The 55931-nt window shown below is 71.8% G+C and carries 53 protein-coding genes and 5 pseudogenes (2 of these 58 running past the window's edge); 31 read left to right on the top strand and 27 right to left on the bottom strand.

The window, feature by feature from the left end; genetic code table 11:
• Positions 1-128, top strand: partial view of a glyoxylate carboligase gene (gcl, locus tag ACWD1U_RS01280; RefSeq protein WP_451103592.1) — the 3' end only. The gene continues 1657 nt to the left of window position 1, outside the view; 128 of the gene's 1785 nt are visible here — the last part of the coding sequence; its start codon lies beyond the left edge, outside the window; the stop codon is at positions 126-128.
• Positions 129-256: 128 nt separating this feature from the next.
• Here the strand turns inward: gcl and ACWD1U_RS01275 are convergent, their stop codons facing one another.
• The 5 genes and pseudogenes from ACWD1U_RS01275 to ACWD1U_RS01255 form a co-directional block, all read right to left on the bottom strand.
• Positions 257-874, bottom strand: coding sequence for a TIGR04222 domain-containing membrane protein (locus tag ACWD1U_RS01275; protein WP_451103591.1), 618 nt, complete (start codon positions 872-874; stop codon positions 257-259).
• A gap of 158 nt (positions 875-1032) precedes the next feature.
• On the bottom strand, positions 1033-1269 hold the full coding sequence (locus ACWD1U_RS01270; protein WP_451103590.1) for a hypothetical protein: 237 nt from the start codon (positions 1267-1269) through the stop codon (positions 1033-1035).
• A 290-nt stretch (positions 1270-1559) separates the two neighbouring features.
• Positions 1560-1771: pseudogene (locus tag ACWD1U_RS01265) on the bottom strand (catalase-related domain-containing protein); the annotation flags it as partial.
• 123 nt (positions 1772-1894) lie between these two features.
• Entirely contained in the window at positions 1895-2803 is a 909-nt protein-coding gene (locus ACWD1U_RS01260; RefSeq protein ID WP_451103589.1) for a 2-hydroxy-3-oxopropionate reductase, read from the bottom strand.
• A gap of 26 nt (positions 2804-2829) precedes the next feature.
• A complete protein-coding gene (locus ACWD1U_RS01255; RefSeq protein WP_451103588.1) occupies positions 2830-3651 on the bottom strand; it encodes a TIM barrel protein in 822 nt (273 codons plus the stop codon).
• A gap of 141 nt (positions 3652-3792) precedes the next feature.
• Between ACWD1U_RS01255 and ACWD1U_RS01250 the strand changes: the two genes are divergently transcribed.
• The 8 genes and pseudogenes from ACWD1U_RS01250 to ACWD1U_RS01215 all read left to right on the top strand — a co-directional run.
• Complete coding sequence (locus ACWD1U_RS01250; RefSeq protein WP_451103587.1) at positions 3793-4044, top strand: hypothetical protein; 252 nt, start codon at positions 3793-3795, stop codon at positions 4042-4044.
• The gene (locus ACWD1U_RS01245; protein ID WP_451103586.1) at positions 4041-4409 is read left to right on the top strand and encodes a helix-turn-helix domain-containing protein; all 369 of its coding nucleotides are present in this window, start codon (positions 4041-4043) and stop codon (positions 4407-4409) included. The genes ACWD1U_RS01250 and ACWD1U_RS01245 overlap by 4 nt, the downstream gene beginning before the upstream one ends.
• Before the next feature lie 308 nt (positions 4410-4717).
• Entirely contained in the window at positions 4718-5227 is a 510-nt protein-coding gene (uraD, locus tag ACWD1U_RS01240) for a 2-oxo-4-hydroxy-4-carboxy-5-ureidoimidazoline decarboxylase (protein WP_451103585.1), read from the top strand.
• Between the two features lie 7 nt (positions 5228-5234).
• Positions 5235-5639 (top strand): hydroxyisourate hydrolase, encoded by a 405-nt coding sequence (gene uraH, locus ACWD1U_RS01235; protein ID WP_451103584.1) that lies wholly within the window; start codon positions 5235-5237, stop codon positions 5637-5639.
• A gap of 3 nt (positions 5640-5642) precedes the next feature.
• Positions 5643-6587, top strand: coding sequence for a factor-independent urate hydroxylase (pucL, locus tag ACWD1U_RS01230; RefSeq protein ID WP_451103583.1), 945 nt, complete (start codon positions 5643-5645; stop codon positions 6585-6587).
• A gap of 108 nt (positions 6588-6695) precedes the next feature.
• Complete coding sequence (locus tag ACWD1U_RS01225) at positions 6696-8075, top strand: 8-oxoguanine deaminase (RefSeq protein WP_451103582.1); 1380 nt, start codon at positions 6696-6698, stop codon at positions 8073-8075.
• A gap of 265 nt (positions 8076-8340) precedes the next feature.
• Positions 8341-9729, top strand: a complete 1389-nt coding sequence (locus tag ACWD1U_RS01220) for a nucleobase:cation symporter-2 family protein (RefSeq protein ID WP_451103957.1) — start codon at positions 8341-8343, stop codon at positions 9727-9729.
• A gap of 64 nt (positions 9730-9793) precedes the next feature.
• Positions 9794-10118, top strand: a pseudogene (locus ACWD1U_RS01215) (winged helix-turn-helix transcriptional regulator); the annotation flags it as partial.
• 174 nt (positions 10119-10292) lie between these two features.
• Here the strand turns inward: ACWD1U_RS01215 and ACWD1U_RS01210 are convergent.
• From ACWD1U_RS01210 to ACWD1U_RS01200, 3 genes are all read right to left on the bottom strand, one after another.
• On the bottom strand, positions 10293-10715 hold the full coding sequence (locus ACWD1U_RS01210) for an acyl-CoA thioesterase (protein ID WP_451103581.1): 423 nt from the start codon (positions 10713-10715) through the stop codon (positions 10293-10295).
• Between the two features lie 62 nt (positions 10716-10777).
• Positions 10778-11407 (bottom strand): hypothetical protein, encoded by a 630-nt coding sequence (locus ACWD1U_RS01205; RefSeq protein WP_451103580.1) that lies wholly within the window; start codon positions 11405-11407, stop codon positions 10778-10780.
• A gap of 73 nt (positions 11408-11480) precedes the next feature.
• Positions 11481-12689 (bottom strand): pyridoxal phosphate-dependent aminotransferase, encoded by a 1209-nt coding sequence (locus ACWD1U_RS01200; RefSeq protein ID WP_451103579.1) that lies wholly within the window; start codon positions 12687-12689, stop codon positions 11481-11483.
• An 86-nt stretch (positions 12690-12775) separates the two neighbouring features.
• On the opposite strand from ACWD1U_RS01200, the gene ACWD1U_RS01195 reads away from it, so the two are divergent.
• The gene (locus ACWD1U_RS01195) at positions 12776-13495 is read left to right on the top strand and encodes a winged helix-turn-helix transcriptional regulator (RefSeq protein WP_451103578.1); all 720 of its coding nucleotides are present in this window, start codon (positions 12776-12778) and stop codon (positions 13493-13495) included.
• Positions 13496-13502: 7 nt separating this feature from the next.
• Here the strand turns inward: ACWD1U_RS01195 and ACWD1U_RS01190 are convergent, their stop codons facing one another.
• The 3 genes from ACWD1U_RS01190 to ACWD1U_RS01180 are packed head-to-tail and all read right to left on the bottom strand — an operon-like array spanning position 13503 to position 17098.
• The gene (locus tag ACWD1U_RS01190; RefSeq protein ID WP_451103577.1) at positions 13503-14294 is read right to left on the bottom strand and encodes a hypothetical protein; all 792 of its coding nucleotides are present in this window, start codon (positions 14292-14294) and stop codon (positions 13503-13505) included.
• Complete coding sequence (locus ACWD1U_RS01185) at positions 14294-15559, bottom strand: VWA domain-containing protein (RefSeq protein WP_451103576.1); 1266 nt, start codon at positions 15557-15559, stop codon at positions 14294-14296. The genes ACWD1U_RS01190 and ACWD1U_RS01185 overlap by 1 nt, the downstream gene beginning before the upstream one ends.
• Before the next feature lie 45 nt (positions 15560-15604).
• Positions 15605-17098, bottom strand: a complete 1494-nt coding sequence (locus tag ACWD1U_RS01180) for an IucA/IucC family protein (RefSeq protein ID WP_451103575.1) — start codon at positions 17096-17098, stop codon at positions 15605-15607.
• A gap of 100 nt (positions 17099-17198) precedes the next feature.
• Between ACWD1U_RS01180 and ACWD1U_RS01175 the strand changes: the two genes are divergently transcribed.
• Both ACWD1U_RS01175 and ACWD1U_RS01170 read left to right on the top strand, forming a co-directional pair.
• Positions 17199-18734, top strand: a complete 1536-nt coding sequence (locus ACWD1U_RS01175; RefSeq protein ID WP_451103574.1) for an IucA/IucC family protein — start codon at positions 17199-17201, stop codon at positions 18732-18734.
• 81 nt (positions 18735-18815) lie between these two features.
• Positions 18816-19190, top strand: coding sequence for a (2Fe-2S) ferredoxin domain-containing protein (locus tag ACWD1U_RS01170; protein ID WP_451103573.1), 375 nt, complete (start codon positions 18816-18818; stop codon positions 19188-19190).
• On the opposite strand, the gene ACWD1U_RS01165 is transcribed toward ACWD1U_RS01170, so the two are convergent.
• The 6 genes from ACWD1U_RS01165 to ACWD1U_RS01140 form a co-directional block, all read right to left on the bottom strand.
• Positions 19185-19601: a universal stress protein gene (locus ACWD1U_RS01165; RefSeq protein ID WP_451103572.1), complete on the bottom strand. Its 417-nt coding sequence runs from the start codon at positions 19599-19601 to the stop codon at positions 19185-19187. The two genes, ACWD1U_RS01170 and ACWD1U_RS01165, sit on opposite strands and share 6 nt — an antisense overlap.
• A gap of 2 nt (positions 19602-19603) precedes the next feature.
• Positions 19604-21103, bottom strand: a complete 1500-nt coding sequence (locus tag ACWD1U_RS01160; protein WP_451103571.1) for an APC family permease — start codon at positions 21101-21103, stop codon at positions 19604-19606.
• 336 nt (positions 21104-21439) lie between these two features.
• Positions 21440-22471 carry a LacI family DNA-binding transcriptional regulator gene (locus tag ACWD1U_RS01155; RefSeq protein ID WP_451103570.1) on the bottom strand — a complete coding sequence of 344 codons (1032 nt, stop codon included), beginning with the start codon at positions 22469-22471 and terminating at the stop codon, positions 21440-21442.
• A gap of 76 nt (positions 22472-22547) precedes the next feature.
• A complete protein-coding gene (locus ACWD1U_RS01150) occupies positions 22548-23387 on the bottom strand; it encodes an ATP-binding cassette domain-containing protein (RefSeq protein WP_451103569.1) in 840 nt (279 codons plus the stop codon).
• The gene (locus tag ACWD1U_RS01145) at positions 23384-24397 is read right to left on the bottom strand and encodes an ABC transporter permease (protein ID WP_451103568.1); all 1014 of its coding nucleotides are present in this window, start codon (positions 24395-24397) and stop codon (positions 23384-23386) included. The genes ACWD1U_RS01150 and ACWD1U_RS01145 overlap by 4 nt, the downstream gene beginning before the upstream one ends.
• 137 nt (positions 24398-24534) lie before the next feature.
• The gene (locus ACWD1U_RS01140; protein WP_451103567.1) at positions 24535-25563 is read right to left on the bottom strand and encodes a substrate-binding domain-containing protein; all 1029 of its coding nucleotides are present in this window, start codon (positions 25561-25563) and stop codon (positions 24535-24537) included.
• 246 nt (positions 25564-25809) lie between these two features.
• On the opposite strand from ACWD1U_RS01140, the gene ACWD1U_RS01135 reads away from it, so the two are divergent.
• From ACWD1U_RS01135 to ACWD1U_RS01115, 5 genes are all read left to right on the top strand, one after another.
• Positions 25810-26772, top strand: a complete 963-nt coding sequence (locus ACWD1U_RS01135; RefSeq protein WP_451103566.1) for a carbohydrate kinase family protein — start codon at positions 25810-25812, stop codon at positions 26770-26772.
• 228 nt (positions 26773-27000) lie between these two features.
• Positions 27001-29562, top strand: a complete 2562-nt coding sequence (locus tag ACWD1U_RS01130) for a GH32 C-terminal domain-containing protein (protein ID WP_451103565.1) — start codon at positions 27001-27003, stop codon at positions 29560-29562.
• Positions 29563-29577: 15 nt separating this feature from the next.
• Positions 29578-29871, top strand: a complete 294-nt coding sequence (locus tag ACWD1U_RS01125) for a putative quinol monooxygenase (RefSeq protein ID WP_451103564.1) — start codon at positions 29578-29580, stop codon at positions 29869-29871.
• Between the two features lie 608 nt (positions 29872-30479).
• Complete coding sequence (locus ACWD1U_RS01120; protein WP_451103563.1) at positions 30480-31394, top strand: HipA family kinase; 915 nt, start codon at positions 30480-30482, stop codon at positions 31392-31394.
• Positions 31391-31660 (top strand): SelT/SelW/SelH family protein, encoded by a 270-nt coding sequence (locus tag ACWD1U_RS01115; RefSeq protein ID WP_030242193.1) that lies wholly within the window; start codon positions 31391-31393, stop codon positions 31658-31660. The genes ACWD1U_RS01120 and ACWD1U_RS01115 overlap by 4 nt, the downstream gene beginning before the upstream one ends.
• Positions 31661-31676: 16 nt before the next feature.
• Here the strand turns inward: ACWD1U_RS01115 and aceB are convergent, their stop codons facing one another.
• Together aceB and ACWD1U_RS01105 are read right to left on the bottom strand one after the other, a co-directional pair.
• Positions 31677-33302, bottom strand: a complete 1626-nt coding sequence (aceB, locus tag ACWD1U_RS01110; protein ID WP_451103562.1) for a malate synthase A — start codon at positions 33300-33302, stop codon at positions 31677-31679.
• 236 nt (positions 33303-33538) lie between these two features.
• Positions 33539-34153: a nucleotidyltransferase family protein gene (locus ACWD1U_RS01105; RefSeq protein ID WP_451103561.1), complete on the bottom strand. Its 615-nt coding sequence runs from the start codon at positions 34151-34153 to the stop codon at positions 33539-33541.
• A 246-nt stretch (positions 34154-34399) separates the two neighbouring features.
• On the opposite strand from ACWD1U_RS01105, the gene ACWD1U_RS01100 reads away from it, so the two are divergent.
• The gene (locus ACWD1U_RS01100) at positions 34400-34726 is read left to right on the top strand and encodes a DUF5955 family protein (RefSeq protein ID WP_451103560.1); all 327 of its coding nucleotides are present in this window, start codon (positions 34400-34402) and stop codon (positions 34724-34726) included.
• Positions 34727-35255: 529 nt separating this feature from the next.
• Here the strand turns inward: ACWD1U_RS01100 and ACWD1U_RS01095 are convergent.
• Positions 35256-36053: an IclR family transcriptional regulator gene (locus ACWD1U_RS01095; RefSeq protein WP_451103559.1), complete on the bottom strand. Its 798-nt coding sequence runs from the start codon at positions 36051-36053 to the stop codon at positions 35256-35258.
• 236 nt (positions 36054-36289) lie between these two features.
• On the opposite strand from ACWD1U_RS01095, the gene allB reads away from it, so the two are divergent.
• Both allB and alc read left to right on the top strand, forming a co-directional pair.
• Positions 36290-37630, top strand: a complete 1341-nt coding sequence (allB, locus tag ACWD1U_RS01090) for an allantoinase AllB (protein WP_451103558.1) — start codon at positions 36290-36292, stop codon at positions 37628-37630.
• Between the two features lie 37 nt (positions 37631-37667).
• Complete coding sequence (gene alc, locus ACWD1U_RS01085; protein WP_451103557.1) at positions 37668-38783, top strand: allantoicase; 1116 nt, start codon at positions 37668-37670, stop codon at positions 38781-38783.
• A 216-nt stretch (positions 38784-38999) separates the two neighbouring features.
• Here alc and ACWD1U_RS01080 read toward each other — a convergent pair whose 3' ends face one another.
• Positions 39000-39743, bottom strand: coding sequence for an SDR family oxidoreductase (locus tag ACWD1U_RS01080; protein ID WP_451103556.1), 744 nt, complete (start codon positions 39741-39743; stop codon positions 39000-39002).
• A gap of 159 nt (positions 39744-39902) precedes the next feature.
• Between ACWD1U_RS01080 and ACWD1U_RS01075 the strand changes: the two genes are divergently transcribed.
• Positions 39903-40529, top strand: coding sequence for a dihydrofolate reductase family protein (locus tag ACWD1U_RS01075; RefSeq protein ID WP_451103555.1), 627 nt, complete (start codon positions 39903-39905; stop codon positions 40527-40529).
• Between the two features lie 132 nt (positions 40530-40661).
• Here ACWD1U_RS01075 and ACWD1U_RS01070 read toward each other — a convergent pair whose 3' ends face one another.
• A complete protein-coding gene (locus ACWD1U_RS01070; protein WP_451103956.1) occupies positions 40662-40895 on the bottom strand; it encodes a hypothetical protein in 234 nt (77 codons plus the stop codon).
• A gap of 202 nt (positions 40896-41097) precedes the next feature.
• Here ACWD1U_RS01070 and ACWD1U_RS01065 point away from each other — a divergent pair, with 202 nt between their 5' ends.
• Complete coding sequence (locus tag ACWD1U_RS01065) at positions 41098-42315, top strand: histidine kinase (protein ID WP_451103955.1); 1218 nt, start codon at positions 41098-41100, stop codon at positions 42313-42315.
• A 122-nt stretch (positions 42316-42437) separates the two neighbouring features.
• Positions 42438-43112, top strand: a complete 675-nt coding sequence (locus tag ACWD1U_RS01060; protein WP_451103554.1) for a response regulator transcription factor — start codon at positions 42438-42440, stop codon at positions 43110-43112.
• A 26-nt stretch (positions 43113-43138) separates the two neighbouring features.
• Here ACWD1U_RS01060 and ACWD1U_RS01055 read toward each other — a convergent pair whose 3' ends face one another.
• Positions 43139-44161, bottom strand: coding sequence for a Gfo/Idh/MocA family protein (locus tag ACWD1U_RS01055; RefSeq protein WP_451103553.1), 1023 nt, complete (start codon positions 44159-44161; stop codon positions 43139-43141).
• Between the two features lie 128 nt (positions 44162-44289).
• On the opposite strand from ACWD1U_RS01055, the gene ACWD1U_RS01050 reads away from it, so the two are divergent.
• The 5 genes from ACWD1U_RS01050 (at position 44290) to ACWD1U_RS01030 (ending at position 52487) form a co-directional block, all read left to right on the top strand.
• Positions 44290-45027: a GntR family transcriptional regulator gene (locus ACWD1U_RS01050; RefSeq protein ID WP_451103954.1), complete on the top strand. Its 738-nt coding sequence runs from the start codon at positions 44290-44292 to the stop codon at positions 45025-45027.
• Between the two features lie 118 nt (positions 45028-45145).
• Positions 45146-46294 (top strand): ROK family glucokinase, encoded by a 1149-nt coding sequence (locus tag ACWD1U_RS01045; RefSeq protein ID WP_451103552.1) that lies wholly within the window; start codon positions 45146-45148, stop codon positions 46292-46294.
• A complete protein-coding gene (locus ACWD1U_RS01040) occupies positions 46291-46872 on the top strand; it encodes a sugar kinase (RefSeq protein ID WP_451103551.1) in 582 nt (193 codons plus the stop codon). Before ACWD1U_RS01045 ends, ACWD1U_RS01040 begins: the two co-directional genes overlap by 4 nt.
• 85 nt (positions 46873-46957) lie before the next feature.
• On the top strand, positions 46958-49807 hold the full coding sequence (locus ACWD1U_RS01035) for a DEAD/DEAH box helicase (protein ID WP_451103550.1): 2850 nt from the start codon (positions 46958-46960) through the stop codon (positions 49805-49807).
• A gap of 40 nt (positions 49808-49847) precedes the next feature.
• Positions 49848-52487: an SWIM zinc finger family protein gene (locus ACWD1U_RS01030; RefSeq protein WP_451103549.1), complete on the top strand. Its 2640-nt coding sequence runs from the start codon at positions 49848-49850 to the stop codon at positions 52485-52487.
• An 87-nt stretch (positions 52488-52574) separates the two neighbouring features.
• On the opposite strand, the gene ACWD1U_RS01025 is transcribed toward ACWD1U_RS01030, so the two are convergent.
• Entirely contained in the window at positions 52575-53267 is a 693-nt protein-coding gene (locus tag ACWD1U_RS01025) for a CPBP family glutamic-type intramembrane protease (protein WP_451103548.1), read from the bottom strand.
• A 380-nt stretch (positions 53268-53647) separates the two neighbouring features.
• Positions 53648-53815: a hypothetical protein gene (locus ACWD1U_RS01020; protein ID WP_451103547.1), complete on the bottom strand. Its 168-nt coding sequence runs from the start codon at positions 53813-53815 to the stop codon at positions 53648-53650.
• 236 nt (positions 53816-54051) lie between these two features.
• Here ACWD1U_RS01020 and ACWD1U_RS01015 point away from each other — a divergent pair.
• The 3 pseudogenes from ACWD1U_RS01015 to ACWD1U_RS01005 all read left to right on the top strand — a co-directional run.
• Positions 54052-54451 (top strand): annotated as a pseudogene (locus tag ACWD1U_RS01015) (DUF6192 family protein); the annotation flags it as partial.
• A gap of 7 nt (positions 54452-54458) precedes the next feature.
• Positions 54459-54656: pseudogene (locus tag ACWD1U_RS01010) on the top strand (RacP protein); the annotation flags it as partial.
• Positions 54637-55047 (top strand): annotated as a pseudogene (locus ACWD1U_RS01005) (transposase); the annotation flags it as partial. The pseudogenes ACWD1U_RS01010 and ACWD1U_RS01005, both read left to right, overlap by 20 nt.
• 237 nt (positions 55048-55284) lie before the next feature.
• Here the strand turns inward: ACWD1U_RS01005 and ACWD1U_RS01000 are convergent.
• Positions 55285-55857, bottom strand: a complete 573-nt coding sequence (locus ACWD1U_RS01000; protein WP_451103953.1) for a TetR/AcrR family transcriptional regulator — start codon at positions 55855-55857, stop codon at positions 55285-55287.
• Positions 55858-55862: 5 nt separating this feature from the next.
• Positions 55863-55931, bottom strand: partial view of an MFS transporter gene (locus ACWD1U_RS00995; RefSeq protein WP_451103546.1) — the final stretch only. 1485 nt of this gene lie beyond the right edge of the window; only the last 69 of its 1554 coding nucleotides appear in the window; its start codon lies off the right edge, out of view; its stop codon occupies positions 55863-55865.

Below are 55931 nucleotides of genomic sequence, written 5' to 3'. Positions count from 1 at the left end.
TGATCCTGGAGCGCGTCACCAACATCTCCATGTCGACGACCAACGACATCGGCAACGTCGTGGAGTTCGAGGAGCTCGCCACCGAGCCCGGCCACGCGCCGACGTCGATCAAGACGCTGAAGGTCTGACGCGTACGCGGGAGAGGGGCGGTCCGTCCAGGAGGACGGACCGCCCCTCTCCCGCGCGTGCCGGGCGTCGCGGGGCAGGCGGGACTCTGCGGACACCCCCGGTGTCCCGGGCATGCCGGAACCCGCGGTCAGTCCCCGCCACCTCCGCCTCCGCACCCGCCCCCGCCGCAGTAGGAGTAACCCCCGCCGCCTCCACCCGTACGGCGCGGCGGGTGCTTGAGAAGGCTCTTGCCGCCCAGCTCGGCCCGGCGGATCAGCCCCGCCCGGAGGGCGAAGCGCGGCACCAGCAGCCACAGGGCCGCCTCTCCGTGCAGGGCGACGGCGAGCAGCCGGTCGTGGTCTGTCAGGCCGCGCCTGCTCGCGGGCAGCGGGTGGAGCCGCCGCAGCTCCCGCACATGGCGGCGGGCGCCGCGCGTCGGGCCGAGCAGCGGGTAGCGCAGCAGGCCCGCCTCCGCGAGCGGGATGCGCATGAGGGCCAGCGCGAGCCGTACATCCGGATCCTTGACCAACGTCCGGAGACCGGTGGGCTCGTGGAGACAGGCGTGCACCTCCTGGGCCAGAGGGGACGGCGGTCGCTCCGCGCTCCCGGCGTCCGCGATGCCGGCCCGTATCTTCCCCGGCCGGTCCGGCACCACCAGACCCCGCAGATACAGGTCCACCACGGCGACGGTGACGGCGGCCCGAGGGCCGTCCTCCAGCAGTGCGATCTCGTGCGGCTCCAGCCGGACCGCCGTACCGTCGCTCATGGCCTCACCCCCGTGCCGGGGCCCGCCGCCCCCGTGTCGGCGGGCCCCGTGTGTCGAGAATGTGCCCGGCCCCGGGGGCAGTTGAAGCCCCCGGGGCCGGGTTCAGAGGTTCATTTGAGGGTTCCGTACAAGGCCTACGACCGGTGCCGTAGGTGTGTTCACGCCTCGTGATGTTCCGACAGCCCCGGCCAGTCGTCCGGGCCGCCGCCCTGCCATTCGACGATGTCGCTCTCCGCGACGTCCGTGACGTACAGGTCGGCCAGCCGCAGGATCTCGGCGACGTCGTCGGCGTGCGTGGCGACGCCCAGGGGCTCCTCGCCCAGGGTGACCCGGCGGGATCCGTCCAGGGCGGGGGCGTGGACCACGACATGCGGATGCTCGGTGGGAGGTGCCATGCCTTCAGGCTGCTGCGAGCGGGACGGTTCCGCACCCTGAGGGGGCCGGCCGTCCGCGCGAGGCTGGGCGCGACGCGACGTTCGCACCGCCGGACGGGGTCTTGAGGGGGCAAGTGCCGGGACCGCGGCGGGTGCGACGGACGCCAGGGCGGTCTTCCCTCAGATCGGGAAGCCGGCCCGGGCCCTTCACCACCGCACTGGCTCGCAGCCGCCGCGGTCGGCGCCCTGCCCGCGTCCGTGCCCGGGGCGGCCACCCCTCATCCGGGCCGGTCCCGGGCGGTCGGACGCGGTCAGGGAGTTCCGTCCTCGCGCAGGGCGCGGACCGCCTCCTCCACGTGCCGCCCGTACTCGGGGTCGGCGGCGTGGAAGGCGCGAGGTTCTTCTCGATCACGTCGTCGCGGGAGGCCTGCGAGAGGCCGCCCGCGATGTTCGCGACCGGGCGGGACTTCTCCTGCGCGGACTTCAGGCGGTACAGCTCGCCCGCCTGGAAGGAATCAGAGCGTCAACAGTTTGCTGATGCGATGGGCCTGGCTGGTTCCGGGCGGCGCCGCCGCTCTGGGCGCGACAGGACAGGTGTCAGCGGCGACGCCGCCCGGGTCGCGGGGACCCCCGGCGGTGACGAGGGTCAGATCTGGGCGCCGGAGAGCCGCTCCACGGCCCGCAGCAGGGCCGAGTGGTCCAGGCCGCCGTCGCCCTGCGCGCGCAGGGACGCGACCAGTTGTGCGACGACGGCGCCGACGGGCAGAGCCGCGCCGACGGTGCGGGCGGCGTCCGTGACGATGCCCATGTCCTTGTGGTGCAGGTCGATCCGGAAGCCCGGCTTGAAGTCGCGGCCGAGGAAGTTGTCCTTCTTGCGGGTCAGCACGGTCGAGCCGGCGAGGCCGCCGTTGAGGACGTCCAGGGCGGCCCTCAGGTCCACGCCGGACTTCTCCAGGAAGACCACGGCCTCGGCGCACGCCTGTATGTTCACGGCGACGATCAGCTGGTTGGCGGCCTTCACGGTCTGGCCGGAGCCGTGCGGGCCGCACAGCACGATGGTCTTGCCGAGCGCCTCGAAGATCGGCTCGGCCTGGTCGAAGTCGGCCTGCTCGCCGCCCACCATGATGGACAGCACGGCCTCGACGGCACCGGCCTCACCGCCGGACACCGGGGCGTCCAGCACGCGGATGCCCTTGTCCTCGGCGGCCTTCGCCAGGTCTACCGAGGTCTGCGGGGTGATCGAGGACATGTCGATCAGCAGCGCGCCGGACTTCGCGTTCTCCAGGATGCCGTCGGGGCCGTAGGCGATGGCCTCGACCTGCGGTGAGGCGGGCACCATCGTGATGACGACGTCGGCGTCCTTCACGGCCTCGGCGATCGAACCGGCGGCGGTGCCGCCGGCCGCGGCGAGGCGGTCCAGCTTCTCCCGCTCCAGGGTGAAACCCGTGACGTCGTAACCCGCCTTGATCAGATTCTCGGACATGGGGGAGCCCATGATGCCGAGGCCGATCCAGGCGATCGCCGGGCGGGGAGAAGCTGCGAGTGCGTTGCTCATGACGAGGGTGCCTTTCGGTACGGCGGTCAGCGGGGCAGCCAGTCGAAGGACTCGGCGCTCGGGCGGTCGCCCGGCTTGTACTCGAGGCCGACCCAGCCGTCGTAGCCCGCCTTCCGCAGCTGGTCGAGGAGGTCTTCGAGGGGCAGCGAGCCCGTCCCGGGGGCGCCGCGTCCCGGGTTGTCGGCGATCTGGACATGGCCCGTCTTCGCGGCGTACCGCTCGATCACCGACGGGAGGTCCTCGCCGTTCATGGACAGGTGGTAGAGGTCCATGAGGAAGCGCGCGTTGCCCAGCCCCGTCGCGTCGTTGACCCTGTCCACGACGTCCACGGCGGCCGGTGCGGACACCAGCGGGTACAGCGGGGACTCGGGCCGGTTCAGGGCCTCGATCAGCAGTACCGCGCCGATCCGGTCGGCGGCCCGGGCCGCGAGGACCAGGTTCTCCAGCGCGAGCGCGTCCTGCGCGGCCGGGTCCACACCCTCGACGCGGTTGCCGTACAGGGCGTTGAGGGCCCTGCAGCCCAGGGAGGCGGCGACATCGGCGGCCACGTCGATGTTGGCCCGGAACCGCTCCGACTCCTCACCGGGGACCGACAGTGCGCCGCGGTCCGGGCCGGGGAGCTGCCCGGCGTAGAAGTTCAGGCCGGTGAGCCGGACGCCGGCGTCCTCGATCGCGCGCTTCAGGGCATCGAGTTCGGACCGCTCCGGCGTGGGCGAGTCCACCCAGGGCCACCACAGCTCGACCGCGGTGAACCCGGCAGCCGCCGCGGCAGCGGGACGCTCCAGCAGGGGGAGCTCCGTGAAGAGGATCGACAGGTTGACGTCGAAGCGCTGGTCTGCGAATCCCATCGGGGCGTCGCTCCCTTCCTTGCGGGCGAAGATTTTCCGCATTGCGGAATCTTGTTTCTGCTTAACGGAAGATTGCCCGGGGCGGGGGAGAGCTGTCAAGGGGGCTGCCGGAAAGCCCGCCCCGCGCGTTAGGTTGAGCGCGTGCGACTGAGAGTGGAGTTCACGACCGAGCCCTTCGACCTGGACGAGGCCCCCGCGCACGCGGTGGTCGCCCGCGAGGTCGTGGAGGCGGCCGAGCTGGACGCCGTGGACGTCGGCCCGTTCGGCAACACCGCGGAAGGCGGTGCCGACGCGGTGCTCACCGCCGTGGACGCCCTGTTCCGCAAGGCCCTGGCAGCCGGCGCCACCCGGGTCTCGCTCCAGCTCAACGTGATCGAGGAGGGCGAGGCGTGAGCGGCGCGGGGGGTGAGTCGTTCATCGCGGCCGTCAAGCCCCTGGTCGACGCCATGGGCGGGGAGATGATCCCGCCCGACGAGGCCGGGCCAGATGACGTGGTCCTCTCCTGGGAGGGCCGTGAAGCCGTCGCCGTACGGCTGCCGCAGCTCGCCGACTCCCTCGATCACATCCTGGCCGCCATGGAACGCCGCAAGGGCATGCCGCTGGCCGATCTCGACCGCAAGGCCAAACAGGAGGTCGTCCGGATACTCGAGGCGCGCGGCGCCTTCTCCGTACGGCACGGCGTGGAGACCGTGGCGAGCGCCCTCGGCGTCAGCCGCTTCACCGTCTACAACTACCTGAACCGCGAGAAGGGGGCCTGAGGGGTCCTTGCACTGTGCCCGCCCGGATCGAGTCCGCTGGCACCGCGCCTCGCCGCGTTGCCCAAGCGCCCAGGTAGCTCCGCTGCCAGGGCACTCCGGCGCCTCGCGATGCACGGCACCGGACCGCGTGACCTGATCGGACGCTCATGGTGCAAGGACCCCTGAGCGGGCTCGCGCCCGGTTCGGCTGACTCGCCGGGTTTCGTCACACAGAATTTTCAACAAACTGTTGACGCGCTGTCGCGGGAGGGCGTTAGCTATCGGCACGCCCGTTCAGTATGCAGGCCGTATCCGGCCACGGAGGGTCCCGTGACTTCCACTTCCACGCCGCCGGGCCTGGCCCGGTTCAACGCCCTCGACGAGCACGCGGCCTTCACCGCGCTCCACGAGGCGTGCGCCTCCGCGGCGTGGGCGAAGCGCCTGCTCGCAGCCCGCCCCTACGCGACCTGCGAGGACCTCTACGCCGCGAGCGACGCCGCCATGGCGGAGCTGACGGCCGCGGACCTCGACGAGGCGATGGCCGGTCACCCGCCCATCGGCCGACCCGAGCCCGGTGACCCCGTCTCGGCGCGGGAGCAGCGCGGCATGGCCGGCGCCTCCGACGAGCTCAAGGCGGAGATGCTGGAACTGAACCTCGCCTACCAGGAGAAGTTCGGCCATGTCTTCCTGATCTGCGCCACCGGCCGGACCGGCGAGCAGATGCGCGACGCGGTCCGGGACCGGATCGGCAACACGCCGGAGCGGGAGCGGGAGATCGTCCGCACCGAACTGGGGAAGATCAACCGCATCCGTCTGGCCCGACTCGTCGAAGAGGACTGACCGCAGCATGAGCACCTCCGCCACCGCGTCCGTGTCCACGCACATCCTGGACACCAGCGTCGGCCGCCCCGCCGAGGGTGTCGCCGTCCACCTCTCGGCCCGCTCCGGGCGTGAGGCGCACTGGCAGGCGCTCGGCGGCTCCGCGACCGACACGGACGGGCGGTGCAAGGACCTCCCGGCCCTGCCGGAGGGGACCACTCACGTACGACTCGACTTCGCGGTGGAGCCGTACTTCGAAGAATCCGCGAAGAAGCAAGCCGATGCGCAGCAGGACGCCCCCGCGAATCGGGACAGCGGCGCCGGTGTGTTCTTCCCGGAGGTGGCGATCACGTTCGCCGTCGTACCGGGCGAGCACTACCACGTACCGCTGCTGCTCAACCCGTTCGGCTACTCCGTATACCGAGGGAGCTAGCTAATGACCGACAATTCCCGCCCTGCCCGCCCTGTCATCCTGGGACAGAACCAGTACGGCAAGGCCGAGAACCGAGTCGTCAAGATCACGCGGGACGGCGCCACCCACCACATCAAGGACCTGAACGTCTCGGTGTCGCTGAGCGGCGACATGGACGAGGTCCACTACTCCGGCTCCAACGCCAACGTCCTGCCGACCGACACCACCAAGAACACGGTGTACGCGTTCGCCAAGGAGTACGGCATCGAGTCCGCCGAGCAGTTCGGCATCCATCTCGCCCGGCACTTCGTCACCGGCCAGGAGCCGATCCACCGGGCCCGGATCCGCATCGAGGAGTACGCCTGGGAGCGGATCGAGGCGTCCGACGCCAGCTCGGGGGTCATCGGCGCCGAGGTCAAGCACTCCTTCGTCCGCAAGGGCCAGGAGGTCCGGCTGGCCCAGATCACCTACGACGGCTCGTCGTGGGAGGTCGTCTCGGGCCTGAAGGACCTCACGGTGATGAACTCGACCGACTCCGAGTTCTGGGGCTACGTCAAGGACAAGTACACGACGCTGAAGGAGGCCTACGACCGCATCCTGGCCACCGAGGTCTCCGGCCGCTGGCGGTTCAACTGGACCGACGACGAGCAGCGCATGCCCGACTGGGAGAAGTCCTACGAGCAGGTGAAGAAGCACATGCTCCAGGCCTTCGCCGAGACGTACTCCCTGTCCCTGCAGCAGACGCTGTACCAGATGGGCGCGCGGATCATCGACAACCGCAGCGAGATCGACGAGGTCCGCTTCTCCCTCCCGAACAAGCACCACTTCCTGGTCGATCTGGAGCCGTTCGGGCTGAAGAACGACAACGAGGTGTACTTCGCCGCCGACCGCCCCTACGGCCTGATCGAGGCGACGATGCTGCGGGACGGCTGCGAGGCGCGGATCCCCGTGGACCTCACCAACCTCTGACGTCCCCTCTTTCGGCACCCGTGGCCGGGGAACCCGTCATTCCGGCCACGGCACTCAAACCCCCGGGGTCCTGCCGTGCCCTCTCCACTTCAGCGCAAAGGACGAACCATGGCAGCCAACCGGCGCATCGTCATCGAGAACTGTGCGATCGCGACCGTGGACGCGAACGACACCGAGTACACCTCCGGACACGTCGTCCTAGCCGGCAACCGCATCGAGTCGCTCGGCCCGGGCGCGGCCCCCGGGGGCCTGGAGAACGTCGTACGCCGAATCGACGCCTCCGGTCACGTCGTGACGCCGGGCCTGATCAACACCCATCACCACTTCTACCAGTGGATCACCCGGGGTCTGGCCACGGACCACAACCTCTTCGACTGGCTGGTGGCGCTGTACCCGGTCTGGGCGCGCATCGACGAGCCGATGGTGCGCGCGGCGGCCCAGGGCTCGCTCGCGATGATGGCCCGCGGCGGCGTCACCACCGCCATGGACCACCACTACGTCTTCCCGCAGGGCTCCGGCGACCTGTCCGGCGCGATCATCGGCGCCGCCCGCGACATGGGCGTCCGCTTCACCCTCGCCCGCGGCTCCATGGACCGCAGCGAGAAGGACGGCGGCCTGCCCCCGGACTTCGCCGTCGAGACCCTGGACGGCGCGCTGGCCGTCACCGAGGAAACCGTGCGGCAGCACCACGACTCCTCCTTCGACGCCATGACCCAGGTCGCCGTCGCGCCCTGCTCGCCCTTCTCCGTCTCCACCGAACTGCTGCGGGACGGCGCCCAGCTCGCCCGCCGCCTCGGCGTCCGGCTCCACACCCACGGCTCGGAGACCGTGGAGGAGGAGAAGTTCTGCCACGAACTGTTCGGCATGGGCCCTACCGACTACTTCGAGTCCACCGGCTGGCTCGGCGAGGACGTGTGGATGGCGCACTGCGTCCACATGAACGACTCCGACATCGCCGCCTTCGCCCGGACCAGGACCGGCGTCGCGCACTGCCCGTCCTCCAACGCCCGACTCGCCGCCGGCATCGCCCGCGTCCCGGACATGCTGGCGGCCGGCGTCCCGGTCGGCCTCGGCGTCGACGGCACCGCCTCCAACGAGTCCGGCGAACTCCACACCGAGCTGCGCAACGCCCTCCTCATCAACCGCCTCGGCGCACACAAGGAGGCCGCCCTGAACGCCCGTCAGGCCCTGCGCCTGGGCACGTACGGCGGCGCCCAGGTCCTGGGCAGGGCCGCGGAGACCGGCTCCCTCGAACCCGGCAAGCTCGCCGATCTGGTGCTCTGGAAGCTGGACACGCTCGCCCACGCCTCCATCGCCGACCCGGTGACCGCCCTGGTCTTCGGCGCGGCGGCCCCGGTCACCGCCTCTTTCGTGGACGGCCGGCAGATCGTCGAGGACGGGCGGCTGCTCACCGCCGACGAGGACGCCATCGCCCGCTCGACGCGGGACGAGGCCCGGCGGCTGGCGAGGATCGCCGCGCAGGGCTGAACACTCCGATGACTCCGGCCGGGAGGGACGGCTCCCGGCCGGTGGCCGCGGACCCGAGCGGGGTCCGCGGCGGCTGTCTCCGGGGCGCTCGTGTACGCGAGCGCCCCGGAACGGCCACCCCCCCGTCACCTGCATGCCCGGTCCCTCCCCCAAGCTCTCGGCTTCGCTCGAGCAGGGAGGTACCCCCATGACCACCAGCACCACCTCCTTGACACCCACGGCCGTCATGTGGCGAAGCCGTGTAACCGACCGGAGGGAAGCCGCCGTGGCCGACCACCCCGTTGACGAAAAACTCCCCGCGCTCAAGATGGCGACGACCGGCCTCCAGCATGTGGCCGCCATGTACGCGGGAGTCGTCGCCCCACCCCTGATCGTCGGCGCGGCCATCGGCCTGACCGCCACCGACCTGACCTTCCTCACCGGCGCCTGCCTGTTCACCGCGGGCCTCGCCACGCTCCTCCAGACCCTCGGCATATGGAAGATCGGTGCCCGGCTGCCGTTCGTCAACGGCGTCACCTTCGCCGGTGTCGCCCCGATGACCGCGATCGTCGCCTCCACCGAGGACAAGTCCGACGCCCTGCCGGTCATCTTCGGCGCGGTCATCGTCGCCGGACTCCTCGGCTTCATAGCCGCCCCCGTCTTCTGCAAGGCGGTCCGCTTCTTCCCGCCGGTGGTGACGGGCACGGTCATCACCCTGATCGGCATCTCCCTGCTCCCGGTCGCCTTCGGCTGGGCGCAGGGCCCCGACCCGGCGGCGCAGGACTACGGTTCGGCGACCAACCTGGGGCTGGCCGTCGGCACCCTCGTCATCGTCCTGCTGCTGCGGCGCTTCACCCGGGGCTTCGTCAAGCAGATCGCGGTGCTGCTCGGCCTGGTCGCGGGCACACTGATCGCGATCCCGTTCGGCGCCACGGACTTCGGCCCGGTCGCGGACGCGGCGATCATCGGCTTCCCCACCCCCTTCCACTTCGGCGCGCCGCAGTTCCAGCTCGCCGCGATCATCTCCCTGTGCGTGGTGATGGTGGTCTCGATGACCGAGTCGACCGCCGACATGCTGGCATTGGGTGAGATCGTCGACCGCCCGGCCGACGAGAAGACCATCGCGGCCGGCCTGCGCGCCGACACCCTCGGCTCGGCGATCAGCCCGCTCTTCAACGGCTTCATGTGCAGCGCCTTCGCCCAGAACATCGGCCTGGTCGCGATGACGAAGATCCGCAGCCGGTACGTCGTCGCGGCCGGCGGCGGATTCCTGGTGCTGATGGGCCTGTGTCCGATGGCAGCCTCGCTCATCGCCGTCGTCCCGCGCCCGGTGCTCGGCGGGGCGGGCGTGGTCCTGTTCGGCTCCGTCGCGGCCAGCGGCATCCAGACCCTGGTCCGGGCCGGCCTGGACCAGGACAACAACGTCCTGATCGTGGCCGTCTCCCTGGCCGCCGGCATCATCCCCATCACGGCGCCGGAGTTCTACCACGCCTTCCCGGAGACGGCGCGGATCGTCCTGGACTCGGGCATCTCGACGGGGTGTGTGGCGGCGGTGCTGCTCAACCTGGTCTTCAACCACCTGGGCAGGGGCGGCCGGGACGCCAAGGACGTCACCCACCCGATGGAGGCGGGCGAGGAGATCACGGGCGCGCCCAGGTCCCCGGCCGCGCCTTGAGGGCGCCGGACTCCGCTCAGGCTTCCGCCTCGGCCGCGATCACCGTCGCCACCCGGAAGGCGAGCTGGCAGCCCTATGCCTCTCCGGCAAACGGAGCGTCCAGATCCTCGTCGCCGCGCCCCACGGGCCCATCCGCTTCACCGAGTTGGAGCGCAGTATCGAGGGCATCAGCCGCCGGATGCTGACCCTGACGCTGCGCAACCTGGAGCGCGACCGCCTCGTCACCCGCACGGTCCACCCGACGGTGCCGCCGAAGGTGGAGTACGAACTGACGTCCGTGACCCGGGATTCGCACGAGACCCTGCAACGCCTGATCGACTGGGCCGAGCGGAACAGGGTCTGCATCGCCTGAGTCGCGCGCCTCCTACGACGAGGAACACGCGCCTAAGGGGTCCTTGCACTGTGCCCGCCCGGGTCGCGCGGCCTGGCACCGCGCCTCGCCGCGTTGCCGAAGCGCCCAGGCAGCTCCGCTACAGGGCACTTAGGCGCCTTGCGATGCACGGCACCAGACCACGCGACCTGATCGGACGCTCACAGTGCAAGGACCCCTGAGCCGGTCTGACCTAGAGCCCGAACATGCCCGGGTCCGACGCCAGCTCCTTGAAGACCGCCGCGGGGTCGGCGACCAGCCTGCGTTCCTTGAGGTCCAGGATGCCGCCGACCGCCGTGATCTCGGCGGCCACCGTGCCGTCGGCCTTGCGGACGGTCTGCTCGATACGGAACGTCTTGCCGCCGCTCCACGCGAAGGCGCACGTCACCTCGACCTCGTCGCCCGCGAGCAGCTCCCGCTGGTAGCGGATGGTCGTCTCCAGGGCCACCGGTCCCACGCCCGTGGAGATGAGGCGGGCCTGGCTGATCCCGGCCGCCTGGAGCAGCGCCCAGCGGGCGTGCTCGGCGTAGTTGAGATAGACGGCCTGATTCAGGTGTCCCTGGACGTCCGTCTCGTACCCACGGACGGTCACCGGAACGGAAAACGGCTCGCTCACTGCTTTCCCCTCTCGCGCCGGACTCTCGTGCACAGTGCAACCACCCGATCTTGGCATGCCCATCACGCCCGGCGTGGCGAAGCCAGGAGATACCGGCTTCCGGTGCGGGGTTCGCGGTGCTCGCTCACCTGCCAGCCTGCCCCTTCCAGGGTGGCCGCGCAGGCCCGCAGCGCCTCGCCGTCCGGTTCGTGGACGGAGACCGCCTCCGGTTGCGGGGTCTCCCGCACTCGGTACCCCCCGCCCTGCTGCCCCGCCGGACTGTGCCCGGCCGCCTCCAGAGCCAGCGCCGCGGCCTGCACCAGATGCGTACGCTCCCAGCCGCACGGCCGGTCCACGGCGCCGTCCCGGTTGGTCATCCGGCGCAGCTCCAGCAGCCCCTGCCAGGCGCTGTGCACCTCACGGCGGCGGGCGGGGCCGGGTTGCGGAGGATCCGGCTCGGCACCGGTGCGCGCGGCGAACACGCCCGTCGAGGCGGGGGCCTCCCCGGCGGGCTCGGGCACCTGGGCGATGCCCTGCCGCACCCGGTGCCCCTCCGGCGTCAGAAAGTGGTCGTGCGGCGGCCGGGGGTGCCGGAAGGCCAGCCCCCGTTTCACCAGTGCCGCGAGCTGCGCCTCGGTGCCCTTGAGGCGCCCGGTGACGGGATCGGCGGCGTCGATGACACGCCGCTGCACGGCGGTCGGCGGTCGGGTCACGGCGCGCTCCTCTCCGGCCTGGGGCACACGCCCCACCTGCTCGAAGGCTACGACCCGCCACTGACAACCGCGCCTACTGGCGGTACCCGCTCAGGAACCGCCCGATCCGCCCGATCGCCGCCTCCAGGTCGTCCGCGTGCGGCAGGGTCAGGATGCGGAAGTGATCAGGGGCCGGCCAGTTGAAGCCCGTGCCCTGGACCACCTGGATCTTCTCCCGCAGCAGCAGGTCCAGGACGAACTTCTCGTCGTCGTGGATCCTGTGCACCTTGGGGTCGAGGCGCGGGAAGGCGTACAGCGCGCCCTTCGGCTTCACGCAGGTCACGCCGGGGATCTCGTTGAGCTTCTCCCAGGCCACGTCCCGCTGCTCCAGCAGCCGCCCGCCCGGCTCGGTCAGCTCGCTGATGGACTGCCGGCCGCCGAGCGCGGCCTGGATGGCGTACTGCGCGGGCGCGTTGGCGCACAGCCGCATGGAGGCCAGCATGGTGAGCCCCTCCAGGTAGTCCTTGGCGTGCTGCTTCGGGCCCGTGACCACCAGCCAGCCGGAGCGGAAGCCCGCCACGCGGTACGTCTTCGACAGGCCGCAGAAGGTGAGGACCACCAGGTCGGGGGCGAGCGCGGCGGCCGAGTGGTGCACGGCGTCGTCGTAGAGGATCTGGTCGTAGATCTCGTCGGCGAAGACCATGAGGCCGTGCCGCCGGGCGAGGTCGAGGATGCCCTCGACGATCTCCTTCGGGTAGACCGCGCCGGTGGGGTTGTTCGGGTTGATGATCACCACCGCCTTGGTGCGGTCGGTGATCTTCGACGCCATGTCGTCCAGGTCCGGGTACCAGTCGGCCTGCTCGTCGCAGAGGTAGTGGACCGCCTTGCCGCCCGCGAGGGTCGTCACCGCCGTCCAGAGGGGGAAGTCCGGGGCGGGGATGAGGATTTCGTCGCCGTCCTCGATCAGCGTCTGGACGGCCATGGAGACCAGTTCGGAGACGCCGTTGCCGAGGAAGACGTCGTCGACGCCGACCTCCAGGCCGAGTGTCTGGTACCGCTGGGCCACGGCCCGGCGGGCGGAGAGGACGCCGCGCGAGTCGGTGTAGCCGTGCGCCCGCGGCAGCATCCGGATCATGTCCTGGAGGATCTCCTCCGGCGCCTCGAATCCGAAGAGCGCGGGGTTGCCGGTGTTCAGGCGCAGCACGCTGTGACCGGCCTCCTCCAGCGCGTTGGCGTGCTCTATCACCGGGCCGCGGATCTCGTAACAGACCTCGCTCAGTTTGCTCGACTGCCGGAACTCCATGCGCCGTTTCCCCTCGCTCACTGGTGTTGCTTGGTTTTACCAAGTAGCAGCTTGGAAAGTCCAACAACTTGTCTAGACTGCGTCGCATGCCACCTCGCCGAAGCTACGACCAGTACTGTCCCGCCGCTCGCGCCCTCGACGTCGTCGGCGACCGCTGGACCCTGCTGATCGTCCGGGAGCTCCTCGCCGGTCCCCGCCGCTACACCGACCTGCACGCGGACCTGCCCGGCGTCAGCACGGACGTACTCGCCTCACGGCTGAAGGACATGGAGCGCGACGGCCTCGCGACCCGGCGCCGGCTGCCGCCCCCCGGCGCGGCCTTCGTGTACGAAGCCACGCCCCGGGGGCGGGAGTTGCTGCCTGTGCTCCAGGCGCTGGGGGAGTGGGGGCAGGCGGAACTCGGGGAGCGCCGGCCGACCGACGCCGTCCGGGCGCACTGGTTCGCCCTGCCCCTGCTGCGCCTGCTGGACGGGGAGGGACTCGTCGAAGTCCGTCTGGAGGAAGGGCTGTTCCATCTCCACGTCGGTGCCGAGGAGGGGCTTGTGTACGGCGACGGGCCCGCCCCCGGGGAGCCGGACGCCCGGCTGGTCCTGGACACGGGTACCTGCACGGCCCTCGGCCGGGGGGAGTTGGCCCTGGCCGACGCCGTGCGGGAGGGGCGGGTCGAGGTGAGCGGCGAGGGCACGCTCGCCAAGGCGCTGCGCGAGGGCGTGCGGGAAGACCCCGCAGTCGGGCGAATTTCTGATGTGGCGTCAGCCGACGGAGGGAAGACCGATCAGGAGGCCCGCGAGCGGCGGGCCTCCTGAGGCCTGGTCAGGCGCCCGGCGGCACCCGTGACGGCCGTCCCGAGCCGCGCGTCAGCGCGTACCCGGCGACCCCCGCCAGCGCGGCCAGCACGCCGCCCAGCGCGGTCCACACCCACCGGTCCGACCACCAGCCGGACGCCCAGCCGTCCTCGGGCTGCAGACCGGCCAGCACCGCCGCGTCCTCCCGCGCCCCCTCGGGCTTCGTCGCGATGCCCGGCACCAGCGGCTCGGCCAGCGAGCCGTCCACCGCCGCCGAGCCGCCGATGTCCTCGGAATCGGTCCGCACCCGGGCGTCGACCGGGAGTCCCAGGTCGGCGGCGCCGACGCCGGTGGCGGTCAGGCGGACGTAGTACGTACCGGGCAGCGGGTCGTCGGCCCACGGCTCCGACCAGGAGCGGACCGTGCGCAGCACGCAGGCCAGCTCCACGGAGGAGACGTCCGCCGCCGCGGTGCGCGTCTGCGCCCCGTACCGGCAGGCCTGGCGGCGGCGCAGGCCGTCGTACACGTCGACCTGCCAGGTCTGCAAGGCGTGGGTCTTCGGCAGCTTCACCGTCGCCGTGACCGTGGGGCGCTGCCCGGTGTCGGCGGGGAACGACCAGTACAGGTAGTCGCCGGTGGAGGCGCTCGCGGTGGCCGCCTGCCCCTGCTCGATCTCGGTCGCCGTACGGAACGACGTACCGGCCCGCGTGGGGGCCGACGTGGCGTCCTGCGACGGCCCCGGCGAGGCGTCCGCCGCGGCCGGGGCGGCGGCAAGGCCGAGGGTCAGCATCGCAGCGCTCAACGCGCGTATCGCTCGCATCAGTTGGTCCTCCAGACCGCGACCCGCCAGCGCGACAGCCAGCCCCAGACGAGACCGGCGAGGAAGCCGGCGAGGATGAGGACTCCGAGCAGCCACCAGCCCCGGCCGAGTCCGAAGGCGGCCACGTCGCCCGCCTGGCTCGGGGCGTCCACCACGTCCACGGTCAGCTCCAGGGGCAGACCGGGCGTGGTCTTCACGCCGGAGGCCGCCGAGAAGGAGTGCGAGACCGACAGGCAGACGGCCTCGGCCGGTGCGTCCTCCTCGTCACTCCCGGCCTTCGGGTAGCGCAGCCCCGTCGAGATCACGTCCGTACGGCCGTTGCCCGCCGCCTCACCGCGCACGATCTCGCGGCCCTTGGACGTGACGGCCCGCAGCAGGACGCCGTAGGCGGGGTTCACGGCCCGGTCGGCCGCCACGCTCACCGAGGCGCGCAGCTCCTGACCCGGCCGCACGTCCACCCGGTACCAGCGCTGCTGACCGAACTCCTCCCGGTCCGTGTACAGCCCGGACTTCAGCGCCGGCGCGTCCGCGCATCCGGCGGCGCCCTCCGCCGGCACCGGCGTCACCACCGGATCGGCTGCCCGGTCCACCAACTGGTTCACGCGGTCGGTGAGTTCGTCCTGGTGCTCGACGGAGGTGTAGGTGCCGCCGGTGGCCTCGGCGATGCAGCTCAGCTGCCTGCTCAGCTTGGCGGTCGGCACCAGGCCCAGCGTGTCGATGGTCAGGCCGATGCCCTTGGCGGCGATCTCCCGGGCCACCTCGCACGGGTCGAGCGGCGCGCAGGTGTCCTCGCCGTCGCTGATCAGCACGATGCGCTTGGAACCGTCGCCGCCGTCCAGGTCGTCGGCCGCCTTCAGCAGGGCCGGGCCGATCGGCGTCCAGCCGGTCGGGGTGAGCGTGGCGACGGCCGTCTTGGCCTCGGTGCGGTTCAGTGGGCCGACCGGGTAGAGCTGAGCGGTGTCCTTGCAGCCCGTCTTCCGGTCGTCGCCGGGGTAGTTGGCGCCGAGGGTGCGGATGCCGAGTTCGACCTCCTCGGGCGTCGCGTCGAGCACCTCGTTGAACGCCTGCTTCGCGGCGGCCATCCGCGACTGGCCGTCGATGTCCCGGGCCCGCATCGAGCCGCTGACGTCGAGGACGAGGTCGACCTTGGGGGCGTCCCGGCCCGTGGGTTCACCGGCGGCCGCCCCGGCCGGGAAGGCGAGCCCGGCCGTCAGCGCGGCGAGCAGGGCGCAGACGCCCGCCGCCAGCCGTTTACTTGTGATCATCGGCGGATCCTATTGATCATTCCGCCCGTGCTCCAAAAACGGGTTTCACCACAGGGGATTGGGCAGTTCCGCCCACTGGTCCCCGGGCGTCTGCGGCGAGAGCCGCATCAGCGTCAGCGCCTTCGTGGGGACGGGCTCGGCACGCAGCACGGCGAGGTCCGGAGTGTGCGGGAGATCCCGTACCGCCGTCTGAAGCGCCGTCGCGAGCGCCTCGCCCGATCCGGCCGTCCCGGCCAGCGCCCCCGCCACGAGTGAGCCGAACAGTTTGCGCCGCAGCGTGCGTTCGTCGTCCGTGACCATGCGGGCGGGCAGATCGGGCACCGTGATGCCGTGCCGGGCGAGGCGGGCCGGGCTGAGGCGGATGTCGGCCAGATCGCGGTAGACCAGCCGCAGCGGATCGCCCGTGGGGGAGAGGACCACCAGGAGGTTCTGGCCGTGCGCTTCCAGGGCCACGCCCAGTTCCAGCAGCCGCAGGCCGACGGTGAGGGCGAGGCGCGTGAAACCGGCCAGCCAGGCGGGGGAGCGGGGGAGGTCGGTGGTCGCGAGGGCCGCCACCGGCAAGACCCGTTCGCCGCTGCCCGCGTACGTCTGCGGCGACTCCCGCAGGACGGCCGCGAGGTCCGGGGAACCGGCCGCCGCCGCACCCAGGGTGCGGGTCATGTGCAGCAGGCCGTCCGTGCGGGCCGCCGGTGTTCCGGCGAAGTCCGACAGCAGCGCGGAGGCGCCGACCGAGGGCAGCGAGATGTCCCGTACCGAGGACGTCAGCCGGGCGCTGAGCGAGGTCTTCACATGCGGCCCGCCGGGCAGGGCGAGCGTCCGCAGGGACATCAGCGGATGCCCGGGACGCCGCTCCTCGCACGCCCGCTTCAGCACGTGCGCCGCCTGCCACGGATGCACCGGCAGCGCCACCCGTTCCCCGTCCCGCAGCTCCCGCGGCCACACGCCCGTCACCAGGCACTCCTCCGCCCGCACCGGCACCAGCCCGAGCTCCACCAGGGGCCGGTGCTCGGGCCCGTACGCGAGCTGCTCGGCCACCGAGAAACCGGGCCGGGACCGGCACGTCGGGTGGAACGGGTGCCCGTCGACGATCCGCTGCTCCCACTCCCAGTCGCTCTCCGGCCACGCGTCCCCCTCGCCGCCCTGCCCGGCTCTCGACAACGCCAACGATGCGGCACTGTGCCCGAGTTCGGCGGCGAAGGGGGCGGAGTGCGGCACGGCGAGGTCCGTCATCAGCCGCGCCGGATCGTCGTGGTCCGTCCCGTCGAGCCGTACCTCGGTGACGTACGCGCCGGTCGCGTACGGATCCGGCCGCGGGCCGTGCAGCCGGCGTCCGTCACAGAGGTGCAGGACCAGCCCGTCGCGGGCCTGCTCCCTGCGGGCGACCCAGGGCAGCGGATCATGGGCGAGACCGCGCCACAGACGGGACAGCACGGCCGCCCGGGCGCCGGGCAGTTCGGCCTCGTACCGCGGCAGGAGACCGGGGCGTACGACGGCCAGCTCGTCGGCGACCTCGGCCTCGGCGGTGGTGGGACGGTGCACGGGCGGGCTCCTCGGGTACGAATAGGGCGTCACAGCGGAATGGCGACGACCGACATACTGATCATCTCCGCCCGGAACGCTGGAAGGACCGTAGGGACGAGTGGAACGCGTGGACCTCATGCCCCCGCCCGCCGACGACGACTCGGCCCGAGGTGACGACATCGCCATCGGCGGCCTCGCCGACGGGTACGCCGCCGTGCCCCTGCTGAACTGCCTGCTGCGGGAGGTGGCCCGGCCGGTGCACCAGGAGGACGGGCACCGGGTCTACCGCCTGCCCGGCGGCGACCGCCTGCTGCGCGTGCGCGGGACCCGGCGGCCCGCCGGACCCGAGGTCCACGGGGCGGGCGGCTGGCATCGCCTCGACCATGCCGAGCTGGTGAAACTCGTCACCGAGGAACTGCGCCGGCACACCGGGGTGTCCAACCACGAACTGCCCGCCGAGATGCTCGACAGCCGGGACGCCGTGGCCGCGCTGCTGGCCGCCCGGTCCGGTGCCGCGCCGCCCGGGGACCTCTACCTGCGCTCCGAACAGTGCCTCCTCACCGGCCACACCCACCACCCCGCCCCCAAGGCGCGCGGCGGCGGCCCCGCCGCCGGCTGGCTGCCGTACGCGCCCGAGGCCTACGCCCGCTTCCCGCTGACCCTGCTCGGCCTGCGCGAGGACACCGTGGTCGAGGAGGGCGACACCTCGGCGCTCGACGCCCTCGGCACGGCCCCGCCCGGCTACCGGCTGCTCCCGGCCCACCCCTGGCAGCTCGACCTGGCCGGAGCGGAGCTCGCCGCCGCCTTCGCGGACGGCCGGCTGGTCCGGCTCGGCACGACCGCCTTCGACACCTGGCCCACGGCCGCGATCCGCACGCTCTACACGCCCGCGCACGACCTGTTCCTGAAGTTCAGCCTGGACGTGCGCATCACCAACGACATCCGCCGGCTGTGGCGCCACGACCTGCTCGCCCTGCGCCGGACCGACGCGGCCGTGAGCGCCGCCTTCGAGGCGTTCGACGGCCCCCCGGCCTGGCTGAGCGACCGCGGGTACCGCACCGCCGACTTCGCCTTCGAGGCCCTGGCCGTCCTCGTCCGCGACGGCTTCGGCGGCCGTGTCCTGCCCGGCGCGACCCCGCTGCTCGCCGCCGGTCTCGTCGAGGGATTCGACGGCAGCCCGCTCGACCGCGCCGCCGACCCGGAGGCCTGGTGGGCGGCGTACCTGACGCAGGTGGTGCCCCCGGCGCTGGCGGCCTTCGCCGAGCACGGCGTCGTCGTCGAGGCCCATCTGCAGAACACCCTGGTCGCCGTGGACGCCGACGGCATGCCCGTGCAGGCGCTGTACCGGGACGCCGAGGGCGTGAAACTGCTGCCGGACGTATCGCGCGAGGCGGGCTGGGAGCGGCTCGTGTACTGCCTGGTCGTCAACCATCTCACCGAGATCGCCGCCGCCCTCGCCGAACGTCACGCCGGGTTCGACCCCTGGCCCGCCGCCCGCCGCGAACTGGCCCGCCACGACCTCCCCGAGATCCCCGCCCTGCTCACCTCACCCACCCTCCCCGCCAAGACGAACCTGCTGCTGCGCTGGACGGGCGCGGACGGCGCCGACGCCCGCTACCGGCCGCTGCCCAACCCGCTCAGGGAAGGAACGTGACGAGGCGGACCGACGCCCCCTCCGAGGCCGGGAAACCCCGCATGGAATGATGATCACGACGAGCAGACAGGGAGGGTGCGGATGTCCGCGACACCGGCCGCCGCAGGGGCTCCCTGCCGCATCGTCGTCTGCCGGGACTGCTGCTGCGGCAGCCGCAAGGTCACCGGCGTCGATCACACCGCCCAGACCGAGCGCCTGTGCGCCGCGGCACCGGTGCGCGTCTCCGACTGCCTCGACGTCTGCGACCAGGCCAACGTCATCGTCGTCCGGCCCTCCGCCGCGGGTCGGGCCGCCGGGGCCCGGCCGGTGTGGCTCGGGCTGGTCAACGACCCGGCCGCGACCGAGGACATCGTCTCCTGGGTGCGGGAGGGCGGTCCCGGTGTCGCGCCGATGCCCGATATCCTCGACCTGTACGTCATCACGCCTGCGGCGAGGCGCCGCTCCGGCGGTTCATGACTCGGCCGGCACACACAGCACGGGGACGCTGGACAGATGCAGCAGCTTGTGCGGTGTCGAGCCCAGCAGCGCCCCGCGCACCGGGCTCTCGCCCCACGTGCCCACCACGATGACCCTGGCCCCGTGGCGTGCCGCCGCGCCGATGAGCGCCTGCGCCGGCCGCTCGTCGACGAGCTCGACCGACGTGCGCACACCTGCCTCGTCGGCGACCTGGACCGCGTGCCCGAGCGCGGTGTTCCCGGCCTCGCGGACGGCCTCGTGGTGGGCGCCGTACTCCTCACCCGTGACACCGGGAGCCGCGACGCCGTAGACGATCACCAGCGGCTCGTCGTACGCCGCCGCCACCTCGATCGCGACCCGCAGCGCGCGCCGGGCGCCCGGGGACTCGTCGTAGCCGAGAACCACCGACATCTTCAGGACTCCTTGCCGTCGACGAGGCCGGGGTCGACCACGCTCGGATGCTCCGACCAGAAGGCGGGGGCCGTCAGCCGCCACACGACCATGAGGGTCACGCCCGTGACGGCGATGCCGATGCCGATGACGAGCGGCGGACCGAGCCCGAACCACGAGACGCCGCTGTAGGAGTTGGCGGGGTCGGCCATGTCCGACACGGACTCCACCAGCAGCCACGCCAGCAGCCCGGCACCGATCAGCGGGCCGAGGCCGATCAGGAAGAAGTTGCGGACGCTGCGGGTCAGTTGGCGGCGGTAGTAGACCGCGCAGGCGACACCGGTGAGGGCGTAGTAGAACGCGATCAGCAGGGACAGCGCGGTGAGGGAGTCGAAGAGGGCGTTCTCACTGACCTGGTACAGGACGAGGTACCAGACGATGGCGATGCCGGCGACCCACCAGGTGCTCACGTCGGGGGTGCGGAACCGCGGGTGGATGCGGCCGAAGTGCGCGGGCAGGGCGTGCCGGCGTGCCATGGACAGTCCCGTGCGCGAGGCAGGGATGATCGTCGTCTGGGTGGACGCCAGCGCGGACGTCGAGACCGCCAGCAGCACGACCCAGTTCCAGCCGCCCATCGCCTCCTCGGCGAGCAGGGCGAAGACGAACTCCTCCTCCGCCGCGTTCTCGGCGAGGTAGGCGGTTCCGGCGTAGGCCACGACCGCGAAGGCGACCGCGACGTAGGTCACCAGCAGCAGCACCGTCGACCAGACGGCCGCCTTGCCGGGCGCGGTTGCGGAGTTCTCCACCTCCTCGGTGAGGTTGACCGCCGACTCCCACCCCCAGTAGATGAACACGCCCAGCAGCAGGGCGGCGGTCAGTGGCGCTCCGCCGGCTCCGAACGGGTCCAGCCAGCCGAACCCCGGGCGGATGGAGTCGAGGGTTCCGGTGTCGGCGTAGACGCGGTAGAGCGCGACCACGGCGAAGACGAGCAGGCAGACGACCTGCGCGATGATGAGGACGTTCTGCACCTTGGCCGACACCTCGGTGCCGATCACGCAGATGGCCGTCATCACCAGGATGAGCAGTACCGTCAGCAGCTGACGCACGACGTCGTCGTCGGCCCAGCTGTCCAGCCCGACGGCGAGCAGGAAGAAGGTCACGGCGACGTCCGCCAGCGAACCGACCACCAGGACACCGGTCATGGTGATGGCCCAGCCGCCGAGCCAGCCCGCCCACGGCCCCATCGCCCGGGTGACCCACGAGAAGGTCGTGCCGCAGTCCTGGTCGACCCTGTTGAGGTAGTAGAACGCCGACGCGATCAGCAGCATGGGCACGAACGACGCGAGCATGACCCCGGGGGCGTAGATGCCGACCAGGGCCACGATCGGGCCGATGACCGCCGCCACCGAATATGCCGGTGAGGTCGAGTTGAGCCCGATGACCAGCGCGTCGAGGAACCCGATCGCATCGGGCTTCAGGCTCGCGGACGGTGGCGGGCCCGCGTCCGTGATGTCCTTGGCCATGCTCCCTCACTCCCGTTGTGTGTGAATCCATACAACAGGCAGGTGTGAGGCATTTCGGCTATTGGTGACCTTTCATGGTCTTATGCCGCCTTTCGTCCCCACATCGGCAGACACGGGAAGGACGGCGTGCCGATCACCGCCGTCATCAGGCCGGCGCCCGGTCGGGCGCCGGCCTGATGACGGCGCGGCCGAAGCGGTCGGCCGTGCCGACGAGCGCGGCGCCGAGGCGGACTCTCGGATCAGGCCGCAGCGCGTCGGTCCAACCGCCCGTGGTCGTCGGGCCGTTGGGGAGGTACGGTCACCCGGCGAGTCGGAGCTCCGACGAAGGCGACCCGATCATGTCTTCCGTGAGCCGACCGCGGGTTGTTCGCCTGATCCTCGGACGATCAGCCGGGTGGGGACGGTGATGGTGCGAGCCCGGGTGCGGTCGCCATCGAGTCGGGCCAGGGCGGTGGTCGCCACTGTTCTGCCGATTTCCTCGGGGTCCTGGGCGACGACGGTCAGGGCCGGTTCCAGTGCCTCGGCGAGCGAGACGTCGTCGAAGGCGACCACGGCCACGTCCTTGCGCTTGCTGCGGGCGAGTTCGGCGACGATGCCCAGCGCCATGATGTTGTTGCCGGCGAACAGGGCCGTGGGTGGGTCGGCCAGGTCGAGCAGCTTCGAGGTCGCGGCCTCTGCCCCCTGCTGGTCGTGCGCGCTGGCGAGCAGCGAGCGGTCGTAGGGGATGTCGGCCTCCCGCAGGGCCGAGCGGTAGCCGGCGAGGCGCTCGCGGCGGGTGTAGAGCCTGGTGGGCAGGTCGCCGATGAAGCCTATGCGCCGGTGTCCGTGGCCGATCAGGTGGCTGACGCCCTCGTGGGAGCCGTCACGGTTGGAGCTGACGACGCTGTCGGTGGCCAGACCCGCTCCCGGGCGGTCGATGAAGACGACGGGCAGTCCCGTGGCGCGGGGGGTCTTGAGGTGGGAGTGATCGGCGCCGACGGACGGCACGACCATCAGGACGCTGACGCGGCGGGCGAGGAACTTGTCCGTCAACGAGCGCTCGCGGTCGGGGTCGTCCGCGGAGGAGCCCACGAGCAGGGTCAGGCCACGGTCGCGGACCGTGTCCTCGATGCTCCTGGCCACGGCTCCGAAGAAAGGGTTGGCCAGGTCGGGGATGACCAGTCCGATCGTGGTGTCGGGTCCACCCACCCGGATATTGCGGGCCATGAGGTTCGGCTGGAAGCCGAGCTTGGCCACTGCGGCGAGAACCTGTTCCCTGGTCTCGGCCGAGGCGGGGCCGTCCTCGTTGAGGACGCGGGAGACGGTCTTGGCGCTGACGCCCACTTCTCGGGCGACGTCTGCCAGGGTCGGGCGGCGCTTGGCGGCCATGGGGGAAACGGTCTCCTGTGCTCGGCGGAACCGGCCGCGGCCTCGGCCGGAACCTGTGAGTGCTTCAGTCCTGTCGTCAATCGGCCTGGATTCCCGCGGCCTTCGCGGCCTGGGAATCCGCTACGACAGTATCTCCGGCCTCATCCACGGTGAGCGCGCCGGTCATGATGGCCACGACCTCTGCCATCGAGTAGTCGGAAGGCTTGATCACCGCGGCGCGCCGGCCCAGCCGGTGGACGTGGATCCGGTCGGCGATCTCGAAGACGTGCGGCATGTTGTGGCTGATCAGGACGACCGGCATGCCCTTGTCCCGTACCCGGCGGATGAGGTCGAGGACCTGGCCGGACTCCTTGACGCCGAGGGCGGCGGTGGGTTCGTCCATGACCACGACGCTGCGGGCCCAGGCGACGGAACGGGCGACCGCGACGGCCTGCCGCTGTCCGCCGGAGAGGGTCTCGACGGACTGGGTCAGCGAGCGCAGGCCGATCTTCAGGTCGGCCATGTGCTCGGCGGCCTCCTGGCGCATGCGCTTCTTGTCCAGCATGCGGAAAACACTGCCGAGGACGCCGGGGCGGCGGAGCTCGCGCCCGAGGAACATGTTCGAGGCGATGTCCATGGAGGCGGCCACGGCGAGGTCCTGATAGACCGTCTCGATGCCGTGGGCGCGGGCGCTCTGCGGGCCGGAGAACTGAATCGGCCTGCCGTTGAGGCGTATCTCGCCCTCGTCCGGGACCAGGGCGCCGGTGAGCGCTTTGATCAGGCTGGTCTTGCCGGCTCCGTTGTCGCCGATGACGGCGAGGACCTCGCCGGGCATCAGGTCGAAGTCGGCGCCGTCGATGGCGGTGACATGGCCGTAGCGCTTGACCAGACCGCGGGCCTGCAGCACGGGCGTGGGGGCGGAGGTCGTGGCGGTCATCGGGCCTTCTTCCGGGAGATCTGGTCGACGGTCACCGCGAGGATCACCAGGACCCCGGTGATCAGGGTCTGGTAGATGGAGGCGACCCCCATCAGCTGCAGGCCGTTGCGGAAGACACCGACGATGAGGACGCCGATGAAGGTGCCCAGGACCGAACCCCGTCCGCCGAAGAGGCTGGTGCCGCCCAGGACGACGGCGGTGATGCTGTCGAGGTTGTCGGTCTGGCCGGCCTGGGGGTCCCCGACTCCGGTGCGGGAGATGAGCAGCAGGGCGGCGATGCCGTAGAGGACACCCGCCACGGTGTAGACGCCGATGGTCAGGCGGGAGGTGCGGATGCCGTTCAGCCGCGCCGCTTCCTGGCTGTTGCCGAGGGCGTAGACGTGCCGGCCCCAACCGGTGCTGCTCAACGCGTAGGCGAGGAGCAGGAACAGGGCGATGGTGACCAGGGAGCCGTACGTGATGTCGGTGCGGCCGAGCGGGAAGGTCTGCCCGAGGGCCGTCAGCGGGCCGGGCAGATTGGTGACCGTCTGCTCCGCGGAGTAGATGTGGGTCAGCGCGAACGCCACGTTGAGCATGCCGAGGGTGACGATGAACGGCGGCAGCGGGATCTTCTGCACCAGCAGGCCGTTGAGCAGCCCGAAGCCGCCACAGACGACCAGGCCCAGGGCGATCGCGGCGAGCGGGGGCAGGGAGCCCTCCGCGGCCATCTTGGCAATCATGATGCTGCCGAACGCCATGACCGCACCGCACGACAGGTCGATGCCCGCCGTGAGGATGATCAGGGTCTGACCGATGGCGAGGGTGCCGACGACCATGACCTGCTGCACGATCAGCGAGAAGTTGCCGCCGGTGAGGAACTGGTCGGTCGAGAAGGAGAAGAAGGCGCAGGCCAGGAGGAGGGCGACCAGCGGGCCGGTGGTCGGTGCCGTGAGCAGCCTGCGGGCCGCGGTCGGCGCTTTGAGCCCGGCGTACGGCGAGGACGTGCTCGGGGGCGTGGTCGTGGCTGTCATGCGAAGTCCTTGTCGGAAGACAGAAGTCCGTGGCTCTCCTTGCCGGAGGACAAGGGAACGAGGGGGCGGCCGTCCCCCGGGTCGGGGAGTGGGGGTCGGCCGCCCCGCTTGGGGTGCGTACGGCCGTCGGGGGCGGCTCAGCCCCAGCAGTTCTCCAGGCCGTAGGCGGTGTCCTTGGACGCGACCCCGGCCTGAGCCTTGTCGCTGATCAGGGTGACGCCCGTGTCGGTGTAACCGGAAACCTTCTTGCCGTCCTTGGCGTACGTCACGACGGCCTTGACGCCCTCGGCGGCCATCTTCAGCGGGTACTGCTGGGACGTCGCGGCGATCTTGCCGTCCTTGACCGCCTGGGTGCCGGTGCAGCCGCCGTCGACGGAGACGATCAGGACGTCCTTCTCCCGGCCCTTGGCCTTGAGCGCGGTGTACGCGCCCAGCGCGGCCGGTTCGTTGATCGTGTAGACGACGTTGATGCCGGGTTCCTTCTGGAGGCAGTTCTCCATCGCCGTCTGGCCCTTGGACTGGTCGCCGTTGGTGTCCTGGGCGCAGGCGACGTCCTTCTCGGTGGCGCCGAAGCCCTTGAGGAAGCCGTTGTGCCGCTGGACGCCGACCGAGACGCCCGGTGCCAGGTCGAGGGCGGCGATCTTCGCGGTCTTGCCCTTCATCGCGGCCTTGGCGTACTCGCCGATCAATTCGCCGGCCTTGAGGTTGTCGGTGGCGAAGAGGGCGTCGACCGCGCTCTGCGGCTCGGTCGGGGTGTCCAGGGCGATGACCAGGACGCCCTTGGCCCGGGCCTTCTCGATCGCGGGCACGATGGCCTTGGAGTCGCTCGGGGTGATCAGGATGCCCTTCACGCCGGAGGCGACCATGTTCTCCATGGCCGTGACCTGACCGGCGTTGTCGCCGTCGAACTTGCCCGCCGCGGTCAACAGCTTGACGCCCTCGGCCTTCGCGGTCTTCTCCGCGCCCTCCTTCATCTTCACGAAGAACGGGTTGGTGTCGGTCTTGGTGATCAGACCCACCTTGACGTCGCCCGAACCGGCGGCGGCCGAACCCGATGCGGAACCGGAGCCGGAGCCGGACCCGCAGGCCGTCAGGGTGAGGGCCGCGACGCCCGTGACCGCGGCGGCTCTGAGGAGGGAGGAAGACAGGCGAGTGGTGCGAGACATGATCGACTCCTGAGGGGTAGCGAGCGGCACGGGGTTGGTGTCAGAGCATGCCGCCCGGGGGTGTCATCGTTGACTCATGTCATCGTTGACACTGCATGGCGAGGATGATGGACTCCGTCTCCCGGAAACGTCAATGCCCTGCACTCGTCACAAATCGGCAACGCTCGCGGCCGTCCCGCCGGGGCAATCCGGCAGCCGCATCACGACGCCCGGTGTGCCCGTCCGTCCGTCAGAGAAGAGCAGCCCATGAGCCCGCGTCAGATCACCGTCCTGGGAGAGTGCGTCGCGGACGCGTTCGCCGAACCCCAGGGCGCCTCGAACGAACTCGCCCTGCGTGTGCTGCCGGGCGGCGGACCTGCGAATACGGCCGTGTCACTGGCCCGGCTCGGCACCCCGGCCCGCTTCCTCGCGCGACTGTCGGACGATGTGTTCGGCCGCCTGTTCCGCGCCCACCTGGAGACGTCGGGAGTGGACCTGTCGAGCGCCGTCCCGGCAGCGGAACCCAGCACCCTGGCCGTGGCGGAACTGGACGCCCAGGGGCAGGCCGCGTTCTCCTTCCACGCGCAGAACACGGCCGACTGGCAGTGGACGGCCGAGGAGCTGGCGTCGGTGGACCTGTCGGAGACCGCATGCGTGCACACCGGATCCCTGGCCCTGGTCCGGGATCCCGGCGCGGCGGTGGTGGAGGACTTCCTGGCGGCGGCCGCCTCTCACGCGACCGTCAGTATCGACCCCAATGTCAGGCCGCTGCTGGTGCACCCCGACGTCTACCGTGCCCGGCTGGCGCACTGGTGCGGTCTCGCCGACGTCCTGCGGCTCAGCGAGGACGACCTGGAACTCCTGCTGCCGGGCACGCCGCCCGAGGAGGCCTGCGACATCTGGCACGCCGCCGGGGCGCGGCTCGTGGTGATCACACGTGGCGCCGACGGCGCCCTGGCCTCGCTCGACGGCGAACGGATCCAGGTGCCCGCCGTGCCGACGAGCGTCGCCGACACGGTCGGGGCGGGGGACTCCTTCACCGCCGGGCTGCTGCATAACCTCGGCGCCCGCGGCCTGCTCGGTGGCCGACTGACGGAACTCCGCCTCGACGATGTCGCGGAAGCCTGCCGGTTCGCCACCCGGGTCGCGGCCCTGACCTGCTCGGTCGCCGGCCCCAACCCCCCGTGGCGGAACCAGATGGAGCAGCTCGCCACGGTCGATCGCGTATGACGGACAGACGATTCGCGCGGCGGACATCCCGGCCGAACCGTTGACGCGTCGACCCGACGGCGTCCATCATCGGGGCACTCGATGTCATCGATGACACAAGTCAACGATGACATCCCTTCCCCTCACGGCGCCATGGACGATGGCGCTGATAAGGCGTCACTTTTCGGTCCGTTCCGCGCCGGACATCAGGCTCCGTTGCGCGCGGACGGCCGCGGCACAGGAGACACCATGAGTTCAGGACGTGTATCCCGGCATGCCCGCATACGGATGATCGCGGCGGTGGCGACCGTCTGCGCGCTGTCCGCAGCCCCGCTGGCCCCCCAGGCCCTCGCCGCCGACACCTCGCCGTACTCCGAGACCTACCGGCCCCAGTTCCACTTCACTCCGGAGAAGAACTGGATGAACGACCCCAACGGGCTCGTGTACTACAAGGGCGAGTACCACCTCTTCTACCAGTACAACCCAAACGGCAGCTCGTGGGGCGACATGTCCTGGGGGCACGCGGTGAGCAAGGACCTCGTGCACTGGAAGGAGCTGCCGCTCGCCCTGTCGCACGACGACGAGGAGATGGTGTTCTCGGGCAGCGCGGTCGTCGACTGGGACAACACCACCGGCTTCGGTACCGAGAAGAACCCGCCCATGGTGGCGATCTACACCAGCTACGACAAGGGCACGGGTATACAGGCCCAGTCGCTCGCCTACAGCACCGACCGCGGCCGCACCTGGACCAAGTACCAGGGCAATCCGGTTATCGACATCGGCTCCAAGGAGTTCCGCGACCCCAAGGTCCAGTGGTACGAGCCGACCAAGAGCTGGCTGATGACGGTCTCGCTGTCCACCGAGCACAAGGTGCGGTTCTACTCGTCCAAGAACCTCAAGGACTGGAACCTGCTGAGCGAGTTCGGGCCGGCCGGCGCGACGGGTGGGGTGTGGGAGTGCCCCGACCTGTTCCCCCTCGCGGTCGACGGGGACAAGAACAACATCAAGTGGGTCCTGGTCGTCAACATCAACCCCGGCGGTATCGCCGGTGGTTCGGCCGCCCAGTACTTCATCGGCGACTTCGACGGCAAGAAGTTCACCGCCGAGGGCAAGGGCACCTACACCCCGCCCGCCGGCACGGTGATGCAGGACTTCGAGAATACCGACTTCGGCGCGTGGACGGCCACCGGCACCGCGTTCGGCGACGGACCGGCTGCCGGGGCGGTGGCCGGGCAGGGAACCGTCGAGGGCTTCGACGGCAAGGGCCTCGCCAACAGCTTCCACGGCGGTGACGCGACCACCGGCATCCTCACCTCACCCGAGTTCACCGTCGACAGCCCCTACCTGAACTTCAAGGTCGGTGGCGGGCGGCATCCGCACGAGCCCGGGACGCTCCTGGAGCAGGCAGACCCGCCCGCGGGCACGGTCCTCGCCGACTTCGAAGGCGGCGGCTACGGCGACTGGACGACGGCCGGGGACGCCTTCGGCTCGGCACCGGCCACCGGCACCCTCCCCAACCAGCAGGAAGTCTCCGGATTCCTGGGCAGCGGCCTGGTCAACAGCTACCTGAACGGCGACTCCACCACCGGCACCCTCACCTCGCCGGAGTTCACCATCGACAAGGACTACGTCAACTTCCTCGTCGGCGGCGGCAACCACCCCGTCGGCTCCGGCAACCCCACCGCCGTCGAACTCCTCGTCGACGGCCAAGTGGTGCGCAGCACGACCGGAAAGGACGGTGAGGCGCTCAACTGGGCCTCGTGGGACGTCAAGGACCTCGCCGGCAAGAAGGCGCAGATCAGGATCGTCGACGACAACACCGGCGGCTGGGGTCACATCAACGTCGACCACATCATGTTGTCCGACACCAAGGCCCAGCCGGTGTCCCAGGAGACGTCGGTCAACCTGGTCGTCGACGGCCAGGTCGTCCGCAGCGCCACCGGCTCCAACAGCGAGACCCTGGACTGGGCGTCCTTCGACATGCGTCCCTACGCCGGCAAGAAGGCGCGGGTCCAGATCGTCGATATGAACACCGCCGGCTGGGGCCACATCCTGGCCGACCGGTTCACCGCCGCCGACGCCCCCGCCAAGTCCGTCGTGCAGCGCGCCGACTGGGCCGACTACGGCAAGGACTACTACGCGGCCGTGTCCTGGGAGAACGCACCGGGCGGCAAGCGCTACATGATCGGCTGGATGAACAACTGGGACTACAGCGGCGCCATCCCCACCTCCCCCTGGCGCGGCGCGCAAAGCATTCCGCGGGAAATGGCACTGCGTACCGTCGACGGCCGGATCCGGCTGACCAGCAAGCCGGTGGGCAGCCTGGAGTCCCTGCGGCAGAGCGGGCCGGCGACGGCGTCCGGTGTCACCGTCAAGAGCGCGACGAAGCCCCTGATCGGCCCTGCGGCCGAGGGCAAGGCACTCGACATCGAGGCGACCTTCTCCCTCAAGGACGCCGAACGCTTCGGCCTGAAGGTGCGCACGGGCGCCGGGGGCGAGGAGACCGTGATCGGCTACGACACCACGACCCAGGAGCTGTACGTCGACCGCACCCGCTCCGGCGCCGTGGACTTCAACAGCACCTTCCCCGGCGTCCAGACCGCCCCGCTGAAGGCGAAGAACGGCAAGGTGAAGCTGCGGATCCTCGTCGACTGGTCGTCCGTCGAGGTCTTCGGCGGCAACGGCGAGGCCGTGATCACCGACCAGATCTTCCCCGACCCCGCCAGCCAGGGAGTGGAGGTCTTCGCCGAGAACGGCTCGGTGAACTTGGACAAGGCCGCCGTCTGGCACCTCGATTCCGCCCACCACTGACAAGGACGCGAGACCATGAAGAAAACCCTGCTCGCCGAGTTCACCGCCCGCGAGGGAGCGGAGGACGAGGTCGCACGCCTGATCCTGGAGTACGCCGAGAAGGTGCGCGAGGAAGAGGGAAACCTCGCCTTCGACGTCTACACCAAAGAGGCCGATCCGCGCGCCTACTGGATCTTCGAGGTGTACCGGGACGAGGACGCCTTCCAGGCACACCTGAAGGCCCCGTACGGCGGCCCGTTCAACACCGCACTCGCCCCGCTCATCGAGGAGGACGCCTCCGTGCTGACCTTCCTCGATCCGGTGGCCTGACCATGACCGGCCCGCCCCGCGGGCCGGCCGTCACACAGTGAGCCGTGCCGCGTAGCCCGCGCTGTTCGCGACGTCCACGACGCCGACGGCTTGTTCCCCGGGCGGACCACCTTCGCCCTGCCGCATCACGCGTTGGGCGCGGGCTGTGGCACAGCTGCTCGCGCTCACGGGCGCCCCGGGCAAGGAGCCTGGTCCGGCTGCTCAGTAAATGCTCCCCTGCCCGCTGGTGGAACACGTCGCCGAGTACGACGTCGTAAAGAAGATCGTCAAGGACTTCAACGCCGGCCAGAGCAAGTACAAGGGCATTTGACCTGCGGTACATCCGCTTCGATCATTCTGGAGGCGGGGGAGTTCGGTGGTGACGCCGGCGCGATGGCTCGGGCGTTCCTCTCCGGCTGTCACGCTTGGTTACTATGCTCACTTCATGCCGGAGGCCGGAGGCAAGGGGCGCACCGCCCTCGACGGATCGCTGGGGAGGAAGGGAGACGAGCGTGCCAGTCGGAACTCCCCAAGTTCTCCCCAGGGGTGATCGTGGGTGTTTCCCCGGAGTGCAGCACCTCGGAGGTAGTCGTGGGATGTAAGGCAGATGCGCGACGGGACCTTCGTAAGTGCTGAGAGAGGTCGCGGCAACCCGCTACATCGAGCCCTTGCGCTCCGGTGGCTCCGTCCCCGGAGTCGTCGAGGCGGACGACCTCGGCACCTATGTCGTCAAGTTCACCGGCTCCGCGCAGGGACGCAAGGCGCTGGTCGCCGAGGTGATCGTGGGTGAACTGGCCCGGGCCCTCGGGCTGCGCTTCCCCGAACTGGTCCTCGTGCACTTCGATCCGGCGATCGCGGACCACGAGCCGCACCAGGAGGTGCGGGGCCTGCACACGGCCAGCGCGGGCGTCAACCTCGGCATGGACTACCTGCCGGGCGCCAGGGACCTCACCCCGGAGATCGCCCGGGTCTTCCCCGTCGATCCCCTGGAGGCGGGGCGGATCGTCTGGCTGGACGCGCTGACGGTGAACGTCGACCGCACGGTCCACAGCTCCAACCTGCTGGTCTGGCCCACCCTGGGCGTGGCGCCCCCGCGCCTGTGGCTGATCGACCACGGCGCCGCCCTCGTCTTCCACCACCGCTGGGAAGGCTCGGACCCCGCGAAGGCGTACGACTTCCGGCACCACGCCCTCGGCCACTACGGTCCCGACGTCCGGGCCGCCGACGCCGAATTCGCGCCGAAGGTGACCGAGGAACTGCTGCGCGGGATCCTCGCCGAGGTCCCGGACGCCTGGCTCGCGGCCGACCCGGCCTTCGCCGCTCCGGAGGCGGCCCGCGAGGCGTACGTGACGTACCTCCACGCGCGCGTGCGCGCCTCCGGGTCGTGGCTGCCCTCCGACTTCCCCGATCGGGAGGAACTCGCCGCCGAGGAGGCCCTGCGGGCGGCGAAGAACCAGCAAGGACGCCCCGCATGGCTCAAGCAGGTTCCCGACCTGCACGGCAAGCCCGCGGCCCAACAGGATTGGTCGGTGCACCTCGGATGAGTGGCCGTGTCGAGATCGAGTACTGCACCCAGTGCCGTTGGCTGCCCCGCGCGGCCTGGCTGGCGCAGGAGCTGCTCACGACCTTCGAGGCCGAACTGACGGAACTGGCCCTGAAGCCGGGCACCGGCGGGGTGTTCGTCGTGCGCGTCGGCGACGAGGTGGTCTGGGACCGCCGCGAGCAGGGTTTCCCCGAGCCGACCGCCGTGAAGAAGGCCGTACGCGACCGAGTGGCCCCGGGGAAGACCCTGGGCCACTCGGAGCGCTAGGCGTTCGACCCGCTGGTCAGCCCTTGAGCTGCTCGTACGCCGGCAGTGTGAGGAAGTCGGCGTAGTCCTCGTCGAGGGAGACCTTCAGCAGCAGGTCGTGCGCCTGCTGCCAGTTGCCGGCCGCGAAGGCCTGCTCGCCGATCTCCGCCCTGATGCTCGCGAGTTCCTCGGCGGCGACCTTGCGGGCGAGGTCGGCGGTGACCCGCTCGCCGTTGTCGAGGACGACGCCCGCGTTGATCCACTGCCAGATCTGGGAGCGGGAGATCTCGGCGGTGGCCGCGTCCTCCATCAGGTTGAAGATCGCGACGGCGCCGAGGCCGCGCAGCCAGGCCTCGATGTAACGGATGCCGACCTGCACCGCGTTGACGAGACCCGCGTACGTCGGCTTGGCGTCGAGCGAGTCGATGGCGATGAGGTCGGCTGCCTTGACGTCGACGTCCTCGCGCAGTCGGTCCTTCTGGTTGGGCTTGTCGCCGAGGACCTTGTCGAAGGATTCCATGGCGATCGGGACCAGGTCGGGGTGGGCGACCCAGGAGCCGTCGAAGCCGTCCCCGGCCTCGCGGTCCTTGTCGGCGCGGACCTTCTCGAAGGCGACCTTGTTGACCTCGGCGTCCCGGCGGGAGGGGATGAAGGCCGCCATGCCGCCGATGGCGTGCGCGCCGCGCTTGTGGCAGGTGCGGACGAGGAGTTCGGTGTAGGCCCGCATGAACGGGGCGGTCATCGTGACCGCGTTGCGGTCCGGCAGGACGAACTTGGCGCCGCCGTCACGGAAGTTCTTGACGATGGAGAACAGATAGTCCCAGCGGCCCGCGTTCAGCCCGGAGGCGTGGTCGCGCAGCTCGTAGAGGATCTCCTCCATCTCGTACGCGGCCGTGATCGTCTCGATGAGGACGGTCGCCCGGACGGTGCCCTGCGGAATGCCGCAGTACTCCTGCGCGAAGACGAACACCTCGTTCCAGAGGCGGGCCTCCAGGTGGGACTCCGTCTTGGGGAGGTAGAAGTACGGGCCCTTGCCGAGGTCCAGCAGGCGCTGGGCGTTGTGGAAGAAGTACAGGCCGAAGTCGACGAGCGCGCCGGGCACCGGGGTGCCCTCGGGGGCGACGAGGTGACGCTCGTTCAGGTGCCAGCCACGCGGACGCATAACGACCGTGGCGAGCTCCTCGTTGGCCTTCAGGGCGTACGACTTGCCGGACCCCGGGTCCGTGAAGTCGATGTTCCGGGTGTAGGCGTCGGTGAGGTTGAGCTGGCCCAGGATCACGTTCTCCCAGGTCGGCGCGGAGGCGTCCTCGAAGTCCGCGAGCCACACCTTGGCGCCCGAATTGAGGGCGTTGATGGTCATCTTGCGGTCGGTGGGGCCGGTGATCTCGACCCGGCGGTCGTTCAGGGCCGCCGGGGACGGGGCGACCTTCCAGGAGTCGTCGGCGCGGATCGCGGCCGTCTCCGGGAGGAAGTCGAGGGTGGAGGTGCGGGCGATCTCGGCGCGGCGCTCGACGCGGTGGGCGAGGAGTTCGTCACGCCGGGGCGTGAACCGCCGGTGCAGCTCGGCCACGAAGGCGAGTGCCGCTTCGGTGAGGACCTCCTCCTGCCGGGGCAGGGGCTCGGCGTCGACGATGGCCAGCGGGGACGGCGCTGGAGCGGACATGAACGGTCACTTCCTTCAGCGAGCTGTGAAGACGAACCGGCGGTGGCACCGGGTGCCAGTCTTCCCGGACACGGCGTTCGGCGCCCGCGATGGGGCCCCCTGCTCGAGCGAAGCCGAGAGCTGGGAGGTCGGGCGCTTCTGAACGGTGGATACTAGTTTCCTCATGGTGGAAGTTCAATCGTGTTGATGTCGAGACTCTCCGGATCGAGGCAGGATGGCGCTCCGTGCCACCCCGTTCACTCAAGGTGGGCCAGGTCGGCCTCGGTGTCGATGTCGTAGGGCCGGGCCACGTCACCGCACTCCACGAGCGTGATGGCCGGCGCGCGTTCCTTCAGATAGGCGCGTGCCCCCCGGTCCCCGGTGGCAGTCGCGGCGATGCCCGCCCAGTGGGCGGCGCCGAACAGCACCGGATGACCGCGCACCCCCTCGTACGCGGCCGAGGCGAGGGACTCCTCGTTCTCGTACGCCCCCAGGACCCGGGCGACCGCCTCCGGGCCGATGCCGGGCTGGTCGACGAGCGAGACCAGGCAGGCCCGGGCACCCGTACCGGCGAGCGAGCCGAGCCCGGCCCGCAGGGACGTCCCCATGCCCCGCTCCCAGACGGGGTTGTCCACCAGGACGCAGCCGGGCAGCGAGGCCCGTGCGCGCACCTCGTCGGACCGTGCGCCCAGGACCACATGGACGGTCGTGCAGCCGCCCTCCCGCAGGACCCGCACCGCGTGCTCCACGAGCGGACGCCCCCGGTGCGTCAGCAGCGCCTTGGGTCGCCCGCCGAGCCGCCGCCCGCCGCCAGCCGCGAGCAGCAGTCCCGCGACCGGACGCGTCCCGCCCGTCGTCTCCCGTGTCGTCATGGCTCCTGCATACCGCACGCCCCGCGCGTGCCCCGGGCGGCGCGGTGCGAGCGCCGCACGGGCGTGCGCCTCGGGCCTGAAAGTCACGTAGCGAAACAAGTCGATGACGCAATGGACTGGCGCCCGGTGGCCCGCGTCGTTTACTGTCGCCCGCACCGACGGGCCGGGCGCCCGACCAGGGCCCGGTGTGGGGGACTTCGCGTCGGCAGGGCACGCACACGAGAACGTGCGAGGGGGAGGACTGTGTTGCGGAGCGTGGAGCAGAAGCGGCAGGGGCCTGTGACCGGCGCCGACGAGGACCCGCGCGTGACGGAGCTGCGCTCCGCCGTGTCCCGGCTGCGTCGCCGACTGGCCGCCCATCCCGGCGACTTCGCCGACCGGAGCATCGCCGAGGAGGAACTGGCCGCCCTGGACGCCATGGCCGCCACCGGCGCCGCCGAGATCCCCCGGCTGCGTCGCTCCCTGCTGCTGATCGCCGGCGCGATCGGCTCGGTGAGCGCCCTGTCCCCGGAGCTCGCGGAGGTCCGGCAGGCGGTGGACCTCTTCGGAGGGCCGGTGCGCGGGCAGGGCTAGGCGCTCTGGCCGGCGCGGACGGAAGTCGTCCAGGAGACGTGGCCCTGCGGGCGGTTCGAGCCCCGGAGGGCGCGCACGGGCTACCGAGGCTGGTTCCCGCAGGTCCGAGCGTGGCGGCCTTCGCAGTCCCTGTCGTCGCCTCCCGGCACGCCCCGTCCTCCGGGCGACGACGGGACGACCTGAAAATGCCGGCGGGCCCGGGCTTGCCGTCGACCTGCCGGTAGCGGGCCTCGACGTCCCGGAAACAGGCCGGACCGGCCATCAGGCCGTTGCCGACCGGGTCGCAGCCGGACCAGGCGCACTCGACGCACGTCCTGGGAGCCGTGCCGGTCGGTGCAGCGGCCGGGCCAGTGCTGGTAGGGGTCCTTGCGCTATGAGCGTTCGATCAGGTCGCGTGGTCCGGTGCCGTGCATCGCAAGGCGCCGGAGGGCCCTGGTAGCGGAGCTACCTGGGCGTTTCGGCAACGCGGCGAGGCGCGGTGCCAGGCCGCGCGACCCGGGCGGGCACAGTGCAAGGACCCCTGACTCCGTCACGCGGGGCTCTGGCTGGCCAGGGCCTGGGACAGCTCCCCGGCGACCTGCTGGAGCACCGGCACGATCTTGTCCGTCGCCGCCTCCGTGACCCGGCCGGCCGGACCGGAGATGGAGATGGCCGCGGCGGTGGGGGAGTCGGGCACCTGCACCGCCAGGCAACGCACCCCGACCTCCTGCTCGTTGTCGTCGATCGCGTAGCCCTGGCGGCGCACGTCCTCCAGCGCCGAGAGGAACCCGTCGGGCGTCGTGATCGTCTTCTCCGTCGCGGCGGGCATGCCCGTCCGGGCGAGCAGGGCGCGCACCTCCTCCGGCGGGAAACCGGCCAGCAGGGCCTTGCCCACGCCCGTGGAGTGCGGCAGTACGCGCCGGCCGACCTCCGTGAACATCCGCATCGAGTGCTTCGACGGCACCTGCGCCACGTAGACGATCTCGTCCCCGTCCAGCAGTGCCATGTTCGCCGTCTCGCCGGTCTCCTCGACCAGTCGCGCGAGATACGGCCGCGCCCAGGTGCCCAGCAGCCGGGAGGCCGACTCGCCGAGGCGGATCAGGCGCGGGCCGAGCGCGTACCGCCGGTTGGCTTGCTGGCGTACGTACCCGCAGGCCACCAGCGTGCGCATCAGGCGGTGGATGGTCGGCAGGGGCAGTCCGCTGCTCGCGGACAGCTCGCTCAGGCCGACCTCGCCGCCCGCGTCCGCCATCCGTTCGAGCAGGTCGAAGGCGCGCTCCAGGGACTGGACCCCACCGTTCGCGGAGGACCGGGCGGAGTCGGTGGTGCTGGCGCTGGACGTCGGCACGGCGCGTTCCTTTCGGGGCTGGCGGAAGAGCTGAAGCCTACCCGGCAGTCGGTTGACTCCCCGGTTGTTCGTAGCTACGTTCTGCTTTCTGGAAGTTTAATTCCGCTTTGTGGAAACGTCCAGGAGTGGTCAAAGGAAGGTGCCGCGGTCCAGTGTGCCCTTGACGGCGCGGGAGAGGGAGTGAAGACTCCTTCAACAGAAAGTTGAATTCCGTTACGTGGAAGTAAGGGGTTCGGGTGTCCGACGCTGAACTGGTGCTCCGCTCGACACGTGTCATCACTCCCGAAGGGACGCGTGCCGCCTCGGTCGCGGTCGCCGGCGGCACGATCACGGCCGTCCTCCCGTACGACGCGCCCGTACCGGGGACCGCCCGCCTGGAGGACCTGGGCGACCACGTCCTGCTGCCCGGCTTGGTCGACACCCACGTGCACGTCAACGACCCCGGCCGCACCGAGTGGGAGGGCTTCTGGACCGCCACCCGCGCCGCCGCGGCCGGCGGCATCACGACCCTCGTCGACATGCCCCTCAACTCCCTGCCGCCCACCACGACCGTGGCGCACCTGCGCACCAAGCAGCTGGTCGCCGCCGACAAGGCGCACATCGACGTCGGCTTCTGGGGCGGCGCCCTGCCCGGCAACCTCAAGGACCTGCGCCCGCTGCACGAGGCCGGCGTCTTCGGCTTCAAGGCGTTCCTGTCGCCGTCCGGCGTGGACGAGTTCCCGCACCTGGAGCGCGACGCGCTCGCCCGCGCCATGGCCGAGATCGCCGCCTTCGACGGTCTGCTCATCGTGCACGCCGAGGACCCCCGCCTCCTCGCCTCCGCCCCGCAGGCGCCCGGCCCCCGGTACGCCGACTTCCTCGCCTCCCGCCCCCGGGACGCCGAGGACTCCGCCATCGCCCAGCTCATCCGCGAGGCGAAGGCCCTCGACGCGCGCGTGCACGTCCTGCACCTGTCCTCCAGCGACGCCCTGCCGATGATCGCCGCGGCGCGGGCGGAGGGCGTCCGCGTCACCGTGGAGACCTGCCCCCACTACCTGACCCTCACCGCCGAGGAAGTCCCCGACGGCGCCAGTGAGTTCAAGTGCTGCCCGCCCATCCGCGAGGCCGCCAACCAGGACCTGCTCTGGCAGGCACTGGCCGACGGCACCATCGACTGCGTCGTCACCGACCACTCCCCGTCCACCGCCGACCTCAAGACCGCCGACTTCGCGACGGCCTGGGGCGGCATCTCCGGGCTCCAGTTGAGCCTGGCGGCGGTGTGGACCGAGGCCCGGGGGCGCGGGCACGGCCTGGAGGACGTCGTCCGCTGGATGTCGGCGCGGACGTCCGCACTCGTCGGGCTCGACGACCGCAAGGGCGCCATCGCGGTCGGCCGCGACGCCGACTTCGCCGTCCTCGCCCCCGACGAGACCTTCACCGTCGACCCGGCGGCCCTGCAGCACCGCAACCACGTCACGGCGTACGCGGGCAGGACCCTGCACGGCGTCGTGAAGTCCACCTGGCTGCGTGGGCAGCGGATCGTCGCGGACGGCGAGTTCACCGAACCGAAGGGGCGGCTCCTCACCCGAACCAGCTGATCCCCATCCCGGACTTCGAAAGGCAGATCTGATCACCGTGACGGCGATTCCCAGCTTCACCGGCGATGCGAACCCCTACGGGGGCGGCGACCCGTACGCGGACTACCGCACCGCCGACTTCCCCTTCACCCCGTACGCCGATCTCGCCGACCGGCGTCTGGGTGCCGGTGTCATCGCCGCCAACGACGAGTTCTTCGCCCAGCGGGAGAACCTGCTGCTGCCCGGGCGCGCCGAGTTCGACCCCGAGCACTTCGGCCACAAGGGCAAGATCATGGACGGCTGGGAGACGCGCCGCCGCCGGGGCGCCTCCGCCGAGCACCCCTGGCCGACCGCCGAGGACCACGACTGGGCGCTGGTCCGCCTCGGCGCCCCGGGCGTGATCCGCGGGATCGTCGTCGACACCGCCCACTTCCGCGGCAACTATCCGCAGGCCGTGTCCGTCGAGGGCGCCTGCGTCGCGGGCTCCCCGTCACCCGAGGAACTCCTCGGGGACGATGTGAAGTGGACGACCCTCGTCCCGCGGACCCCGGTCGGCGGCCACGCGGCGAACGGTTTCGCCGTGGCCGTCGAGCAGTGCTTCAGCCACCTGCGGGTCAACCAGCACCCCGACGGCGGCATCGCCCGCCTGCGCGTGCACGGCGAGGTCGTCCCCGACCCCGCGTGGCTGGAGGTGCTCGGCACCTTCGACGTCGTCGCCCTGGAGAACGGCGGCCAGGTCGAGGACGCCTCCGACCGCTTCTACTCGCCCGCCACCAACACCATCCAGCCTGGCCGCTCCCGCAAGATGGACGACGGCTGGGAGACCCGGCGCCGACGCGACCTGGGCCACGACTGGATCCGCTACCGGCTCGCCGCCCAGGCGCAGATCCGCGCCCTTGAGATCGACACCGCGTACCTCAAGGGCAACAGCGCCGGCTGGGCGTCGGTGTCCGTCAAGGACGGCGAGGACGGCGACTGGCGGGAGATCCTGCCCCGCACCCGCCTCCAGCCCGACACCAACCACCGCTTCGTCCTTCCGGCCCCGGCCGTCGGCACGCACGCGCGCGTGGACATCTTCCCCGACGGCGGCATCTCCAGGCTCCGCCTGTTCGGCTCCCTGACCCAGGAGGGCGCGGGCCGGCTTGCGGCGCGGCACCAGGAGCTGGGCGGCTGAACCCCCCGCCCCGCGGGCGCACCGACCTGACAGCACCGGTGCGCCCCGCGCGTGCCTCACGGGGCGTGTGCCGGTCGCGCACCGTGGCCCGGCGTGCCTCACGGGGCGTGTGCCCCGTTCACCGAGAACGCTCCGTCCTTCACGGGGTGTCCGGTGCGACGCGAACCCTCCCGACCTCACGGCGCGTGTCCGCCGTCCACCGCGCCCCCCGGTGCCTCACGCGGCGTGTCCGCCGTCCACCGTGAACTCCGCCCCGGTCACGTAAGCCGCCCCGGCCAGATACGCCACCATCGAGGCCACCTCGTCGGCCGTCCCGAACCGCCCCAGCGCCGTCATCGCCGCCTGCCCGGCCGCGTACGGACCGTCCGCCGGGTTCATGTCGGTGTCGATCGGGCCGGGGTGGACGAGGTTCGCCGTGATCCCGCGCCCGCCCAGTTCCCTCGCCAGCGCCTTCGTCAGACCGATCAGCGCGGCCTTGCTCGTCGCGTAGAGCGTCCCGCCGGGCCCCGGCACGCGCTGGGCCATGCAGCTGCCGATCGTGATGATCCGCCCGCCCTCCGGCATCAGCGCGGCGGCCGCCCGGGACGCCAGGAAGACCGCGCGTACGTTGACCGCGAGAACCCGCTCCACGTCCGCCAGGGACAGGGTCTCCAGCGGCCCGAGCACCCCCACGCCCGCGTTGTTCACCAGCACGTCGAGCCCGCCCAGCGCCTCGGCGGCCGCGTGCACGACACCGGCCGCCTCGGCGGCGTCCGCCACGTCCGCGCGCAGCGCCACCGCCCGGCGCCCCAGCGCCTCCACGGCCCGCACGACGTCCTCCGCCGCCTCCTTGCCGTTCACATAGCCGACGGCCACGTCCGCGCCCTCCCGGGCCAGCCGCAGGGCCGTCGCCGCGCCGATGCCACGGCTCCCGCCGGTCACGAGAGCCGCCTTGCCGTCAAGAGTTCCTCGAGAAGTCATGCCTCCATCCCAGCGGTCGGCCGGGGGCGATGCCGGCGGCGAACGGACGTCGACTTGCTGCCCCGGGGCGCCGTACGGCCCAGCGATGAGTTGCGGGCGCCCGGGGGGTCTGAACCGATGGCAGCAGATCCCACGAGTTCCGGAAGGAAGGCACCCGCCATGGGCAAGCTCGTCTCCACCCTCTTCGTCACCCTCGACGGCGTCTACCAGGCCCCCGGCGGTCCGCACGAGGACACCCGCGGGAACTTCACGCACGGCGGCTGGAGCTTCCCGTACGCCGACGAGGACTTCGGCAGGTTCGTCAACGAGGTCTTCGCCCGCCCGGGCGCCTTCCTCCTCGGGCGCCGCACCTACGACATCTTCGCCACGTTCTGGCCGAAGGTGACCGACCCCGGCGACCCGGTCGCCTCCAAGCTCAACTCCCTGCCGAAGTACGTGTTCTCCTCGACCCTGACGGATCCCGGGTGGGCGGGTACCACCGTGCTGTCCGGTGACCTGGCCAAGGAGGTCACCGCCCTGAAGGAGCGCATCCACGGCGAGGTCCAGGTGCACGGCAGCGGCGCCCTCGTCCGGTCCCTGCTGGCGCTCGACCTCCTCGACACCCTCCACCTGCTGACCTTCCCGGTCGTGCTCGGCTCCGGGTTCCGGCTGTTCCCGGAGGGCGCCGTACCGACCGCGTTCGAACACGCCGGCGGGAGTGTCACCGGCGCGGGCGTCTCGATCCAGACGTACGACCTCAAGGGCCGCCCCGAGTACGGCGAGTACGCGCTGCCGGAGAACGCGTAGCCGGCCCACGCCGGCTTCCTCGGCGTCCGGACTACTACACGGCCGACCACTACGCGTCGTTCGACCTGGTCGACCACGACTGCCGAACCGGGCGGCCCCTCGTGCACGCCGGCCGGAAGTCCACCCGGGTGCTCAGACGGACTTCCGGCTCCCGGCCGCCGCGAACAGGGCGGCGCCCAGCACGAGCAGGGCGACGCTCGCGTACACCTCGTACCCGTCCAGGAAACCCCATCGCGGTACGAGGCCCCGGTTCCGGTCGACGAACTCGTGCACCAGGCCCGCCACGCCCCGCACCAGGGCGAGGACGCCGAGAATCCCCAGTACCTGCTTCGTGCCATGCCCCTCGCCCCCGCGGCCCCCACGCACATCGGCCTGCGGAGCGAGCACCCGGGGACACAAGGCCCTGTCCCGGTCCGCCGGCCGCGTCGAAAGTCTGAGGCGCCGCGACTTTGGTCGACGATCCCGCCCGAGGGCGGGTGGAACGGGCCGCGGCTGCGTAGATTTGCCGATCGTGAGTGGTGACCACGGGGGGCGGGCCTCCCCGGTGACGGTGGGGGAGACGCCCGCGCTGTTCACCGGGCGCAGATGGTTCTTTCCGTCGGCCCTCCTGCATGAACTCGACCCCGACGCCGCACGGGCCGGGCGGCGGCCCCGGCGTACCGCCCGCGACTGGGTCGTCGACTTCTCCTGCTTCGTGCTGGCCGTGACGGTGGGGGCCCTCGCCATCGAGGCGCTCGTCGCCAATCCCCATGTCCCGCCCTGGCTGGCCGTAGTCGACCAGGTGGTCGGCGCGCTGGCCTGCGCGGCGGTCTGGCTGCGCCGTCGCTGGCCGCTGGGGCTGGCCGTGGCGATGACGCCCATCACGTGCGTGTCGGACACCGCCGGGGGCGCGGGCCTGATCGCCTTGTTCACCCTCGCCGTGCACCGCCCCTTCCGGTACGTGGCCTGGGTCGGCGGCGTCAACGCCGCGCTGGTTCCCCTCTACTACTGGCTCCGCCCCGACGCGGACATCCCCTACCTGGTGGCCGTGCTCTTCGCCGTGCTGCTCACCGTGGCGATCGTCGGCTGGGGCATGTTCGTCCGGGCCAAGCGGCAGCTCATGGTGAGTCTGAGGGACCGCGCGCGGCGTGCCGAGACGGAGGCGCGGCTGCGGGCCGAGCAGGCGCAGCGGCTCGCCCGTGAGGCCATCGCGCGGGAGATGCACGACGTGCTCGCCCACCGGCTGACCCTGCTGAGCGTGCACGCGGGCGCCCTGGAGTTCCGGCCCGACGCGCCCCCGGCCGAGACGGTGCGGGCGGCGGGCGTGATCCGGGAGAGCGCGCACGAGGCCCTGCAGGACCTGCGGGAGATCATCGGCGTGCTGCGGGCGGGCGAGCCCGACGACACCGGCCGGCCCCAGCCGACGCTCGCGGCGCTGGAGACGCTCGTCGCCGAGTCCCGGGAGGCCGGCATGAAGGTCTTGCTGGACCGGCGCGTCGACGACCCCGCCGCCGTCCCGGCCTCCGTCGGCCGCACCGCCTACCGGATCGCCCAGGAGGGCCTGACCAACGCCCGCAAGCACGCCCCCGGCACGGAGGTCGCGGTCACGATCACCGGCGCACCGGGCGACGGCCTCACCGTCCGCGTGCACAATCCGCCCCCCGAGGGGGACGTACCACCCGTCCCCGGCTCCGGACAGGGCCTGATCGGCCTGACGGAACGGGCGACCCTCGCGGGCGGACGCCTCGAACACGGCCACACCCCCGCAGGCGGCTTCGAGGTCCGGGCGTGGTTGCCGTGGTCGTGAGCGCGCCCCGCCCCTGTCCGGCTGGGTACGGGGGCCTCAACCCGCCGTCCGGTACGAGAGGTTGGCGCGGAACCGGCGCACGTCCGTACCCGCCGCCGTCCGGCCGTGATTACGTGGGGCGCATGACTGTGATCAGACTGCTCCTCGTCGATGACGATCCGCTGGTGCGGGCCGGGCTGTCTTTCATGATGGGCGGCGCCGACGACATCGAGATCGTCGGCGAGGCCGCCGACGGCGCCGAGGTGGAGGCGCTCGTCGACCGCACCCGCCCGGACGTCGTCCTCATGGACATCCGGATGCCGACGGTCGACGGCCTCACCGCCACGGAGCGGCTGCGCGCCCGCAAGGACGCCCCGCAGGTGGTGGTTCTCACCACCTTCCACGCCGACGAGCAGGTGCTGCGGGCCCTGCGTGCCGGCGCCGCCGGTTTCGTCCTCAAGGACACCCCGCCGGCCGAGATCCTCGCGGCGGTGCGCCGGGTCGCGGCCGGCGACCCGGTCCTGTCGCCCACCGTCACCCGCCAGTTGATGCAGCACGCGGTCGGCTCCGCCGTCGACACGCGCCACCACCGCGCGCGGGAACGCATGGCCCTCCTCAACGACCGCGAGCGCGAGGTCGCCGTCGCGGTCGGCCGGGGCCTGGCCAACGCCGAGATCGCCACCGGCCTCTTCATGAGCGTCGCCACCGTCAAGACGCACGTCTCGCGCGTCCTGGCCAAACTCGACCTCAACAACCGTGTGCAGATCGCGCTGCTCGCCTACGACGCGGGCCTGCTGGAGGAGCGGGAAGGAAGCTGACCTCACCCTCACCCTCACCCTCGCCGTCAGACGTACGCGGCGGAGGTCCCGCCGGCGATCTCCGCGAGGCGGACCGGCTTGCGCTCCCGGCGTGACACCTCGCACGCCTCGGCGACCCGCAGCGCCTGCAGGGCCTCGCGCCCGTCGCAGGGGTTGGCCCGCTCGCCCCGGACGACCTCGACGAACGCGTTCAACTCCGCTTCGTAGGCCGAGCCGAAACGCTCCAGGAAGCCGGTCCAGGGCTTGTCCGCGGCCGGCGGTCCGGTCGGCTCGGTGGACGCGATCGGCGTACGGTCGTCCAGGCCCACCACGATCTGGTCGATCTCCCCGGCGACCTCCATGCGCACGTCGTAGCCGGCCCCGTTCAACCGGGTCGCGGTGACCGTGGCGAGCGTGCCGTCGTCCAGCGTGAGCAGCGCGGCGCCGGTGTCGACGTCACCTGCCTCGCGGAACATCGCGGGCCCGGCGTCGGACCCGGACGCGTACACCTCCGCAACCTCCCGGCCCGTCACCCAGCGCAGTACGTCGAAGTCGTGGATCAGCGTGTCCCGGTACAGCCCGCCGGACAGCGGCAGCCAGGCGGCGGGCGGCGGTGCCTGGTCGCTGGTCAGCGCCCGCACGGTGTGCAACCGCCCCAGCCTGCCGGACCGCACGGCCTCGCGCGCACCCGTGTAGCCCGCGTCGAAGCGGCGCTGGAAGCCCATCTGGAGCACCGTCCCGGCCGTCTCCACCTCGGCGATCGCGCTCATCGACCCCGGCAGATCCAGCGCGATGGGCTTCTCGCAGAACACCGGCAGGCCCGACCGTGCCGCCCGACCGATCAGTTCGGCGTGGGCCGACGTCGCCGTCGTGATCACCACGGCGTCGACCCCCCAGCGGAAGATCTCCTCCACGCCCGGCGCCGCCGTCTCACCCAGCCGGTGCGCCAGTTCCTGGGCCCGCGCGGGGTCCGCGTCCGTGAGGATCAGGGAGCCCACGTCGCGGTGCCTGCTGAGCGTGTTCGCGTGGATCGTGCCGATGCGGCCCGTACCGATGACGCCGATGCGCATGGAAACAAAGTGCGTGCGCGGCCCGCCACTGTCAATCCGCATGTCAGGACAATCTGACTACACGACTTCCCGTCAACAGCGCACGGAGCTACGCTCGGCCCGTGCCGAAACCAGAAGTGGACCCGACCGTGCAGCTCGAGCTGAGCGTGGACCGCAGCTCCCCCGTGCCGTTGTACTTCCAGCTGTCCCAGCAGCTGGAGGCCGCGATCGAACACGGCACGCTGACCCCCGGCAGCCTGCTGGGCAACGAGATCGAACTCGCCGCCCGGCTCGGCCTGTCCCGGCCGACCGTCCGCCAGGCCATCCAGTCGCTCGTCGACAAGGGCCTCCTCGTCCGCCGCCGCGGCGTGGGCACCCAGGTCGTGCACAGCCAGGTCAAACGCCCGCTGGAGCTCAGCAGCCTCTACGACGACCTGGAGGCCGCGGGCCAGCGCCCCGCCACCAAGGTCCTCGTCAACACGCTCGTCCCCGCCTCGGCCGAGGTCGCCGCCGCCCTCGGGGTCGCCGAGGACAGCGACATCCACCGGGTGGAACGCCTGCGCCTCGCCCACGGCGAGCCAATGGCCTACCTCTGCAACTTCCTTCCTCCCGGCCTCGTCGACCTCGACACGGGCCAGCTGGAGAACACGGGCCTCTACCGCCTGATGCGAGCGGCAGGCATCACCCTGCACAGCGCCCGCCAGTCCATCGGCGCGCGAGCGGCGACGACGGCGGAGGCGGACCGCCTGGCGGAGGAGACAGGCGCGCCGCTCCTGACCATGCAACGCGTCACATTCGACGACACGGGCCGTGCGGTGGAGTACGGAACGCACACGTACCGCCCGACCCGCTATTCGTTCGAGTTCCAATTGCTCGTGCGGTCGTAAGAGTTCCCGAGGCGCGCGGGGGACCGCGCGCTCAGCCCCCACATGCCCGCACTCGTCATGGATCCGCTCCGCCCCTGAGCTCCGCACTCCGCCTCCCCGTGAGGCAGAATCGGCGGCGATGAGCACCTACCGCGACTTCTCCGCCCCCATCGGCTCCCGCCGTGCCACCGTGCTCCGCACGGTCGGCACCCGGGAGCGCCGCTCACACCTGACGGCCCCCCGCGTGCCGACGGTCGGCATCGACATCGGCGGTACGAAGGTGATGGCGGGCGTCGTCGACGCCGACGGCAACATCCTGGAGATGCTCCGCACGGAGACCCCGGACAAGTCCAAGAGCCCCAAGGTCGTCGAGGACACGATCGCCGAGCTGGTCCTGGACCTCTCCGACCGGCACGACGTGCACGCCGTCGGCATCGGCGCGGCCGGCTGGGTCGACGCCGACCGCAACCGGGTGCTGTTCGCCCCGCACCTGTCCTGGCGCAACGAACCGCTCCGCGACCGCCTCTCGGGCCGGCTCTCCGTACCGGTCCTCGTGGACAACGACGCCAACACCGCCGCCTGGGCGGAATGGCGCTTCGGCGCCGGCCGCGGCGAGGACCACCTCGTCATGATCACGCTGGGCACCGGCATCGGCGGCGCGATCCTGGAGGACGGCCAGGTCAAGCGCGGCAAGTACGGCGTCGCCGGCGAGTTCGGCCATATGCAGGTCGTGCCCGGCGGCCACCGCTGCCCCTGCGGCAACCGCGGCTGCTGGGAGCAGTACAGCTCCGGCAACGCCCTGGTCCGCGAGGCCCGCGAACTGGCCGCCGCCGACTCGCCGGTCGCGTACGGGATCATCGAGCACGTCAAGGGCAACATCGGCGACATCACCGGCCCGATGATCACCGAGCTGGCCCGCGACGGCGACGCCATGTGCATCGAACTGCTCCAGGACATCGGCCAGTGGCTCGGCGTCGGCATCGCCAACCTCGCCGCCGCCCTCGACCCGTCCTGCTTCGTGATCGGCGGCGGGGTCTCGGCCGCCGACGACCTGCTGATCGGCCCCGCCCGGGACGCCTTCAAGCGGCACCTCACCGGCCGCGGCTACCGCCCCGAGGCCCGCATCGTCCGGGCCCAGCTCGGCCCGGAGGCCGGCATGGTCGGCGCCGCCGACCTCGCCCGGCTGGTCGCCCGCCGCTTCCGCCGCGCCAAGCGCCGCCGCGTGGAGCGGTTCGAGCGCTACGAGCGGTACACACAGTCGCTCCGCAGTACCCAGGAGACGTTGTGACCGCTTCCCTGCCCCACCAGGGCTCGTGGCCCGACGAGCCGGACCGTCCCGTCGAGGACCGCCGCCACATGATCCGCCGCAGGGCGCTCACCCTGCTGATCATCGTGCTGCTCATCGGCATCCCGGCCGGCTACCTGGTGATCTCCGCGAACCAGAGCCGCGACAGCGGCAAGGACAAGGAGGCGAAGTACTCGGCGACCGGCCTGACCGCCGGCTGGCCCTCCAAGCTCCAGCGCCGCATCTACCAGGTGCCCGTCCCGCACCCGGCCTGGCACGTGGCGTACTACGAGACCAACAACTGGAAGACCAGCCGCCTGTACGCCCAGTTCGAGACCAACGCGGCCGGACTTGACGCCTACCTGACGGGCCTGGGCGTGACCCGCGAGGACCTGAAGAAGGGCGACATCACCATCGGCGCCCGCGACCGGAAGGTCACCGGCTGGAAGTTCCCCGCGGGCGACGCCTGGTACGGCTTCGTCCACCGGCAGAAGAACCCGGCCCCCACGCACGACGTGGTCGTGGACCTGTCCAACCCGGCGTACCCCTGGGTGTACGTCGTGTCCCGGACCGTGCCCTGACTCCGCTGCCGGGACCGTTTGTCAGACCCCGCCCGTAGAGTCGGAGACAACTGATCCGACACACGGGCGGGAGGTGGCAGGACGTATGGGCGACACGGCTGCGGTGGCCGAGCGGGCGGGGGACGCGGCGGTCCCGGCCCGGTTCCCGGCCGTCTTCCTTCCCGCACCACTCCCGCGCGACGGGCGGGTCGTCTTCTGGGACCCCGAGGGCGAGCCGCTGCCCGCAGCGGACGCCGAGGACGCGGAGGACACCGAGCTGACCGTCGTACGACGGCACGGCGCGGGCGTCCGGCGGCGCACCACCCCGGCGCTGTCCCTCCCGCTGGACGCGGCCCTGCCGCTCCTGGTGCGCGCCCGGCACGACCCCGCGGCCCACCCCGCCACCGCCTGCTGGGGAGCGGCCGCCCTGCACGCCCTGCGGCTCACCGCGCGGGGCCGGCTGCTGCCGGGCCTGACCGCCACCGGCCACGACGCCTGGCGCGCCGGCCCCCTCGACCCGGACGACATCGCGCACCTGCGCGCGGTGGCCGCAGCCCTGCCGTACGAGGGGCACGCGATGCCGCTGCCCGGCCCGCGCCCCATCCGCCTGCCCGAGCCGGAAGCACTCATCCGCGCCTTCCTCGACGCGGTCGCCGACACACTGCCCCGCACCCCGGCCGCGCCCCACACCTCCGGCAGGCCCTTCGCCGCCCGCGAGGCCCATCATCTGCCCGCCGCCCACGACTGGGCCGCCGAGGTCGCCGCCGGCATGGACGCGGGCGTGCGGATCTCGCTCCGCCTGGACCTGTCGGCCTACGACCTGTTCGACGGCGCCTCCGACGGCGGCGCCCGCAGTGCAGGCGCGGCCGTCGTCCAGGTGCACAGCCTCGCCGACCCCACCCTCGTGGCCGACGCGGCAGCCCTGTGGGCGGGCGAGGCCGACGACGCCTTCGGCCCTCGCGCGCGGGTGGACGCGGCCCTCGCCGTCCGCCGGGCGGCCCGGATCTGGCCCCCGCTCGACCGGCTCACCGACCAGGACGTGCCCGACGTGCTGGCGCTGACCGAGGACGAGCTGAGCGACCTGCTCGGTGTCGCGGCCACGCGGCTCGCCGCGGCCGGGGTCGCCGTGCACTGGCCGCGGGACCTGGCGCAGGACCTGTCCGCCGCGGCGGTGGTCCGTCCGGCGCCCGGCTCGGCGACCGACGGCGCCGGTTTCTTCGAGAGCGAGGACCTGCTCGGCTTCCGCTGGCAGTTGGCGCTCGGCGGCGACCCGCTCACCGACGCCGAGATGGACACCCTCGCCGAGGCCCACCGCCCGGTGGTCCGCCTGCGCGACCAGTGGGTGCTCGTCGACCCGGCCCTCGTCCGCAAGGCCCGCAAGCGGGACCTGGGTCTGCTCGACCCGGTCGACGCCCTGTCCGTCGCCCTCACCGGCGCCGCCGAGGTGGACGGCGAGACCGTCGAGGCCGTACCCGTCGGCGCCCTGGCGACCCTGCGGGACCGCCTGACCGCCGGGATCCGCCCGGCCGAGCCGCCCCCGGGCCTGCACGCCACCCTCCGCGACTACCAGCTCCGCGGCCTGGGCTGGCTCGACCTGATGACATCCCTCGGCCTCGGCGGCTGCCTCGCCGACGACATGGGCCTCGGCAAGACCGTCACGCTCATCGCCCTGCACCTGAAGCGGGCCCGCCGCGAACCGACCCTGGTCGTCTGCCCGGCCTCGCTGCTCGGCAACTGGCAGCGGGAGATCACCCGCTTCGCCCCCGGCGTCCCCGTCCGCCGCTTCCACGGCCCCGACCGCAGCCTGGACGGCCTGGACGGCGGCTTCGTCCTCACCACGTACGGCACGATGCGCTCGGCGGCCCCCGCCCTGGCCGAGCAGGCCTGGGGCATGGTCGTCGCCGACGAGGCACAACACGTCAAGAACCCCTACTCCGCGACGGCCAAGGCCCTGCGCACCATCCCGTCCCCCGCGCGCGTCGCTCTCACCGGCACGCCCGTCGAGAACAACCTCTCGGAGCTGTGGGCGCTGCTCGACTGGACGACGCCGGGCCTGCTCGGCCCGCTGAAGTCCTTCCGCGCCCGGCACGCCCGAGCGGTGGAGAGCGGCGAGGACGAGGAGGCGGTGGAGCGCCTCGCCCGCCTGGTCCGGCCCTTCCTGCTGCGCCGCAAGAAGTCCGACCCGGGCATCGTCCCCGAACTGCCGCCCAAGACGGAGACCGATCACCCGGTCCCGCTCACCCGTGAACAGGCCGCGCTGTACGAGGCGGTGGTCCGCGAGTCGATGCTCGCCATCGAGACCTCCGAGGGCATGGCCCGGCGGGGCCTGGTCCTCAAGCTCCTGACCTCGCTGAAGCAGATCTGCAACCACCCCGCGCTGTACCTGAAGGAGGACCACGCCCTGCCCGGCGGTGACCGGCTCGCTGCCCGCTCCGGCAAACTCGCGTTGCTGGACGAGCTCTTGGACACCCTGCTCGCTGAAGACGGCTCCGCTCTGGTCTTCACCCAGTACGTCGGGATGGCCCGCCTGATCACCTCCCACCTGGCCACCCGGGCGGTCCCGGTCGACCTCCTCCACGGCGGCACCCCGGTCCCGGAGCGGGAGCGCATGGTGGACCGCTTCCAGTCCGGCGCGACCCCGGTCCTGGTGCTGTCGCTCAAGGCGGCGGGCACGGGTCTGAACCTCACCCGCGCGGGCCACGTCGTCCACTTCGACCGCTGGTGGAACCCGGCCGTCGAGGAGCAGGCCACCGACCGCGCCTACCGCATCGGCCAGACCCAGCCCGTCCAGGTCCACCGACTCATCACCGAGGGCACGGTCGAGGACCGCATCGCCGAGATGCTCCACGCCAAGCGCGCCCTGGCGGACGCGATCCTCGGCTCGGGTGAGTCGTCCCTCACGGAACTGACGGACCGCGAGCTGTCGGACCTGGTGTCCCTGCGGAGGTCGTCATGACGCCCTGCCAGCGCCTCCTCCCGCCCCCGGGGAGGACGTCATGAGCGCCCGTCCGGCCGACGAGGCCCGCCGGGCCCTGCGGGCGGCCCGGGAGCGGGCGGCGGCGCAGGCCCCGGAGACGGATCCGGCGGCCCGACCGGCACCGTCCGCGGCCCCGGAAGCTGCCGGCCAGGAGAGCACCCGACCGGGAGACGCGGCCCGCGAGGCACTGCGGAGGGCGGTGTCCGGGCACCGGGGGAGCGGCCGGGGCGGTGAGGGCCGGGCGAGCGAGGAGGGCGCTCCGGCTGATGCCGGTGCGCCCGAGGACACCCCGGCAGCGGGAACACCCTCGTCGGAGCCGGACACGTTCGCCGATCCGCCGGAGGGCCCGGTGGGGACCTCGTCGGCCGGCGCACCCACGGGTGCGGAGGAAGACGAGCGGGCTTCGGCTGCTCGGGGCGGCAGCGACACCGACCGGTCCGAGTCCCGCGCGGCGGACATCGCGCGCGAGGCGCTGCGCGCGGCGCGGGACGACGCGCGGCGGGCGAGGGAAGAGACAGAGAGGGAAGGCGCCCGGCGAAGGCGCCGGGCCCGGCAGAGCGCGGTCGACGAGAGGGCGGCGGCCGCGCGGCGGGCGCGCGAACACGCCGGCGGCGGGGGAGCGCGTGACGTGCGGGAGTTGCTGTCCGACGCGTTCCGGATGCCGGGCCTGTCCAACGAGCCGGACGCGACGTCCGACGACCCTGACGAGACGACCGGACAGGGGAGCTCGTCCCCTCGTATGACCGACTTGCTGCGCGGGCCTGCCGCTCCGAATCCGGAGAGCCCGGACCGCACGGGGAGCCCGGGAACGCCGCCGGAGCACTCGGCTCCTCCGGCTGAGACCGGGGAGTCGGAGCGCCGGGGCCGCCTCGCGTCCGGTACCGGCGATCCGGCGTCCCGGGACTTCGTGTCCGAGACCGGTGACCCGGCGTTCCGGGGTTTCGAACCCGAGACCCGTGGCCTCGCGCCGCGTGGCCACGCGCCCGGAGCCGGTGGCATGGTGTCCCGGGATTTCGCGTCCGGAACCGGTGATCCGGCGTCCCGGGATTTCGCGTCCGGAACCGGTGATCCGGCGTCCCGGGACTCCGTGTCCGGAACCGATCCGGCGTCCCGAAACTCCGTGTCCCGAACCGGTGATGCGGCGGCCGGGGACCCCGCCACGGGATCAGACCACCCGGCGACACCAGCCCCGACCTCAGCCCCGGGCGCCGCCTCGACGTCAGCCCCGGGCGGGGCCCCGACCCGCACCCCCGGGCTCAGCCACCCGGCGGCACCAGCCCCTACCTCAGCCCTGGGCGCGGCCCCGCCCCGCGCCCCTGGCACCAGTCACCCGGAGACCCCGACCCCCGGGACCACCAACCCCACCCGCTCCCGCTCCACCCCCCGCACAACCCTCCGCTCCATGGCCGCCCCCGACCGCGACAACGACCTCCGCCGCACCTTCCCGCGCTTCCCGCCCCGGCAGGGCGAGACCTTCGCCGCGAGCTGGTGGGGGAACGCCTGGGTCGCCGCGCTTGAGCAGGGCGCGCTGGACGCCAAGCGGCTGGAGCGCGGGCGGGGATACGCCGAGCAGGGGAACGTCGACGCCATCACGGTGACCCCGGGGCTCGTCCTGGCGTACGTGCAGGGCAGCCGCCCCCGCCCGTACCGCGTCCAGGTGCGGCTGCGCACGCTCGACGACACCGACTGGGACCGTCTCCTGGACGTCGCGGCCGACCGTCCCGGGCACATCGCCGCGCTCCTCGACAAGGAGATGCCCCAGTCCCTGGCCGACTGCGGAGTCCCCCTGCTTCCCGGCCCCGGTGACCTGGAGCCGCGGTGCAGCTGTCCCGACCGCGCACACCCCTGCAAGCACGCCGCCGCCCTCTGCTACCAGACCGCCCGGCTGCTCGACACCGACCCCTTCGTCCTGCTCCTGCTGCGCGGCCGGGGCGAACGGGAACTCCTGGACGCGCTGTCCCGGCTGAGCGCCACCCGTGCGGCGCGCGCCGCCCAGGACAAGGAACCGGCACCGACGCCCGGAGTGCGAGCCACCGAGGTCCTCGCGGCGCGCACCCTGCCGCCCCTCCCCGCGCCGCTGCCCCCGCCCCCGCACCCCGAGCAGCCCCCGGCCTACCCGGCGTCCCCCGGCGGCCCGGACCCCTTCGCGTTGGACCAGCTGGCCACGGACGCCGCCGCCCGGGCCCACGCCCTGCTCACCACCGGCCGTGACCCGGTCGGGCAGCTGACCTTCTGGCAGGACGCGGTCCGCCTGGCCGCGGCCCGGCCCGGGGCGGGGCTCACCGCGGGCACCCGGGCGCTCTACTCCTCCCTCGCCTCCGCGGCCGGCCGCACCCCGTCCGAGCTGGCCCGCGCGGTCGCCGCCTGGCGCCAGGGCGGACCCGAGGGCCTCGCCGTACTGGAGGAGCCGTGGGACCCGCCGGCCGGCCGTTTCGACCGGGCCCGGCCGCTTCTCCTCGCCGCCGACCTGCCCGCCTTCCGCCCCTGGCGCAACCACCTCACCCACCCGCACGGCCACATCCAGCTCCGCCTCGGCCGCGACGGCCTGTGGTACGCCTACGAGTCCGAGCCGGGTCGCGAGGACTGGTGGCCCCGCGGCACCCCCGACCTTGACCCGGTCGGCGCCCTGACCGGCCTCGGCCTGCCGAGCGACCTCTGAGGGCGCCCGGTGGGGCATGTGCGTGCCGGCAGCTGGGCGAGGGGCTGGCCGGAAACCACCGCCTGTGGTGCATCCAGCGCTGCGGCGTCAGCCCTCGCCCCGCCACCGAGGTGCGGCCCAGGCCAGCACATAGCCGAAGCCGTTGACGGCCCAGTGCAGCGCCGCGGGCGCGAGCAGACTGCCGGACCGGCGCCGCAGCTCGCACAGGACGACCCCGGCTGCGGTCGTGGCGACGACCGCGGCCGCGACCGACAGCGCGCTGCCTGCCGGTCCCGTACCGAGGACCGCTGCGGCCGCGTTGGCCCGGCTCAGCCCGCGCGAGGGAAGCACATGCCAGAGCCCGAACAGCGACGACGAGACGGCCGTCGCCCACGCGATACCACGCCGACGCCGCACCATGGCCCACAGGACACCGCGGAAGGCGACCTCCTCCAGCAGCACGGTGCCGACCGGAACCCGGATCAGCACCCGCCACAGCAGCTGCCCGAGGGTCAGGCCCGCGGCGCGCTCGTCTTCGAACGCCGCCCTGGTGGCCGGCAGGGCAAGCCCGATCAAGAAGACGGCGAGAACCGCGCCCACCAGGACCGATGCCCATCGCAGCCCCCGGTACAAGGCAGCCGTGTCGAGCCCGAGATCGGCGGGGGTGAGACCGTCCCACCGGGCGATCAGCAGGAGTGCGGCAGCCGTGACGACGCAGGTGAGTACGTAGGCGCCGGGCGCGAGCCAATTGTTGAGCAGGTTCGCGGCCACCAGGACGGCGAGGACACAGAACATGCGCATGGCGTCACCAGCATTCCGCGATCCGCCCCGAGAGCGGGATGACGGGCGCGAGTGCGCTCGCGACGGCGGTGTGCCATGGCCGTCCACCCCAGAGTGAAGGGCAGGCCGCCCAGGGCTCCCCGAGGGCGGCCGTCCCGACACCTCGAAGAACGCGCCTTCGCTGTCGAAGAGCTGCGTGACGATCTGAAAGGAGAAGACGATCTGACGAGCGCGAACGTGGAGAAGCCGACGAGCCGACACCGGCCGAGGGCCATGCCGACCAGGAACCCGCGAGGGGGCGAAGCGGACGCCCTGTCGCCCTGGGGCTACAGGGCGTCACACCGAACGTCCGGGCGAGCGTCCGCTCGGCACGTGTGGGTCGGCACTCGCGTGGGACTGGGTCACCGACGCCGGTGCCGCCGTTCCTGCAGCCTCTTCATCTGGTCCTCGAGGAGCTTGTTGCGTCCCTGGGTCTTGTGGCGCGCCTTGCCGCGCTGACCGCCCTGACCTTTGTGCAGCAAGCTGTCGGCCATGTCCTTGGCCCGCTGCCTCATCTCTGCTACGCCCATGACCGCACCTCCTGCACTGCCGTGAGTTCCAGAGTGGCATCCGGTCGGGGTCCTCGCATCCGGCGGCGCCCTCACATCGCGGCACCCCGCCGGGAGACCACCGGTCGCTGGTCCGCCGGTGGGGCTGCTCATGGCCCTCCTGACGGCGGCCTCGGTCTATAAGTGCGTGTTTCTGATCCCCGGTTCTGAGTAGCCTGGAGCCCTACGCTGGCGTCGTGTCCCGGAGCGCCGGTCGGGCCGCGACTGCGGTCACCGGCTTGCTGCGCAGGCCGGACGTCGCCTTCAGGGCGATGAGCGACGACACCGCCCGCTTCCAGGTCAACCAGGCCCAGGCCGAACGCGGCCGGCAGGCCCGCGAGGACTTCGACCGCACCAGTCCCGTCGCACCGGCGATCCGCGCGATCGACCGGTCGGGTGGAGTTCCTGGACCTGGTCACCGCCTGCCACTCCTGCGTCGCAGCCACCGGCCGGACCGTTCCCGGCCTGCGTGACCGCACCCTGAACGACGACGAACGCACGATCGTGCACCAGAACGTCGCCAAGGCGCGGGCCACCCTCGACTGGATCGAACAGGCAGTCGACACGGGCAAGGTCGACATGGATGACGAGCTAACCCGTCTGCTGAAGGGCGAGTAGGCATGCCCGCGCCTCGCGGCGACGGGGCGATGCAGCCAGACGCCACGCGGACACCCTCAGGTTCGTGCTATTCGAGGCCAGACCCGCCGGCCTCGAATTCCATCAGCTGGTACGCGCCAGCGACCTGAGCCCGAGCCAGGTCCGCTCGGGGCTTGCCGCGTTGAAGGACCAGGCCGCCGAGCGGGGTCGTCGACACCCGTGGCCTGCCCCTCATGGTCATGGTCACCCACGCCGATCTGCATGACGCCGCGGCGGCCAAGGAAGTCCTCTGCCGTCTGCGCCTGATGCACCCCGAGATCACGATCGTGTGGGCCGACTCGGCCTATGCCGGGAAGCTTGTCGACTGGGCGAAACAGCACCTCAACCTGACGATCAAGCCGGTCAGCCGTCCCAAGGACGCCTCCGGCTTCGTTGTGCTGCCACGTCGCCGGGTGGTCGAGAGGTCGCTCGCGTGGATGATGCATGCCCGCCGCCACGCAAGGGACTACGAACGGCTCATCCAGCACTCCGGGACCCTGATCACTTGGGCCGCCATCACCCTCATGACCAGGCGCCTCTCACGGAAAGGCGCCACACCCAGCTGGCCGAGGAAGCCGCCGTCGGCCGACGGCTGAACGGGGGCGTCCCCCGCGCCCGGTCAGGTTGGATCAGCCGGACAGTGGGGCCACTGGCCCGGTGGCCTGCGGGTTTTCAGTCTCAGACCTCGGCGGCCACCCGCAACTCCCCGCACCCCATGCCTTCCGCGCGTGCGGCGGCTGGTACCAGAGACTGCTAGCTGTTGCGGGGCAGGACATTCGTGACGCCGGTCAGGACTCGTTAATGTCGGCAAGACGCTATTGGCGAGTTCGCTGTAGTGCTTTGCTGAGGACGGCGCGGATGTGGTCTGGGTCGGCCTCGTCGTTGTTGAGGAGGATGGCTGCGCACAGGCCGTCGGACAGGGCGACGAAGGCTTCAATCACATCGGGATCGTCGGTGTGTGTTCGGGCAAGTTCCGCGACGTTGTCGCGCCAGCGTCGTGCTACTGGTCGTAGGGCGGGTCGGCGAGCCGCCAGGGTCGACAATTCCCGTTCGGCGAGTGCACGCGCCCGGCCCGGGCCGGCGGATTCGGCGATGAGTTGAGCAAGACCGTCGAGTGGGTCGTCCTCGGACTCGATGATTTGACGGATGCGGTGGGTGTACTCATCCGTGACGCTGGTCAGGGCGGCGACCAACAGGTCGTCCAAGGTCGCGAAGTAGTAGAGGGTCAGACTGGTGGTGATCCCCGCCTCCTTGGCGACGGTGCGGTGGGTGACACCAGTGGCGCCGTCGCGGCGGACGATCGCGAGCGTTGCCTCGATAATCTGGGCCCGGCGGCGTTGACCGCGTAGTTTGCGCCCATCGACAGTGTCGTGTTCAGCCGCCATCATCTCGCTCACCAGGTGTCGCCGCTCTTGCTTGTCGAGGCTATCGGCTCCGCCTCACGGTCGGCGTCGCCGAGGGG

The organism is Streptomyces sp. NPDC002788 (genome assembly GCF_053592115.1).
This window is presented reverse-complemented; position numbering and strand designations above follow the sequence as displayed.

Excerpts from the sequence above, each read along its gene's own strand:
- ACWD1U_RS01160 (WP_451103571.1), bottom strand. The coding sequence starts at position 21,103 with ATGGCCAAGGACATCACGGACGCGGGCCCGCCACCGTCCGCGAGCCTG.
- ACWD1U_RS01105 (WP_451103561.1), bottom strand. The coding sequence starts at position 34,153 with ATGACGACACGGGAGACGACGGGCGGGACGCGTCCGGTCGCGGGACTG.
- ACWD1U_RS01260 (WP_451103589.1), bottom strand. The coding sequence starts at position 2,803 with ATGAGCAACGCACTCGCAGCTTCTCCCCGCCCGGCGATCGCCTGGATC.
- ACWD1U_RS01145 (WP_451103568.1), bottom strand. The coding sequence starts at position 24,397 with ATGACAGCCACGACCACGCCCCCGAGCACGTCCTCGCCGTACGCCGGG.
- ACWD1U_RS01130 (WP_451103565.1), top strand. The coding sequence starts at position 27,001 with ATGAGTTCAGGACGTGTATCCCGGCATGCCCGCATACGGATGATCGCG.
- ACWD1U_RS01055 (WP_451103553.1), bottom strand. The coding sequence starts at position 44,161 with ATGCGCATCGGCGTCATCGGTACGGGCCGCATCGGCACGATCCACGCG.
- ACWD1U_RS01020 (WP_451103547.1), bottom strand. The coding sequence starts at position 53,815 with ATGGGCGTAGCAGAGATGAGGCAGCGGGCCAAGGACATGGCCGACAGC.
- ACWD1U_RS01025 (WP_451103548.1), bottom strand. The coding sequence starts at position 53,267 with ATGCGCATGTTCTGTGTCCTCGCCGTCCTGGTGGCCGCGAACCTGCTC.
- ACWD1U_RS01115 (WP_030242193.1), top strand. The coding sequence starts at position 31,391 with ATGAGTGGCCGTGTCGAGATCGAGTACTGCACCCAGTGCCGTTGGCTG.
- ACWD1U_RS01170 (WP_451103573.1), top strand. The coding sequence starts at position 18,816 with ATGTCCGCGACACCGGCCGCCGCAGGGGCTCCCTGCCGCATCGTCGTC.
- ACWD1U_RS01195 (WP_451103578.1), top strand. The coding sequence starts at position 12,776 with ATGCCACCTCGCCGAAGCTACGACCAGTACTGTCCCGCCGCTCGCGCC.
- ACWD1U_RS01185 (WP_451103576.1), bottom strand. The coding sequence starts at position 15,559 with ATGATCACAAGTAAACGGCTGGCGGCGGGCGTCTGCGCCCTGCTCGCC.
- ACWD1U_RS01075 (WP_451103555.1), top strand. The coding sequence starts at position 39,903 with ATGGGCAAGCTCGTCTCCACCCTCTTCGTCACCCTCGACGGCGTCTAC.
- ACWD1U_RS01035 (WP_451103550.1), top strand. The coding sequence starts at position 46,958 with ATGGGCGACACGGCTGCGGTGGCCGAGCGGGCGGGGGACGCGGCGGTC.
- ACWD1U_RS01165 (WP_451103572.1), bottom strand. The coding sequence starts at position 19,601 with ATGTCGGTGGTTCTCGGCTACGACGAGTCCCCGGGCGCCCGGCGCGCG.
- ACWD1U_RS01155 (WP_451103570.1), bottom strand. The coding sequence starts at position 22,471 with ATGGCCGCCAAGCGCCGCCCGACCCTGGCAGACGTCGCCCGAGAAGTG.
- ACWD1U_RS01150 (WP_451103569.1), bottom strand. The coding sequence starts at position 23,387 with ATGACCGCCACGACCTCCGCCCCCACGCCCGTGCTGCAGGCCCGCGGT.
- ACWD1U_RS01060 (WP_451103554.1), top strand. The coding sequence starts at position 42,438 with ATGACTGTGATCAGACTGCTCCTCGTCGATGACGATCCGCTGGTGCGG.
- ACWD1U_RS01275 (WP_451103591.1), bottom strand. The coding sequence starts at position 874 with ATGAGCGACGGTACGGCGGTCCGGCTGGAGCCGCACGAGATCGCACTG.
- ACWD1U_RS01270 (WP_451103590.1), bottom strand. The coding sequence starts at position 1,269 with ATGGCACCTCCCACCGAGCATCCGCATGTCGTGGTCCACGCCCCCGCC.
- ACWD1U_RS01000 (WP_451103953.1), bottom strand. The coding sequence starts at position 55,857 with ATGATGGCGGCTGAACACGACACTGTCGATGGGCGCAAACTACGCGGT.
- ACWD1U_RS01135 (WP_451103566.1), top strand. The coding sequence starts at position 25,810 with ATGAGCCCGCGTCAGATCACCGTCCTGGGAGAGTGCGTCGCGGACGCG.
- ACWD1U_RS01045 (WP_451103552.1), top strand. The coding sequence starts at position 45,146 with ATGAGCACCTACCGCGACTTCTCCGCCCCCATCGGCTCCCGCCGTGCC.
- ACWD1U_RS01255 (WP_451103588.1), bottom strand. The coding sequence starts at position 3,651 with ATGGGATTCGCAGACCAGCGCTTCGACGTCAACCTGTCGATCCTCTTC.
- ACWD1U_RS01140 (WP_451103567.1), bottom strand. The coding sequence starts at position 25,563 with ATGTCTCGCACCACTCGCCTGTCTTCCTCCCTCCTCAGAGCCGCCGCG.
- ACWD1U_RS01030 (WP_451103549.1), top strand. The coding sequence starts at position 49,848 with ATGAGCGCCCGTCCGGCCGACGAGGCCCGCCGGGCCCTGCGGGCGGCC.
- ACWD1U_RS01080 (WP_451103556.1), bottom strand. The coding sequence starts at position 39,743 with ATGACTTCTCGAGGAACTCTTGACGGCAAGGCGGCTCTCGTGACCGGC.
- ACWD1U_RS01200 (WP_451103579.1), bottom strand. The coding sequence starts at position 12,689 with ATGGAGTTCCGGCAGTCGAGCAAACTGAGCGAGGTCTGTTACGAGATC.
- aceB (WP_451103562.1), bottom strand. The coding sequence starts at position 33,302 with ATGTCCGCTCCAGCGCCGTCCCCGCTGGCCATCGTCGACGCCGAGCCC.
- pucL (WP_451103583.1), top strand. The coding sequence starts at position 5,643 with ATGACCGACAATTCCCGCCCTGCCCGCCCTGTCATCCTGGGACAGAAC.
- ACWD1U_RS01190 (WP_451103577.1), bottom strand. The coding sequence starts at position 14,294 with ATGCGAGCGATACGCGCGTTGAGCGCTGCGATGCTGACCCTCGGCCTT.
- ACWD1U_RS01225 (WP_451103582.1), top strand. The coding sequence starts at position 6,696 with ATGGCAGCCAACCGGCGCATCGTCATCGAGAACTGTGCGATCGCGACC.
- ACWD1U_RS01125 (WP_451103564.1), top strand. The coding sequence starts at position 29,578 with ATGAAGAAAACCCTGCTCGCCGAGTTCACCGCCCGCGAGGGAGCGGAG.
- uraH (WP_451103584.1), top strand. The coding sequence starts at position 5,235 with ATGAGCACCTCCGCCACCGCGTCCGTGTCCACGCACATCCTGGACACC.